The following is a 55,313-nucleotide window of genomic DNA, read 5'->3' as shown; positions in this document are numbered from 1 at the left end:
GACCAGCGGTTGGCGCGCCAGCCAGGGCCAGGAGATCTACCTGTTCAATCCCTTCGCCGAAGATCGGCGCACGCACCGCTGGAACCCGCTCAGCTACGTCTCCGATGATCCGGCCTTCCGGGTGTCGGACCTGATGAGCATCGCCGCGATGCTGTATCCGGACGGGGCCGAGGACCAGAAATTCTGGGTCAGCCAGGCGCGCAACGCGTTCATGGCCTTCACCCTGTACCTGTTCGAGAACTGGGACGACGAGCGCAGCAGCGGTTTCCCGGGCGGCGCCGGCACGCCCACGCTCGGTGCGGTGTACCGGCTGTCCTCCGGCGACGGCACCGACCTGAAGAAGTACCTCAAGACCCTGTCGGAGCGGCCGTTCCTCAGCGCCAATGCGCGTTCGGCATTCGCCAACATGTTGTCCCAGGCTGACGAGACCTTCGCCTCGATCCTGGGCACCTTCAAGGAACCGCTCAATCCCTGGATCAATCCGGTGCTGGACAAGGCCACCAGCTGCAACGACTTCCTGCTGACCGATGTCCGCAAGAAGAAGATGACCATCTATATCGGCATCCAGCCGAACAAGCTGGCCGAGAGCCGGTTGATCATCAACCTGTTCTTCAGCCAGCTGATCAACCTCAACACCAAGGAACTGCCCAAGTCCAACCCGGACCTGAAGTACCAGTGCCTGCTGCTGATGGACGAATTCACCTCGATCGGCAAAGTCGAGATCATCGCCTCGGCGGTGTCCTACATGGCCGGCTACAACATCCGGCTGCTGCCGATCATCCAGAGCATGTCCCAGCTCGATGCCACCTATGGGCGGGAGGTCTCGCGCACGATCATCACCAACCACGCCCTGCAGATCCTGTACGCGCCGCGTGAACAGCAGGATGCCAACGACTACTCGGACATGCTGGGCTACACCACGGTGCGCAGGAAGAACGTCACCCATGCCCGCGAGAAGACCCACAACTTCACCGAGGAACGGCGCGCGCTGATGCTGCCGCAGGAGCTGAAGGCGATGGGACCGGACATGGAGGTGTTCCTGTACGAGGGCATACCGCATCCGGTGAAGTGCGACAAGATCCGCTACTACAAGGACCGCTATTTCACTTCGAGGCTGCTGCCGAAGGTGGACGTTCCGATGCTGAACGTCTAATTCACGACGCTTAATTTGTGAAATTGATTCGTAGTTAAAAATGTGAATTCGTGATTTCGGTCAAGAATTTGGCATTTGTTCATGGATTTTCAGACTTGTCTGACATGGAATTGACGCGTGGTTGTGCGACCCTGTGCCTGTCGTCCAGAAGTGTGTGCTGGATGTCGGAGATGTAGCAGCAGGGTGGCCAGGAGTTTGTGCCATGGAAACAAGGATGGTTTCGACGTTGGTGAGGTATGCGGATGTGTTGTCGGCTGCGCCGATGGCCCCGCGACCTGGTTGGCAGCCTTTGGGCTGCAGGGGAGCCGGAGTGGGTGCGCTGCACACAGCGTGTCCCTCCGATTCCGGCGTGCGCGATGCAGCGCCGGACGACCAGGGGACCAATGCTCGGGACTGCTTTTTCGTACGTCAAAGTGAAGCCCGTATGAATCAGGCGTTTATCGCGAAAATGTCCATCGCCGCAGTGGCGGCGCTGATGGTGGCCGGTTGCGCCACCAAGTCCGCTCCGGATTTCGGAGGCCGCTGGAAGCCGGTCAACCGCTTTGCTGCGACGACGACCGAAATTCCGCTGTACTCCAGCTACGTCTACCAGGCCTCGCCGATGGATGGCACGCTCAAAGCCATGCTCGAGCGTTGGGCCAAGGATTCCGGGCGCACGCTGGACTACCGCCTCAGCTCGGATTTCACCCTGTATGGCGCAGTCTCGAACATCGACACCACCAACGCACAGCAGGCCGTGATCGATCTGACGGCGGCCTACGCGGCGCAGGGCATCTCCGTCTCCATCGTTGGCAACCAGATCGTTGTGCAGAGCGCTGGCTCGACGCCGACCGCGTCGGCACAGGGCGCTGATTCCAACAGCGGCACCTGAGTCCACCTCGAAATCATCGAACGTGCCGCTCCCCGCGCCTGTCGCAGGGGTGCCACGCCCATTGATGTTTCAGCAGTACGGAAGAATCCATGTTCCGCAAGAAGGATCCCGGCAATAGTCCCAAGGTCGAGCAGTCGGTCGCCAAGGCGGTCAGCTACGAGATCACCGTGGCCGACATGGCACGCCGCAGCGAGCGGCGCGCATGGTGGGTCGCCACAGGCTCGTTGCTGATGTCGCTCGCACTGGCAGGCGGCTACTACTACATGCTGCCGCTGAAGGAGAAGGTGCCGTTCCTGGTGATGGCCGATGCCTACACGGGTACGGCAACAGTCGCGCGCCTGAGTGGCACGTTCCAGGGCGAGACGATCACCACCAACGAAGCGATCAATCGCAGCAACGTCGCCCAGTACGTGCTCGCGCGCGAATCGTACGACTCGGCAGTGATGGGTCTGCGTGACTGGGAGCTGGTGTTCGTGATGTCCACCGATCCGGTGGCGCAGTCCATGCGCGTCCGCTATGCCGGCAACAATCCGCAGAACCCGTTCGTGATGTATGGCCGCGAACGCGCGATCCGGGTCAAGATCCTCAGCATCACGCCGCTTGGCGCAGAACCGAACGGCAGCTTCCGCGGCGCTTCGGTGCGCATCCAGCGCAGCCTGCTGGACAAGCGCACCGGCGTCTCTACCTACCTGGACAACCAGCTGGTGACGATGCGCTTCGAGTACAACCAGAACCTGGCGCTGTCCGAACAGGATCGTATCCTCAATCCGCTGGCGTTCCAGGTCACCGAGTACCGTGTCGACAACGACTACTCGCGTGGCGTGCCGGTACCGGATGACGGCGCCATGCAGGCGCAGGCGCAGCAGGCCGCTCAGGCGGCGCAGCAGGCGCAGGGCGTCTACGATCCGAACAATCCGGCCGCGGCCACCATGATCGATCCGGCCACCGGCCAGCCGGTCGCGGCTCCGGCCAACGGCCAGGTGCCGGGCCAGCCCGTACAGGGTCAACCCATGCCGGGTCAGCCGGTGCAGGGGCAAGCAATGCCGGGTCAGCCGGTGCAGGGTCAGCCGGTGCAGGGGCAAGCAATGCCGGGGCAGGCCATGCCCGGACAGCCGGCCATGAGGCCGGCGCAGAACAATTCCACCGGAACTGCTGATGGAGCAAGCAACCGATGAGTAGTCGAAATATCAGGGGAAGCGCGCTGGCGCTGCTGTCGATGTTGTCGTTGCTGTTCTCAGCAGCGGCGATGGCGCAGGCGGTTGACCACTACGAGTACGAGAAGGACCGCATCTATCCGGTTCGAACCGGCCTGGGCCTGACCACCCAGATCGAGTTGAGCCCGAACGAGAAGATCCTCGACTACAGCACCGGCTTCAGCAGCGGCTGGGAACTGACCCGCCGCGAGAACGTGTTCTACCTCAAGCCGAAGAACGTCGACGTCGACACCAACATGATGGTGCGCACCGAGACCCATTCCTACATCTTCGAGCTGAAGGTGGTGGCCACCGACTGGCGCCAGCTGGAGCAGGCCCGCCGTGCAGGCGTGCAGTACAAGATCGCCTTCGTCTATCCCAACGACACGGTGTTCGGCGTCGCCCAGGAAGCGGTCGAGGAAGAGGCCAAGCCGTTGTTGAGCTCGGAGCTGGCCAAGGACCGGCAGTACAACTTCAACTACTCCTACTCGACCAGCAAGGCGAAGAAGATGGGGTGGCTGATCCCGGTCAACGCCTACGACGATGGTCGTTTCACATACCTGAAACTGCCGAATTCGCCGGAGTACAAGACCGGCATCTTCCCGGCCGTGTTTGGTCGTGAAACGGAATACGGTGAAGACTTTGTGGTCAACACCACGGTTGAAGGCAATACGCTGATCGTGCACGGGACGCACCCGTACCTGGTCATCCGCCACGGCGACTTCGTCGTCGGCCTGCGAAGGAACGTGAAGAAATGAGCCAGCAGAACACTCCCGGAAACGACCCGAACAACGGACGCGACGAGAGCCAGAGCCCGTACGGCGCACAGGGTGCCGCGGACGCGCCGTCGAATCCCTATTTCGGCACGGCCCAGGCCGAGCCGGCGCCGGATCTGGACGCGGCCGCGCCGCAGCTGCGCTCGGCCGAAGAGCAGCGGCTGAACCGCAAGGCGCTGCTGTTCCTCGGTGGCATCGTGCTGCTGTTGGTGGCCATGGGCTTCCTGCTGTTCCGCAAGGGCCAGGATGACAAGGACGCTGCACAGAAGGTGCCGGAAGTCGCGCGTGTGTCCACGCCGACGCTGCCGGACGCTGTGCAGACGGATCCGGTTCCGTCCCAGGCGATGCAGCCCGTTGACCCGATTCCGATGCTGCCGCCGCTGCCGCCGCAGGAAAGCAACGCCATTTCGCCGGGGATGCTGGGCTCGCGTCAGGAACGTGAAGTCGAGCGTGGCCCGTCGCTGCTCGATCGCCGCATTGCCGGTTCTGGTGGCGGCGTGGGCGGCATGAGTGAAGGGCAGGGCCAGGCTGGCGGGGCTCCTTCATCCTACGAGCAGGCCATGCTCGCCACGCTGCAGGCGCAGAACGGCAACACCGCACCCGCAAAGGTTCGCCGCGGCCCGGACGTCGAAGATGTCTCCAGCGCCAGCTACATCCGTAGCCCTGATGCGCTGCTGGTGCGTGGCACCTACCTGCGTTGCGTGCTGGAAACCCGCATCATCACCGACCTCGCCGGCTACACCTCGTGCCTGCTGACCGAACCGGTGTATTCAATCAACGGTCGCAGCCTGCTGCTGCCGAAGGGCTCCAAGATCTACGGTGCCTATGGCGGTGGACCTACTGGCAAGCGTGTGGAAGTGATCTGGGATCGCATCACTACCCCGAACGGAATCGACGTTGCGATGTCCAGCCCGGGCGTGGATCAGCTGGGTGGCGCCGGTCATCCGGGCCAATACAGCGCACACTGGGGCAGCCGTATCGCCTCGGCGCTGATGATCAGCCTGATTTCCGATGCCTTCAAGTATGCGGCCGCAGAGCACGGCCCGGAGACCACCACCATCGCGAACAATGGCATGACGGTGCAGTCGCCCTATGAAAGCGCCACCGCCCGCACGATGGAGCGCCTGGCCAACGAGGCACTCAGCAGCACCCGTCGTCCGCCGACCGTCACCATCAACCAGGGCACGATCGTGAACGTCTACGTTGCAAAGGACGTTGACTTCACCAATGTGCTGAATCCCCGCCGGTAACCCAACGAACGATCATGGACGCCGAAGTGTCACCCCTCGCCCTCGTCTCCAGCGATTTCCTGCGCTATCAGTATGAAGTGCTGGGCATCGCCGAGTACATGACTTCTCCGGAAGTGACGGAAATCTGCATCAACCGTCCCGGCGAGCTGTACCTGGAAACCCGGGCGGGGTGGCAGCGGGTGGACGTGCCGAGCCTGACCTTCGAGCGGGCCCGGCAGTTCTGCACGGCAGTGGTGAACGAGAGCAACACCGGCCAGCGCATCACCGATGCCGATCCGGTGGTGTCGCTCACGTTCCCCACCGGCCAGCGTGCGCAGTTTGTGATTCCGCCGGCCTGTGACGCGGGGAAGGTGTCGATCACCATCCGTTTGCCGTCCAAGCACACCAAGTCGCTCAGCCAGTATCACGAGGATGGTTTCTTCAACCAGATCCTGGAAAGCGATGGCAGCATCAGCGAGCAGGATCGTGAGCTGCTGGAGCTGCGCCATTCGCGCGAGTACGCCGAGTTCTTCCGGCGTGCGGTGATGTACCGCAAGAACATCGTGGTATCCGGTGCGACCGGTAGCGGCAAGACCACCTTCATGAAGGCCTTGGTCAACCATATCCCGGACAACGAGCGCCTGGTCACCATTGAGGACGCGCGCGAGCTGTTCCTGACCCAGCCCAACGTCGTGCACCTGCTGTATTCCAAGGGTGGACAAAGCACCAGCAATGTCAGCGCCAAGAGCTGCATGGAAGCCTGCCTGCGCATGAAGCCCGAGCGCATCATCCTGGCCGAGCTGCGCGGTGACGAAGCGTTCTACTTCATCCGCAACTGCGCGTCCGGCCACCCGGGCTCGATCACCAGCTGCCATGCCGGCAGCCCGGAGCAGACCTGGGACCAGCTGGCGCTTATGGTGAAGGCTTCAGCCGAAGGTTCGGGCCTGGAGTTCAACGTGATCAAGCGGCTGTTGATGATGACCATCGACATCGTTGTGCATATCAAGGCGCATGCCGGCTCGCGCTACATCACCGGCATCGACTTTAATCCTGGGCGTGCCCAGGGGCAGGAGGGCTGAGGGATGCTGCCAGGACTGGAAATGATGGCGTGCCCGGAGATGGCCGTGTCGATGGATGTGATGCAGCACGTCATCAACGTCGAATCGTCGCGCAATCCCTATGCCATCGGCGTGGTGGGCGGTGCACTGGTGCGCCAGCCCAAGGCCTTGGATGAAGCGCTAGCGACGGTGCGCATGCTGGAAGAGAAGGGCTACAACTTCTCGATCGGGCTGGCCCAGGTCAATCGCTACAACCTGGGCAAATACGGGCTGGATTCCTACGAGAAGGCCTTCCAGCAGTGCCCGAACCTGCAGGCCGGTTCGCGCATCCTCGCCGAGTGCTACAAGCGCTCCGGTGGTGACTGGGGCAAGTCGTTCAGCTGTTACTACTCGGGCAATTTCGAGACTGGCTTCCGTCACGGCTACGTGCAGAAGATCTACGACTCGATGCGCCGCGGCCAGCAGGTCGCCAGCAATGGTGTCGCACCGATCGACGTGGTCAGTCGGGGGGAGCGCCGCGCGGTGAAAGTCGAGCATCACCCGCAGCTGGCTTCGCCGGCGCAGGCGCGCATCGTTGCTCAATCCAATGGCCCCGTGTACGTGCCGTCGGAAGATCCCGCACGCGCCTATGTCGTGTACCCGTCCACCGGAGCGATGGCGCGGGGCAGCCTGCTGAACATCGCCGACCAGGCACTGTCCAAGGTGGTACTGGGTTCGGTGGATCGGATGATGCAGCCGCAGGCGCAGCCGGCCCAGGCGGGCGCCTATCCGCAGCAGCAGGCCGGCGGCATGCCACAGCAGGGCCCCGCACAGGCGATGGCCATGCCGCAGCAATTGCCGGGCGCGGCTGGCGTCGGCAACGAAGGACCGGTGATGTTGCGCCCCTGGAGCGAGCGTAACCAGCCTGTGGCCGGTACCGACAATTCGTACAACGCGCCGGTGCAGGCCGCACCGGTGCAGCAGATTCCCGCAGGGGATGCGGCCTTCGTGTTCTGACGAAGTCGTGGTGCGGCCAGTCCCCCGGCTGGTCGATTCAGTTGTGTTAGTCCATCAACAAGGAAATCAATCCATGAAGCGATCCAATCTCGACCTCGTCCAGGCCCAGCGCACGCTGAAGACCCTGCTGATGGCCACGATCTTCGTCGGCGCCATGTTCGCCCCGCAGGTCTTCGCCAACGGTGCCGTCGACTTCGGCGGCACCGACAAGAAGGTGTGCGGCTTCTTCAACAACATCAACGGCCTGCTGAACATCGCCTCGATCGCCGTGGTCACCATCGCGGTGATCTTCGCCGGTTATCAGATCGCCTTCGCGCACAAGCGCATCGCCGACGTTGCACCGATCCTGATCGGCGGCGTGCTGATCGGCGCTGCGGGCCAGATCGCGCGCATGCTGCTGGGTGACGGCAGCGACGGCAAGTGCGGTGGCGGCAGCAGCACCTACTACCTGATCAACAACGCAATCCAGTACTACAGTGCATAAGAACGTCGTGTTCCGCGGCTGCACGCGCCCAGCAATGTTCCTGGGCGTGCCCTACCTGCCATTTTTCATGGTGGCAGGCGGGTTGCTGCTGCTCAGCATGTACACGAACTTCTGGTTCCTGCTCACCATCCCGGTGGCGGTCTTCATCATGCGACAGATGGCCAAGCGTGACGAAATGATCTTCCGCCTGTTGGGCCTGCGCCTGATGTTCAAGCTGAAAGTCCGCAACGTGCAGGAACACGATGGCATGTGGGTGTTCAACCCCAACCATTACCGCGACAAGCCGGCCCGAATGGATTGAGGTCCGGATCCGGCCCGGCGGGCGTCCGCGCCCGCCGGGTCCTTTGTAACTCCTTGGCACTACCTCTTTGGAAGCAGTCGTATGTTCAGCCCTGACACCTCCATCAGTGAGTTCATCCCGTTGTCGTCGCACGTCGCCCCGAACGTGGTCAAGACCACGGGCGGCGACTACCTGCTGACCTGGCATCTGGAAGGGCTGCCGTTCGTGGGCCGTGAGGAATGGGAGCTTGAGCATCGCCATAACACGTTCAACCGCCTGCTGCAGACGCTGCGTGCACCCGACTTCGTGAACGTGGCGTTCTGGGTGCATGACATCCGTCGTCGCCGCACGCTGAAGGGCAAGAGCAACTACAAGCAGCGCTTCAACCAGGACGTGTCCGACCAGTACATGGGCATGCTGTCCTCGCAGCGCATCATGCAGAACGAGCTGTACCTGACCATGATCTATCGCCCCGTGGTGGCGGGTAAGCGCTTCGTCGAAAAGTCGGCGAACGTGGACAAGCTGCGCGCGGAGCAGGAGCAGGCAGTCGAAAAGCTGATGGAACTGGCCGGCAACGTCGAGGCCGTCATCCGAGACTATGCGCCGTATCGCCTGGGCATGTACGAGGCCAAGAACGGCGTGGTGTTCTCGGAAACGCTGGAGCTGTTCGGTTACCTGATCAATCGCATCGACGAACCGGTGCCGGTGCTGTCGGCGCCAATCAAGGATTACCTGCCGGTCAGCCGCCATATGTTCTCGGCCAAGACCGGTGACTTCGTCATCAATACCCCCAACGGTGCCAACCACTTCGGCGCCATCCTGAACATCAAGGAGTATGCCGAGGGCACTTACCCGGGCATTCTCAACGGCCTGAAGTACCTGGACTACGAGTACGTCATCACCCATTCGTTCAGCCCGATGGGGCGTCAGGACGCGCTCAAGGTGCTCGACCGCACCAAGGGCATGATGATCTCCTCCGGTGACAAGGCAGTCAGCCAGATCGTCGAGCTGGACCAGGCGATGGACCAGCTGTCGTCGGGCAATTTCGTGCTGGGCGAGTACCACTTCATCATGACGGTCTACGGCGACAGCCAGGCCAAACTGTCGCAGAACGTGGCCACGACGCGCGCCGAGCTGTCCAATGCGGGTTTCGTGTCGACCAAGGAAGACCTGGCGGTCACCTCGTCCTTCTACTCGCAGCTGCCGGCCAACTGGCGCTATCGCACCCGCCTGGCCAATGTCAGCTCGCTGAACTTCCTGGGCCTGTCGCCGCTGCACAACTTCGCGACCGGCAAGCAGCACAATAACCCGTGGGGCGACTGCGTCACCACGCTGCAGACCACCAACGGCCAGCCGTACTATTTCAATTTCCACGCGACCCATCCGTCGGAGAACTCGCTGGGCGAGAAGGCGATCGCCAACACCATGGTGATCGGCAAGTCCGGTACCGGTAAGACCGCGCTGATCAACTTCCTCCTCAGCCAGGTGCAGAAGTACGAGCCGTCGCCGACCATCTTCTTCTTCGACAAAGATCGTGGTGCGGAGATCTTCGTCCGTGCCTGCGGTGGCAACTATCTGGCCCTGGAGAACGGCGCGCCGACCGGCTTCAACCCGTTTCAGTGCGAGAACAATGAAGCCAACGTGCAGTTCCTGGCCGACCTGATCAAGGTGCTGGCCGGCAAGCGTGAGTACAGCGCCCGCGAGGAAGAGGACATCTACCGCGCAGTGGAAAGCATGCTCGATACGCCGATGCACCTGCGCAGCATGACCAACTTCCAGAAGAGCCTGCCCAACATGGGCGACGATGGGCTCTACGCGCGCATGCGCCGCTGGACCTCGGGCAATTCGCTGGGCTGGGTGTTCGACAATCCGGTCGACACCGTTGATCTGAGCAAGGCCAACATCATCGGCTTCGACTACACCGACATCATCGACAACCCCGAAGTGCGCGTGCCGGTCATCAATTACCTGCTGCACCGCCTGGAGTCGCTGATCGATGGTCGTCCGCTGATCTACGTGATGGACGAATTCTGGAAGATCCTGGACGGCGAGGGTGGCCTGAAGGAATTCGCGAAGAACAAGCAGAAGACCATCCGTAAGCAGAATGGCCTCGGCATCTTCGCAACGCAGAGCCCGGAAGATGCACTGAAGAGTGATATCTCCGCCGCCCTGATCGAACAGACCGCCACCCTGATCCTGCTGCCGAACCCGAATGCCAGCAAGAGCGATTACATGGACGGCCTGAAGCTGACCGAGGCCGAGTTCAGGGTGGTTACCGCCCTGGACGAGCGCTCGCGCTGCTTCCTGGTCAAGCAGGGCCATGCGTCCAGCGTCTGCCAGCTCAACCTGCGTGGCATGGACGACATCCTGTCGGTGATCTCGGCGTCGACCGACAACATCGACATCATGCATCGAGTGTTGCAGACGGCTGCAGTCCGCAATCGGATCACCGTGGACGAGCTCACGCCGGAACAGTGGTTGGAAGATTTCTACAAGAATCGAAAGGGTTCGGGAAAGACGGCGAGTACTGAAGCCGTGGCATGAGTCGGGTGTCCCGACGCTCTTGAACGACCGACTATGGAGATGATGATGAACAGTCTGAGCAAGAACAGGAAGAAGGCCGGTATGCCGCGCAGCACTCGACTGAGCGCGTTGGCATTGGGCGCCGTTATGTCGTTGGCAACCACGACGGCGAACGCAGGCTGGCCGGTGTTCGATTACTCGAACCTGCTGCAGGCCATCTATGAGTACAAGAACTCGATCACCAGTTACGCGGCCGACGCGGCCGAATATGCCGAGCAGGCAGAGCGCTGGAAAAGGACGCTGGACCAGTACGCTCAGGCACTGGTAAAGGTGCAGGCACAGATGCGGAAGATTGGCCTGCCGGAGGGACAGCCGTTGGTACCCGTGCCTGCGGACTATCTGGTGGCGGAAACCTGTGGCAGCAAGAGCAGTTTCTCGCCCGGCGATCTTTTCAAGAGTCTTGTGTTCAATCCGACCGGTGACATGAAGGAGCAGCAGACCCAGATCTGCGTGAACATCCGCATGATGCAGAATCGCAAGTACAACGATTCGGTCATGTTCCTCGCGCAGTCCATTCCCCAGATGGAGTCGGGCCTGAAGGAAATTTTCGATCTGCGCATCCTCAGCAATGATCAGGGTAACGTCCAGGGTTCGGACAGCGAAGCGACCCGCATGGCCAACAACCTGGAAGTGGCAGCGCAAAGCTGGGAAGGACGCATGCGTTCTTACGATGCCTACATTGAAGTCATGGAAGCCAACCAGAAGATCGTGGCACAGGCGGCGCTCAAGGGTGATCCCACCAAGACCCTTGCGAGCGATCTGGTGAAGACCGTCGCGCTGAAGACGGCACTGTCCATCGATTAAGGCAGGCGGTGGGGTGGGCGGAGCAAGTGCATGGGCGCCGCCACCGGTGCAAAAGCAGTATTACCAAGGGATTGCAGGAATGACGATCAGGTCGATTGCCAACTTTGATTTTTCGGGCGGGTTCCAGGATCTGATGGAGCACGCTGTGCGTATCCAGTCGATCGGCGACTTCGTGTTCTTCAAGCTGATTCTTGACTACCTCCGCGACAGGATTGGCAAGTTCGGCTTCCATTTGATGGAGAACATGATGACGTGGGTCGGCGGCATCGCGCTGACCCTGATGACCCTGTGGGTGCTGGTGCAGGGCTATCGGATCGTCACCGGCCGCAGCCGGGATTCGATGATGATCCTGGTGACCAACATGGCGCGCGCCGCCCTGATCGTGGCGGTGGCGACGAGCATGGGCATGTTCGGCCGCGACCTCCATGAATTCCTGACGGAAGACGTGAAGGGGCTGATCACGCACGTTGTGACCGGCAAGGACGAGAAGCCCGAGGCGCAGATCGACAAGAGCCTTGCCTGGATGCAGGTGGCGTTGTCCAGCATCGATGGCATCAAGATTCTCAATGATCCCGAGCTGCAGGCTGACAAGACCCGCGCGATGTGGTTCATCGGCCTGGGCACGGGTGGCCCTGCGGTGACGGCAGGTTCAATGTTGCTGCTGTATGAGGTCGCCATGGCCCTGTTCATCGGCTTGGGACCACTGTTCATTCTTTGCCTTCTGTTCGACCAGACCAAGCAGCTGTTCCAACGATGGCTGTTCTACGGCATTGGAACCATGTTCTCCATGGCGGTGCTGGCGGCGATGGTCTCGATCGCGCTGGACATGGTGATCCGCGTGTCGGCTTCGTTCTGGATGACGGCGCTTGTAAACAAGTTCCCACTCATGGGCGCGTCCAGTGACGGTATGACCAGTCAGGCGATGCAGCAGGGCGGCATGGGATTGATCCTGACGACCTTGATTCTGACTGCGCCCCCAATGGCGGCCATGTTCTTCCAGGGCACCTTGGGCAGCTTCATGGCATATTCGCAGATAGGTGGCAGCCCGGTTGCACAGGCGCCGGGGCCCAGCGGGCAGCCGCCGGGTAGTTACTACACGCCAGCGACGCCAGAGAAGGGACGAACTGTCGACTCCGGTGACTACAGTAGTCAGTCAACAAGCCGCATGACATTGCCGCAGTCGGATGCGACAAAGATTGCGGAAACTGGCCAGCGAGCTGCTCATCCTGGTAGATAGTGATTCAGGCGTATTTGGAGAGTTAACGTGAAGCGCATTGTGATCTCCCTCTTTTGGATTTGCTCTGCTTTGTTCTTGCTTGTGACAGAAGATGCCCAAGCGGAGGGGCGCTGCCCGCCCGGACAATATCCGATTGGCGGACAGGGGGTTGGTGGATGTGCGCCAATGCCGGGCTCTAATGGAGGCGATGCAGGGTCGAGTGGTCCGGTCGCGACTGGCCGCTGGATCAAAACCTGGGGAGCTATTGCAACCGCAGTAAGCACAGGTGATATGGGGGCTTCGGTTGGAAGGCGTTCAAAGCAGGAAGCTTCGTCCGAGGCGCTTTCCCGTTGCGCAAGCCATGGCGCTAGAGATTGCAAAGTCGGAACTACCTACAAGAACCAGTGTGTTGCATATGCTGATCCCGAGAGGGGGAGTAAGGGCCGTGTCTCCTATTCGGTTGCAGGCTCCAAGGAGGAGGCTGCAAATCGAGTCTTGTCCCATTGCGCGGACATCGGTGGCGGCCAGTGCAAAGTTCTTTATACAGATTGTTCTGAGCCGATCTTTGAGTCGTTCTAGTCTCATGACTGCCGTGACATCTTTGATGGTATGAGCGTACCTGAGCCAAGCTGCTCAAGAGCCTGGGGTAGAACGCGCGGCTGAAGAAGCCGCTCGGCGAGAAGTTGAGCGAGAACGACTTCATCAAGGTTGCATTGCGACTCGTGCACCTTGTTTAGTGGGCAAGTGTTCTTCTACTGCGCTGGGAAAGCGGTACAGGGCTATCGGATCGTCACCGGCCGCAGCCGGGACTCAATGATGATCCTGGTGACCAACATGGCGCGCGCCGCCCTGATCGTGGCGGTGGCGACGAGCATGGGCATGTTCGGTCGCGACCTCCATGAATTCCTGACGGAAGACGTGAAGGGGCTGATCACGCACGTCGTGACCGGCAAGGACGAAAAGCCCGAGGCACAGATCGACAAGAGCCTTGCCTGGATGCAGGTGGCGCTGTCCAGCATCGACGGCATCAAGATTCTCAATGATCCCGAGCTGCAGGCTGACAAGACCCGCGCGATGTGGTTCATCGGCCTGGGCACGGGTGGCCCTGCGGTGACGGCAGGTTCAATGCTGCTGCTGTATGAGGTCGCCATGGCCCTGTTCATCGGCTTGGGACCACTGTTCATTCTCTGCCTTCTGTTCGACCAGACCAAGCAGCTGTTCCAACGATGGCTGTTCTACGGCATTGGAACCATGTTCTCCATGGCGGTGCTGGCGGCGATGGTCTCGATCGCGCTGGACATGGTGATCCGCGTGTCGGCCTCGTTCTGGATGACGGCGCTTGTGAACAAGTTCCCGCTCATGGGCGCGTCCAGTGACGGTATGACCAGTCAGGCGATGCAGCAGGGCGGCATGGGATTGATCCTGACGACCTTGATTCTGACTGCGCCCCCAATCGCGGCCATGTTCTTCCAGGGCACCTTGGGTAGCTTCATGGCATATTCGCAGATAGGTGGCAGCCCGGTGGCTCAGGCGCCGGGGCCGAGCGGACAGCCGCCGGGTAGTTACTACACGCCGGATAAGCCTTCGACGAGCAAGTGAAGTGAAGGCGCTAATGAAGTTGGTGCTCCAACAAAGATGTTCACCGGTCCTTCTAACTCCACGCCTGAGCATGATCCAGGCAGGATGGGGATTGGCAATAAACCGAGATAGAGCCAGGGTGATTGTAATGCGTGCAGCGAATAAATTCAGGGCGAAGGAACTGGTAGCAGCGTACGCCTCGATGCTGTCTTTGCTGTTGATCCTCTTCTTGGTGGATGCTCCGTCCGCTAGCGCAGAAGGTCGTTGCCCACCCGGACAATATCCCATTGGTGGGCAGGGCGTGGGGGGGGGTGCACCGATTCCGGGCGGGGACAGTGGGGCGAATGCAACGGCGGCGCCTCGGCCAACAGGCCGATGGTTGAAAACTTGGGGAGCTATTGCCACTGCTCCGAGCGGTGATGCCGGTGCATCAACGGGTCAGAGTTCGAAAGGCGCTGCAGAGAAAGAAGCTATTTCGCAGTGTGCCCGCGGAGGCGCTAGTGATTGCCGAGTGACGATGTCCTACAAAAACCAATGCGCTGCAATGGTTACCCCTTCGAGTATCGAAAGAGGAGGAGCGGTGACGTGGCGGGCCGAGACGGAGGCTCTCGCCACGAAGCTTGCAATGGATGAATGCACAAAGCGGGGAAGCGCAGGGTGTAAAGTATTTTATTCCGCATGCTCTGATCCGATTTTTCAGGAGTACTAGTGGAATTTCAGCGTGAGCGAATTTTGAGGCTGGCTTGCAAGTATTCCTACTTGGCAGGTGGAGTCTGGAGCTGACGGGCGGTGCGCTTTGCTGCTAGATTTAAGTGACGTCCGTTTATTTGAGGTGGCTTAATTCAGTTGGGCTCCTCAACACGATGTCGCGAATAGCCTCCAACTTCGTCAGGCTGTACGGCTACTCCGCGTGCAATCCTATGCGTGTGTTTTTGATGGCGCGCGTATACGCTGAGCGCGAATTGAATTGGTAAGCTTGGGCTCAGTTCGTGGGAAGTGCTGATGTGATATCGGCTCATCAATGATAGCCCCGGTGATTCAAGAGACGTAGGCCGGCCTGATCTCGACTGTTGTGGCGACGAGCATGGGCATGTTCGGTCGCGACCTCCATGAATTCCTGACGGAAGACGTGAAGGGTCTGATCACGCACGTCGTGACCGGCAAGGACGAAAAGCCCGAGGCACAGATCGACAAGAGCCTTGCCTGGATGCAGGTGGCGTTGTCCAGCATCGACGGCATCAAGATTCTCAATGATCCCGAGCTGCAGGCTGACAAGACCCGCGCGATGTGGTTCATCGGCCTGGGCACGGGTGGCCCTGCGGTGACGGCAGGTTCAATGCTGCTGCTGTATGAGGTCGCCATGGCCCTGTTCATCGGCTTGGGACCACTGTTCATTCTCTGCCTTCTTTCGACCAGACCAAGCAGCTGTTCCAACGATGGCTGTTCTACGGCATTGGAACCATGTTCTCCATGGCGGTGCTGGCGGCGATGGTCTCGATCGCGCTGGACATGGTGATCCGCGTGTCGGCCTCGTTCTGGATGACGGCGCTTGTGAACAAGTTCCCGCTCATGGGCGCGTCCAGTGACGGTATGACCAGTCAGGCGATGCAGCAGGGCGGCATGGGATTGATCCTGGCGACCTTGATTCTGACTGCGCCCCCAATGGCGGCCATGTTCTTCCAGGGCACCTTGGGTAGCTTCATGGCATATTCGCAGATAGGTGGCAGCCCGGTGGCACAGGCACCGGGGCCGAGTGGGCAGCCGCCGGGTAGTTACAAGCCGGCAGCTCCAACCAATTCAGAGGAATCCGTGAGTAGCCAGAGCCTTACGATCCCGAAAATCGCGCCGGGTACTAGTAACTCGGTACATACGCCGGGGGCGCTTGGTAACGCCGCAGTTCGGTGAGCTATGTCACGGCAGTTGCTGAATGGGTAGGGTACTGGATGCAAGAGGTGAAAACGATGAAGCTGCTTTCTTTCCTCCTTTTCTTTGGGGTGCTGCTGGCTCCTGTGTCCGCACTTGCCGAAGGCGGTAGTTGTCCGCCAGGGTTCTACCCGATAGGAGGGCAAGGGGCCAGAGGCTGTGCTCCGATTCCTGGTGGCGACAGCGGTGGCTCGGATCAGCTGCCGCTACTTCCTCCAACGCCGACGGGGGAATGGTTAAGTACATGGGGAGCAATCGCTGCGTCCGAAGCTACTTCTGAGGTAGGAATGGCCTCCGGAATGAATTCCGCAGAAGCCGCCGCTGCCGAGGCTGTGAGGCGCTGTGGTGGTGGAGGAGCCACGGACTGCAAGGTTACTGTCTCTTACTCAAATCAGTGCGTCGCGTGGTTGATTCCTTCTTCAGGAGGCTCGGGGGCTAAATCCGCAGTTGGTAAGGCTCCAAAGAAAAGGCAAGCGATCTCCTTGGCGGGTAAAGGTTGCGTAGATCCCAGTGGAAAGAAGTGCAGGGTCTTTTACGCAGACTGTTCTGAACCTGTTTTCCGTAAGTTCTAGCGATGCAAGTTCGTCGATTCTCTTAAGTCGATTGATTGGTTGCGTCGGAGTCGCCTGGAGCTTGAAGGTGCATCCAGGGCTTGCGTAAATGGGCCGGAAATTCAGAGATTTGGCTTGATGTTGATGCGTTGATTTAGATTCTTGCGCATTGTCAATCGTGGCCACTCTTTCGTAGTTTCCTGCGTTCTGTGGATTGGCGGAGCACGGGTGACTGTACCGGCTGCGAATGGCTAGCTGATAGTGGATTCTTCGGGATTTGGCTCTGGATGACAGGTGAAAAGCTTTCCTTCGGATGTTGGGGGATTTCGAACGTCATCAGGGGTTCGAAGGTCGTGTATAGATTCGCGGCGAGTCTAGCGGTAGTTCTAGCACTTACGTCCGACCTGGCTTGGGCGGAAGGAAGGTGTCCTCCAGGCCAGTATCCGATTGGCGGGCGGGGTGCCGGCGGATGTGCGCCGATTCCTGCTGGTGGATCATGAGCGGAAAGCCCGCGTCCAACGGGACGGTGGATCAAGACTTGGGGAGCATTTGCCGCCGCGCCTTCCGGAATCGCAGGAGCGGCAAGTGGGTGGAGGAAGAAGGCGGATGCGGGAAGCGCGGCGGTGAGATCCTGCTCTGATGCAGGCGGTCGGGATTGCCGAGTGAAGTTCACCTATAAGAATCAATGCGCGACGGCGGCTGTCTCGAATGCGGGAACCGGGGGGACTTTCTACTCTGCTGCAGCCACAAAGGAGGAGGCGGAAGGCCTATCCTTGGCGCAATGTCGTGCTGCTTCCAAAGAGACATGTGAAGTTGTCATGTCCAATTGCACCGAGCCGGAGTTTGAGAAGTTTTGAGTAATTGCCCGCATTTTTCTCGTGATGCGGCGATAGAATGGCCCGCCGTTGAGCGGGCTGTTTTTTTTCTGCGCCCATCAAACTAAGAAGAACTCTACTCTTGATGTTGGGAGATTCTCGGTATGATCAGGCGTTCAGCAGCGACAAATTTGGCCGCAGCAATTGACGTGGCGGGTGCTGCGCTCACATCTGAGTAGGTCCGGGCAGCAGTAGCGCGACATGGGCTCGATCCTAGCGAACACTATCTGACTGTCGCCAATGGCGGCCATGTTCGTCTAGGGCGCCTTGGGCAGCTTCATGGCATATTTGCAGATGGGTGGCAGTGCAGTCGAATACAGGCAGGAGGCGCGATGTCTTGGAGGTTTACGCTTCTACGTAGTTGGCGGGTGATCCTGGGCCTTTTGTTGGCCGCAGTCTTCCAGTCGGCAGCGTTCGCGGAGGGCGGGTGCCCTCCGGGGCAGTATCCTATTGGCGGGCAAGGTGTCCAAGGATGCGCTCCGATCCCTGGGGCGGGTGACGGCTCGCTCAAGACGCCGCAACCCGAAGGGAAGTGGATCGAAACGTGGGGCGCGATCTCTGTTTCTCCTGAGGGCGCGTCCGGAGTGTCTATCGGGAAGCGTAGTAAGTCTGAGGCAGAGGCAGAGGCTGTGATGCAATGCCGGCAATCAGGTGGTCGCGCCTGTCGAAGTTCTTTTTCCTACGAGAATCAGTGCGTTGCTGCGGTGGTCCCCAGATCGGGTTCCGGCGGCACCAGCTTTGGTGGAAAGGCGACTGTTGAAGAAGCAATTCAATTGGCAACTCGTCTTTGTATAGGGGATGGGGGGCAGGGATGCCACGTCGTGTACACCGCGTGCTCAGCTCCTGAGTATGTGCGGAAGTGAAGCGAGGATAGCGCCGGGCTAGCGCCCCGGTTGTTTCGTTGGACCGGCCGTAGTGTTTTCAATTTTTTGGAAATTCTCATTGCGAATGACGGATCCCGAGCGCCGCAATGGTGCTTGTATTCGGGTGGGTTCGTTCACCTGATCCGCGTTCGCTGCACCCGTTCCGCTTGCGGCTGCACGAGTGTTAAGTGCCTGATCAGCGCTGCCGTCAACTCCAAGTAGGCATCCATTCACGTTAGCCGCGCTTTTTCTGTGATCAAGTGCGCTTTTCATCCCAAGCCCCCTTCGACGAGCCCCGCCTCCTCGAAGTAAGCTGCGTGCGCGTCAAAATCCCGACGCGCCGGTGCCATCGAACGCAGGAGCTTTTCCGTCCATGAGGACTGTGTCCCCCCGCAGTGCGGGTGACGCTTGCCACCATCGCGGTTGCCGTGGGCTCGGGGCTATCATCCGCCATGGCGGCCGCCGGGCACGTGCGGGGCATCGCCCCGTTTCCGGCCTCCGCTCGGGAACTGGCAGGACGGGATTGAAGGAGTTGCAGCGGATGGAGAAGGGGAGTGGCACGCACATGGACAATGCCCTGGCGTTCGTTCCGTCCGGCGCGAACCTGCTGGAAGCTGTACGCGGCGATCTGACCGGCAATGGTTTCCAGGACCAGCTCCTGGTGATCGACCAACCTCCTCCGGAGGGCTTGTTGCCCGGCGAGCACGGACCGAACCGGGTCCTGCTGTTGCTGCTGGGCGATGCCACGGGCCGCTGGCAGCTGGCGGCACGCAACGACAAGCTGGTGCCGTGCTCAACGCGCGGTGGCATGGCCGGTGACCCCTTCGCCTACGTGACGATTGAAGACGGCGCGTTCAGCGTGATTACCAACGGCGGCAGCCGCGAACGCTGGAGCAGCGTCTACACCTTCCGGTATGCACCTGCCGAGCAGACGTGCTGGGTGCATGGCGTGCAGCGCAAGGTGGTGGACACCGAAACCGAAGCGACCCACACGCGCGATTTCTCCGCGGCCGAGCTTGGCCGGGTGCGGTTCGAGGATTTCGATCCGTCCGTCGTCGCCGACGTGAGCTTGCCCTGAGTGCCATGCCTGTGAGGAGGCGGGAGTATCCAACGATGATCGAGCAGGAGTTTCACCGTGTCGCAGGATAGGGAGTCGTTGCTGTTGCGGCAGGCCACGGAGGCCGGCATGACTTCGTCCCGGGAACTGGCCAACTTCATGGCGCAGGCCGGGCATGAATCCCGGGGCTTGAGCCGTCTCAACGAGAGTTTCAACTTCACCCGGGGCATCTCGCAGATCCCGGTGGAAGCGGCGTGGCGCAATGGCAATGGTGCGCTTGAGAGCGCGCGCCAGGAGGCGCTGCGTGGCCGCCCGGAAAACCTGGCTGAGCTGATGTATGGCGGGCGCATGGGCAATGACGCGCCTGGCGATGCGCTGAAGTATCACGGCCGTGGCTATCTGCCTCTGGTCGGCAAGGAAAATTACGAGCGCGCCGGCAAGGCGCTGGATCTTGACCTGGTAAATCACCCGGAACTGGCGGCGCAGCCCGAGCACGCAGGCCGCATTGCCGTGTGGCAGTGGCAGACGCGGGTGCCGGAAGCAGCGCGCGAGGACGTGCGCGAAGCGACGCGCGCGATCAATGGTGGCCTGAACGGCATCGAGGCCCGCCAGCAGCGATTCGAGGCGTGGCAGCAGAAGCTGACGCCTGATGTGATGGCACGGCTGGAGCGGGGCGAAGTCGGGGCGCCGGCCCAGCAGGCCCCCGTGCGCGACATGTCGCAGCCTGGCGCGCCGGGGCATGCCCTGTTCCAGGGCGCCCGCCACCATCTGCAGCAGATGGGACCGCAAAGCGGTCTGCGCAGCGTGCAGGAACTGGACAATGCCGCCGGCGCACTGGCGCTGAGCGCGCAGAGGGCGGGGATGTCGCGCATCGATCATCTCCTGGCTGGCAACGACGGCCGCACGTTGTTTGCCGTGCAGGGCGCGCTGGGTGACCCGGCCATGCTGCGGGCTTCGGTCGAGCGCGAACAGGCGGCACAGCAGCCGCTGGCACAGAGCAGCCAGCAGTTGGCCGCCAACGTCGCCCAGCAGGACCCTGCGGCCGCGCTCGCCCGCGAGCAGGAGCAGCGCTCTCGATCCCTGTAGCACCTGATGCCGGCGGGCAGGGTGCCCGCAGGCGCTTTACGTACGACGCGTGGCGCCCTGTGGCGCCGACATGGAAACCCACCCGTAAGGACACCACATGCGAATCGTTCCCCCGAATGCCCGGCACGCCGCTGCCCGCTGCAATGCATCCGTCCGCCGCCTGCCGCCGCTCTGGCTGCTGTCACTTGGACTTGCCGCAGCGTTGGCACAGGCTCAGGAGACAGCGGCACCCGCCGTGGAGACGCCCCCCGCTGCAGATGCAATCGCTGAGGCGCCTGCAGGGGCGGCGCCCGTTGCAGCGCCCATGGCGGCCGACGCCGTTGTCGCGGCGCCGGCTCCCGAAGTACCGGCTGCCGTGACACCCCCTGCGACACCGGTGGTGGACACGCAGCCGGCGCCGGCTGCGGACCCGGCGCCGGCGCCCGTTGCGCCCGCAGCGGCGGCGCCTGTGGCTGCACCGCCTGCCGCCGTCGAGCCAACCGTTCCCGCGGTAGCACCCGCTCCGCCCGCATTGGCCATCGTGCCGTTGCCGCCCGAGCAGGCGACCGAGCGGGCGCTCGGTGCCCGCTGCCCGGTGGATCTGGCCGGGCGGCTGGCGACCCAGGGCGACCTGCTGATTGGCGCCTGCCAGGGCACCATGCCGGCGCATCTGGCTGCGTTGCTGGTCGCGCTGCCCGTGCAGGACATCCACCTGCCGCGCAGCTGGCGCGAGCGTGAGGTGCGGCAGAAGGCCTGGTTCAAGGCGGTGCCGGGCTATGGCCAGCGCCCGGACTTCATCGTCCGGATGGGCGACATCTGGGTGCGTTCGCTGGAAGGGCGCGACGCCGACAGCACGTTCTATCTGGTGTCGGCGCCGTTCACCTGCGCCGACCAGGTCGCCAACCGGGATGAGCACGGCGCGGAGCCGGTCCGCGTGCCAGCGGGTGATTGCCGCGAGGCCTACGTGGGCCAGCGTGTGTACCAGGTCCGCGGGGACGCGGCGCCGAGGGATGTGACCGCCGATGCCATGCCGGCCATGCCCCCGGTGACGGACGCCGACCGTGCGCGCCAGCTGTCGCGTGAGGGACGGATCAGCCTTGACCATAGCAAGTTGCAGTACGGCCCGGCCATGCGCTGGTTCGTGCAGTACCCGGAGTCGGCGCAGAAGGGCGGTCCGCGCGCCTACAGTGACTGGAACCGTGAGCACATCGCGTTCGTGGTCTGGACCGGTGATCGCTTCGAGCTGCGCGAGAAGGTCGCGCGCGCGCAGTGGCCCTGTGACCCGGTGGCACCCGGCGATCGCGCCTGTGGCGGATTCCCGGATTCCGGGCCCGACCTGTTCGTGACGGCCGGAGCATCCGTGCCAATGGCAGCGTCCAGCCCCTGAGCCGGAGTTTCGAAGTGATGCGGGAGCCGGGCTGACCGGCTCCCGCGCTGCATCAGGCCTGCAGGCTGCGGGTCTGGTTCTGTTGCTGCTCCAGCTGTTGGTCGCGCTCCAGCGCAACGCGCTGGCCTGCGGCCTGCTGGTCGATGCGCTGGCTGCTCTGTTCCAGCGGGGTGTTCATCGCCACTGCCGTATCTACCGATACGCGAAGGTGGGCCGGGTCGCCGCCCTGGCCCTGCACGGCGAAGCTGCGCGAGGCATCAGCATTCATGACCACTTCGTCGATGCGCTTGCCGCCTGCTGCGTGCATTTCGGCGGCCAGGCTGCCTGCCAGTTGCGTGCTCATTACGTCCGGTACACGGCCGACGCGGACATCCTGCGCGTGCACGCCACGGATCGCGTCGTTGAACAGTGGGTTACCCACATGGTTGGCATCGTCCATTCGCAACATGTTGGTGTGATGGCCGTTCTTCTCCGCTTCGCGGCGTGCCGGCTCACCCGGCTGCAGCGGGCCGCGGATGTGGTCGTACAGATCGATGGCGCCGCCCGGGATGCCGCGTGCCGCGCGGGTGACGCCGCGACGCAGTGACTCGACGTCATCGCGGTACTCCTCGATCATCCGGGCGTTGTCTTTTGCCAGCTGCTGCGTTTCCGGGTGCTGCAGCACCGAGCCGTCGCCGAGGAAGTTGCCCAGCTTGTGCGCGCCGAACGAGCTGCCTGCGGCGATGATCGGCCGGTCGGGGATAAGGGCGCGCAACGAGTGATTGCTGAAGCCGTTCGCGGCGAGCGTGCTGATTTCATTCGGCTTGGCGTAGATGCGCACCTGGCCGAAGTGCGGCGACGCCGCGCTGACCGGATCGGAGGCCATGACATGGTTGATCATGGTGTTGCCGCCTTCCGGGATGCGGTAGCTGAGGCTGACCGCGCCATAGGCGTTGAAGGTCTCGCCCTTGACATTGAAATGGTGCGAGGTGATCTGGGCCAGAGCGCCGCCGAGGGAGTGGCCGGTGACAGTGACTTCAGGTGCACGGCCTCCAAATGCAGCTTCCTGCTTTGCGTAGTCCAGCGCGCTCTTGGTCAAAGCGATGGCATCGGGGGCCTGCACATTGGTGCGGGCGACGACCATGCCGCCGTCGGTCAGGATGGCATCACGAGCTATCTGCTCGGTGCCGCGATGAGCGACCACGATCTCATTGGTATCAGTTCGCTGGTAAACGGTGCCTTGGTAACCGTTGAGTCGGTTGTTAACGTGTTCGAGAATCCTGTACTCGCGTCCGTTGATCGTAACGAGTTCTTCTTCGCCGGGATGCCGACGACCTACCGCGCGATCCTTGTAGGCGTCGTCGGAAAGCGCTGCATAGTCCTGAGTGCTGACAGTCATGGGGTGACCTCACTGGCGCTGAGGCTCATGGTGAACAACTTGCCCTGCAGTTCGGCCACGTAGTCAGTCGGGTCGGCCTTGCCGGTGGCTGGGTAGTTGGCAGCAAGCGGCGCCCTCGGATACGCCGCGTCCGGATAGTAAAGCGTGTGGGTCTTGCCTTCAGTCAGCGGTTCGGCCTTGACGAATGTCAGGAAGCGGGTCTCTTCTTCAGCGCCCGTCGCCTTCAACATCGCCCCAGCGCCAGTGAACTCCCAATGGCACACGCCGCGGCCGTAGTAGTCTTCATCCAGCATGCGGTCCACGTACAGCGTGCCCCGGTACTCGCCTTCGGCGACCTTGCGCAGTTCCACCGGCTCCTGGCTGGTGATGCGTGCGGCCGTGCCGGTGGCCGGCTCGATGTGACCGCACTGGTCTTCGTTGGTGACGTCGTACTGTGCGACGCCTTCGACCACCGCGAAATCGCCGGGGGCGTCCTTCAGGCGCAGTACCAGTTCATAGGCCTTGCGCGGGCTGGGGTTGAGCTTGGCGAGGCCGCGCCCACCCTGGGCGACATCGGCTTCAGCAGCGGCACGTTCCTGGTTCATGGCGGTCTCCGGATGGCAGGCGGTCAACAGAAGCAGAGCAAGGCACGGAATCATCTTGTGGCGCAATGTCGGCCTCCCTGGGGATAGGGGTGAATGAGGCACTGGCAGCTCATGGCATGAGCTTCTGCACAGTGGTGGTGGTTGAGAACAGCGCGCCGCGCAGATCTTCGCTGTACCCTGACGGAGCTTCCTCGCCACTGGCGCCAAAGTTGGCGACAGTGTCGGCGCGCGGATAGACAAGGTTCGGGTAATAAAGCGTCAGAGGCGAGTCGTTCTCCATGCGCTTCTTGTCGACGAACGTCAGGAATCGTGTATCCGCCTTGCTGGTCGTGGCGCGCAACATCGCACCGACGCCCGTCAGCGTCCAATGGCAGACGGCGCGCCCGTAGTAGTCCTCATCCAGCATGCGGTCCAGGTAGAACGTACCGCGGTACTCGTTCTCGCTGACCTTGTGCAGGGTGACGGGCTCCTGGCTGGTGATGCGGCCCGCAGTGCCTGTGGCAGGCAGTATCCGCCCGCAGTCTTCGTAGTTGCTGACGTCATACTGGGCCACACCTTCGGCGACCGCGAAAGGCCCAGGCGCGTCCTTCAGTGTCAGCACCAGTTCGTAGGCCTGCTTCGGCGCCGGGTTGAGTTTGGCCAAGCCGCGTCCACCCGCGGCGACGTCACGCTCGGCATCGGCGTAGGGCGAGCATGCCGCCAGCGGGACGAGGGCGAGCAATGCGAGCAGCGGCCGTCCCCTGAGTTCGGGGCGAGCTAGACCCATGTCGCGATCCTGCATCGTGCGTCCATGTCCATCTATCCTTCCTGGGTGGCAGGTTTATCGATTATGGAACGTGCCGGGAGCGCTGTGCCACCCTAGGAGACGGATTTTTGACGCCCCCGGGACGCATTGCCCAGGCGGATCGCTTGCCGCACAAGGCTCGCGATCGTTACGTTGGCATTGCTGCCGGAGGCATGTCTGCGGCTGAATCCGTGACCGAAATCAATCATTCACATGTCCATCACTTCATTGAAGGCGCTCTCCTTGAACTGCATGATCCGTCCTGAAAGCCGCGAAGACCGCGCTGTCATCCACGCACTCACCGAGGCAGCCTTCCGCGAAGCCCCGCACAGCAGCCACACCGAGCAGTTCATTGTGGATGCACTGCGTTCGCGTGGAGAGCTGAGTCTTTCGCTGGTCGCCGAGAAGGACGGGCAGGTCGTCGGGCATGTTGCCTTGTCGCCGGTGACGATCAGCGATGGCAGCACCGGCTGGTTTGGCCTGGGGCCAATCTCGGTGCTGCCCGAATGGCAGGGGCAGGGCATCGGCGCGGCACTGATGCACGCGGCGCTTGATGCATTGCGTGAGCAGGGGGCACAGGGCTGCGTATTGCTGGGAGAACCGGCGTATTACGGTCGATTCGGATTCCGCGCCGAGCCGGGCCTGGTGCTGCCGGGGGTTCCACCAGAGTACTTCCAGGCGCTGCACCTGAGGCCGTCGATGGCGCAGGGAGAGGTGCAGTACTCACCGGCATTCGAAGCCACGGCCTGATGATCGGGGCGGGCCTCGAACATCCGTCGAATGTCAGCCGTTGTACCGGAGATGGATCAGGGGATACGGACGGCCTTGCGAATCGAGCGGTGAGCGGCCGGTTTCGACGAAGCCCATGCGCAGGTAGAAGCCAACCGCCTGCGCGTTCTGTTCGTTGACATCGGTACTCAGCTGCGGATGCAGGGCCAACGCGTGTTGTAACAGCTGCCGGCCGATACCGGTGCCGCGCACGTCCGGATCGATGAACAGCGCTTCCATGTGCGTGCCGTCGATCAGCATGAAGCCCACTGGCCGATCCTGTGCATCGACAGCAACGGTCATCGGCGACTGCGGCAGGAAGCTGGCGACTTCGGCATCGATGGCCTGCCGGTCTTCGGCGCTGAGAAAGTCATGGGTGGCGTCGACGGCGCGGCGCCAGACATCGATGAGGGCGGCGCCGTCGTCGGCACGCGAGGGGCGAAGGGTGGTCATGGGTTCACCAAGGTGCTTGCGGAAGGGCCCAGTATGAGGCCTGCAGCCTGGCTTCAGCGCACTCGCTGCTTGAACCGCCGGTCGCGCGCAGTGGCACCGCCGATACCCGCGCCGCCTGTACGGCTGCAGGCGTACAATGCGGCCCCGGCGGCCATCCTGGCCCTGCAGACACGCGAGAACCGCCATGACCGATGCCCTGGGTATCCCGGTGCACGACGCCGATGAACACTGGATGCGCCATGCACTGGCGCTGGCCGAGCGTGCGCAGCGCGAGTTCGACGAGATTCCGGTCGGTGCGGTACTGGTGGGCGCCGATGGCCAGCTGCTGGGTGAGGGGTGGAACCTCAACATCGCCTCGCACGATCCCAGTGCGCATGCCGAGATCGTGGCCATGCGCGCCGGCGGCACGCGGCTGGCCAATCATCGGCTGCTCGGCAGCACCCTGTACGTGACCCTGGAACCGTGCGCGATGTGCGCGATGGCGATTGTGCATGCACGCGTTGCCCGCTTGGTCTACGGCGCCAGCGACCCCAAGACCGGCGCCTGCGGCAGCGTGTTCGATCTGCTCGGCGATGCCCGCCACAACCACCGGGTCGAGATCCACGGTGGGGTGCTGGCCAAGGAGGCCAGCATGCGCCTGACCAATTATTTCCGCGCCAAGCGCGGCAAGCCGCCGTTGCTGCTGGAAGACCACGCCGGCGAGGGCTGAGGGGCGAAAGGGTATGATGGGCGCCCCTTTCCTTCACCGGTGGGCCGCGCGCCTGCCCAGCAACGAGGCGACACATGGCGGACAACGGCGCGGCCAACGAGCGGCTGATCTGGATCGACCTGGAAATGACCGGGTTGGATACCGACAACGATTCGATCATCGAGATCGCCACCGTGGTCACTGATGCCCAGCTCAATGTGCTGGCTGAAGGCCCCGAGTTTGCCATCCACCATCCGCTGCAAACGCTGGAAGCGATGGATGAGTGGAACCGTAACCAGCACCGTCGTTCGGGCCTGTGGCAGCGCGTGGTGGACAGCACCACCACCCTGGGCCAGGCCGAAGTGCAGACGGTGAACTTCCTGGCGCAGTGGATCCCGGCCGGCCTTTCGCCGATGTGCGGCAACTCGATCTGCCAGGATCGCCGCTTCCTGCACCGCCAGATGCCGCGGCTGGAGAAGTACTTCCACTACCGCAACCTGGACGTGTCCACGGTGAAGGAACTGGCCAAGCGCTGGGCGCCGAGCGTGGCCGCCGGCGTCGGCAAGAACAGCAACCACACCGCGCTGAGCGACGTGCACGATTCGATCGCCGAGCTGCGCCACTACCGCCAGTTCATGGGCGCGCTGTCGGGGCTTTCGACGCCTTGATCGGTAGTGCCGGCCGCTGGCCGGCAAGGCGCCGGATTCGCCCTCTCTGTCGTGACCCGCGACGAACCGTTCAACTTCCGGGCGCTAAGATCGGCGCCATGAACGAGCCCATCCTGCTCCCCCGCGACATCGCCCATGACGCCCGCGACTGGTCCGACCTGCAGCGCGCGGTGGCCCTGCTGGAAGCGCCGACCCTGACCGCGCGCATGGCCAACCTGGTCGGCACGCCGCTGGAATTCGCGGTGAAGGCGCTGCCCAGCTCGGTCTCCAACCGCATCCACGGTGCGGTGCAGGCGGCACTGTCCAAGTCGGCGCAGGCAGCCCTGTGGAGCATGGACAACTCGCCCGGCAAGGGAGCGTCGACCCGCTGGCACAAACTGGCGGCAGCCACCTCCGGTGCGGTAGGCGGCGCCTTCGGCTTTGCCGCCTTGCTCATCGAGTTGCCGGTGTCGACCACGATCATGATGCGTGCTGTGGCCGACGTCGCCCGCAGCGAGGGGTTTGACCTGTCCGAGTTCAGCACCCGCCAGGCGTGCCTGGAGGTGTTCGCGCTGGGCGGCAACTCGCCGCGTGATGACGCCAGCGAGACGGGCTATTACCTGGCCCGCGGCTTCACCACCGATGTGATGCGCCACCTGTCGGCCGAGCTGGCCGGGCGGGTGGTGACTGGCCGCGACCTGACCCTGGGCGTGGCGCCGAAGGAAGCCGGCAAGCTGCTGGCGAAGATGGTGGAGAAGGTGGCGGCGCGCTTTGGCGTGGTCGTTACCGAGAAGTTTGCCGCGCAGGCGGTGCCGATCGTCGGTGCCGCCGCGGGTGCAACGCTTAACACCATGTTCACCGACTACTACCAGGACATGGCGCGTGGTCACTTCATCGTGCGGCGGCTGGAGTTGAAGTACGGGGAAGATGTGGTGCGCGCCTGCTATGACCGCGTGGCACACGGTGCGGTAAAGATCGAGCCAAGGGTGGAGTAGATCCACGCCATGCGTGGATGAGACCTCGTACAGGGTGATCCTTGCCGTGGGGGAACAACTGTTTTGCCAGTGCGTGCCTGTTGCCCGGCGGGCGCCATCCCCATTCTTTGCGGCACTCCTCCCGCAAGAGATCGCTGCCATGCTGTTCACTCCTCATCATCTGGGCGCACTGACGCTGCCCAACCGCATCGTGATGCCGCCGATGACCCGCTCGCGCTCGTCGGCCGGCAACGTGCCCACTGCCGAAATGGCCGCCTATTACGCGCAGCGCGCCAGCGCCGGCCTGATCGTCAGCGAAGGCACCCAGATCAGCCCGCAGGGCCAGGGCTATGCCTGGACCCCGGGCATCCATAGCCCGGACCAGGTGAACGGCTGGCGTCGGGTGACCGATGCCGTGCACGCTGCCGGTGGTCGCATCTACGCCCAGCTGTGGCATGTCGGCCGGGTCTCGCACGTGGCGCTGCAGCCGGGTGGCGCCGCGCCGGTGTCGTCGTCGGCGTTGTTGGCGGAAGGCGTGAAGGTGTTCGTCGACCCGACCGGGGCAGGTCCCGAAGCCGGGGTGGGCGAAATGATCCAGCATTCGATGCCGCGCGCGCTGCGCGAAGACGAGATTCCGGGCATCGTCGCCGACTACGCCCAGGCGGCACGCAACGCGCTGGACGCAGGCTTCGATGGCGTGGAGTTGCACGGTGCCAATGGCTACCTGATCAACCAGTTCATCGACTCGCAGGCCAACCAGCGCACCGACGGCTATGGCGGCGCGTTGCAGAACCGCCTGCGGTTCCTGCGCGAGGTGGTGCAGGCGGTGGTTGCGGTGGTCGGTGGTGATCGCGTCGGCGTGCGCCTGGCGCCACTGACCACGCTGCAGGGCGCGGTGGACGATACGCCGCAGGCGACCTATCTGGCGGCAGCCCACCTGTTGGGCGAACTGGAGGTGGGTTACCTGCACATCGCCGAGGCCGACTGGGACGATGCACCGTTGATGCCGGTGGCGTTCAAGCAGGCGCTGCGCATGGTCTACCCGGGTACGCTGATCTATGCCGGCAAGTACACCGCCGAACGTGCCGAGCAGGCACTGGCTGAAGGCTGGGCCGACCTGATCGGCTTCGGTCGCCCGTTCATTGCCAACCCGGATCTGCCTGAGCGCCTGCGCCTGGGTGCGGAACTGAATCCGCCGGATCGTGCGACGTTCTTCGGTGGCGGGGCGATCGGCTTCACCGATTACCCGACGCTGGAAGAGAGCGTCGCGGCCTGATCCTGAAGGCTGCCGGCCAGCGGCCGGCACTACCGGTGTATGGAGATGGGGTGGTGCCGGCCAGCGGCCGGCACTACCGGGATGCGCGGGGCAGGGTAGTGCCGGCCGCTGGCCGGCATTTCAGTCAGGGGCGGGGGTAGTGCCGGCCGCTGGCCGGCATCCCGGGGATGGATCAGGGCTTGTCGCGCACCAGCGCGTCCGCCTCGACCACACCGCCATCCTTTCCATGCAGGTACAGGTGCATGTCCTGCTGCGGGTACGGGATGTTGATGCCGGCCTTGTCAAAGCCCAGCTTGAGCTGCTCCAGCAGCGTGACCTTGGTGCCGAACCAGTCGGCCGACTTCACGTAGCAACGGATGCCGAGGTTGATCGCGTGCGCACCCAACTCGTACACCACCACGTCCGGTGCCGGCGTCTGCAGCACGCGCGGGTCGGCCTTCATCAACGCCAGCGCGGTGTCGCGTGCCAGCTGGATGTTGTCTTCGTAGCCGATGCCGATCACCAGTTCGACGCGGCGGGTCGGCTCGGCGGTGAGGTTGATGATCGGTGCGGCGGTGATCAGCGTGTTCGGAATGGTGGTGTGCTGGTTGTCGGCACCGGTGATGACGGTCTGGAAAATGCGCACTTCGCGCACCGTGCCAGTCTGTCCGGCAACGGTGACCACATCGCCGACGCGGAACGGCCGCAGCGTCACCAGCATCACGCCCGAGGCGATGTTGGACAGCGAATCCTTCAGGGCAAGGCCAACGGCCAGGCCAGCGGTGCCGAGCACGGCCAGCAGCGGAGTGATCTGCACGCCCAGCGTGCCGATGGCCAGCACCACCACGATCACCAGCGACGCGGCGTACACCACGTTGCGCAGGAAGCTGCCCAGCATCGGGTCCACGCCCAAGCGCGCTGTGGCGCGCGGCATCGCATTGGACAGGCGACGCGCCACCCACAGGCCCACCAGCAGCACCACGATGGCGGCCAGTAACGGCACACCGTAGGTTTCCAGCAGGCGCTCCCAGTTGAGCGAGTGGAACCAGGGCGTTGCGGCAGGGGCGGGAGGTGCGGCGGCGATCATGCGGAAGTCCTTTGCTGCGTAGCGATGTCTGCGTGGGGCAGGGCGTGCGTGGACGCCAGAAACAGCAAGCCCCGCAGAGGCGGGGCTTGCGTGCAGCAGCAGTATGGGCGGACGTCGATGAAAGCGACGTCAGCCCATCACGGCATCAGCCGTTGGCCTTCAGCCTGGCCAGGCGCAGCCAGGTATCGACCACGGTGTCCGGGTTCAGCGACACCGACTCGATGCCTTCCTGCATCAGCCATTCGGCCAGATCCGGGTGATCGGACGGGCCCTGGCCGCAGATGCCAACGTACTTGCCCTTGGCGCGTGCGGCCTTGATCGCCATCGACAGCAGCTTCTTCACTGCCGGGTTCCGTTCGTCGAACAGGTGCGCGACGATCGACGAGTCGCGGTCCAGGCCCAGGCTGAGCTGGGTCAGGTCGTTGGAGCCGATCGAGAAGCCGTCGAAGATCTCCAGGAACTCATCGGCGAGCAGTGCGTTGGACGGCACTTCGCACATCATGATGATCTTCAGGCCGTTCTCGCCCTGCTTCAGGCCGTTCTGTTCCAGCACCTCGATGACCTTGCGGCCTTCTTCCAGGGTGCGCACGAACGGAATCATGACCCACAGGTTGTCCAGGCCCATTTCGTTGCGCACGCGCAGCACGGCCTTGCACTCCAGCGCGAAGGCGGCCGAGAAGCTCGGGTCGACGTAGCGGCTGGCGCCGCGGAAGCCGATCATCGGATTCTCTTCGTGCGGCTCGTAGTTGCTGCCGCCGATCAGGTTGGCGTACTCGTTGGACTTGAAGTCCGACAGGCGCACGATCACCGGGTTCGGCGCGACCGAGGCGGTGAGGGTGGCGATGCCTTCGGCCAGGCGATCGACGTAGAAGCTGACCGGATCACCATAGCCGGCGATCTTCTCGTCGATCTTCTTCCTGGTCGCGGCGTCCTGGCGGTCGTATTCCAGCAGCGCATTCGGATGGATGCCGATGTGGCTGGCGATGATCATTTCCAGGCGGGCCAGGCCGATGCCGGCGTTCGGCAGCTGGCCGAAGTCGAAGGCACGTTCCGGGTTGGCCACGTTCATCATGATCTTCAGCGGCGCCGGCGGCATGTTGCCAAGATCGGTGGTGGTGCGTTCGAAGCCGAGCTTGCCTTCGTAGATGAAGCCGGTATCGCCTTCGGCGCAGCTGACGGTGACCAGCTGGCCATCTTCGATGACCTGGGTCGCGTTGCCCGAACCGACCACGGCCGGCACGCCCAGCTCGCGCGCGATGATCGCGGCGTGGCAGGTGCGGCCACCGCGGTTGGTGACGATGGCCGAGGCGCGCTTCATCACCGGTTCCCAATCGGGGTCGGTCATGTCGGCGATCAGCACGTCGCCCGGCTGCACGCGGTTCATGTCGTCCAGCGTCTTCACCACGCGGGCCACGCCCGAACCGATCTTGGCGCCGACGGCACGGCCCTCGGCCAGCACCTTGCCGCCCTTCTCGGTCAGCGCGAAGCGCTCGATCTGGGTGGCATGGCTGCGCGACTTCACCGTTTCCGGGCGCGCCTGCACGATGAACAGCTTGCCGCTGACACCGTCCTTGGCCCACTCGATGTCCATCGGGCGGCCGTAGTGCTTTTCGATGACCAGCGCCTGCTTGGCCAGTTCCTGCACGTCCTCGTCGCTGATCGAGAAGGTGCTGCGCAGTTCGGCCGGGGTGTCTTCGATACGGACGCGCTCACCGGGGACATCCGAGTACACCATGCGGATCGCCTTGCTGCCGAGCGAGCGGCGCAGGATCGCCGGCTTGCCGGCCTGCAGGGTGGGCTTGTAGACGTAGTATTCGTCCGGATTGACCGCGCCCTGCACGACCATTTCGCCCAGGCCGAACGAGGAGGTGACGAACACCACGTCGCGGAAGCCGGACTCGGTGTCCAGGGTGAACAGCACGCCGGAGGAGCCGACGCCCGAACGCACCATCAGCTGCACGCCGGCGGACAGGAACACGTCTTCATGCTTGAAGCCGTGGTGCACGCGGTAGGCGATGGCGCGGTCGTTGTACAGCGAGGCGAACACTTCCTTGACCTTGTGCACGACGTCGTCGGCACCGGTCACGTTGAGGAAGGTTTCCTGCTGGCCCGCGAAGGACGCATCCGGCAGGTCCTCGGCAGTGGCGGACGAACGCACGGCCACGGCCACGTCGCCGCCGCCATTCTCGGCGCTCAGCTTGGCGTAGGCGGTGCGGATGTCCTGGTCCAGCTGCGGCTGCAGCGGGGCATCGATCACCCAGCTGCGGATTTCCTTGCCGGCGGCGGTCAGCGCGTTGACGTCCTCGACGTCCAGCGTGGCCAGCCTGTCGAAGATGCGCTTGGACAGGTCGTTGTGCGCGATGAAGTCCTTGAAGGCTTCAGCGGTGGTGGCATAACCGCCCGGCACCGAAACGCCCAGACCGGCCAGGTTGCCGATCATCTCGCCCAGGGACGAATTCTTGCCGCCTACGCGGGCCAGATCGGCCAGACGCAGTTCGTGCAACCACAGGATGTTCTCGTTCAAGCGCGATGCTCCGTTTGGCCATCGCCCGAGGCGGGCTGAGTGGCCGCGTCCGTAGGAAGAAGCCGATATGATGCCGGGCAGAGCACCGTCGGCACAAGCTTGTGCTGGCGGCCTTTTTAAGCTTCGTAGGGGGTAAAAGCGCGCATGTCGACCATCCGTCCGGTGTTCTACGTTTCCGATGGAACCGGTATCACCGCTGAAACCATTGGGCATAGCCTGTTGACCCAGTTCTCCGGGTTCAGCTTCATTACCGATCGGATGTCGTTTGTCGACGACCCTGAAAAAGCGCGTGAAGCCTGCGCCCGGATCCAGGCGGCGGGGGAGCGCTACCAGGTTCGGCCGATCGTGGTGAACTCCTGCGTGGACCAGAGCCTGAGCCTGATCCTGGCCGACAGCGGGGCGCTGATGCTGGATGTGTTCGCGCCGTTCATCGAGCCGCTGGAGCGCGAACTGGCCAGCCCGCGTCTGGCCCGGGTCGGCCAGGCCCACGGCATGGTCGATTTCGACACGTACCACCGGCGCATCAACGCGATGAACTTCGCCCTGACCCATGACGACGGCATCGCGGTGAACTATGACGACGCCGACGTGATCCTGGTAGCGGTGTCGCGCGCTGGCAAGACGCCCACCTGCATCTACCTGGCCCTGCATTACGGGGTGCGCGCGGCCAACTACCCGTTGACCGACGAGGACCTGGAAAGTGATCGCCTGCCGCCGCGCCTGCGCAACTACCGGCGCAAGCTGTTCGGGTTGACCATCGACCCGGACCGCCTGCAGCAGATCCGCCAGGAGCGCCGTCCGAACTCGCGCTACGCGAACCTGGACACCTGCAAGCGGGAGGTGGCCGCGGCCGAGACCATGTTCCGCATGGAGCGGATCCCGACCCTGAGCACCACCCACACCTCGATCGAAGAGATTTCCAGCAAGGTGCTGGCCACATTGGGGCTGCAGCGCGAGCTGTATTGATCCGTTCCGGCGCGCTGCGGGGCTGCCGGCCAGCGGCCGGCACTACCGCCGTGGCAGCGACTCCCGCGCTGCGGGGCTGCCGGCCAGCGGCCGGCACTACCACGATGAAAGCGACCGACGGGTTGGCTGTGGCTTGAGGCGCCCCCACGTTGAAGCACCAACGTGTAGGATCGACCCATGGCCCGAGCCTTGCCCCGTACCGAACGCATTCCCCGCCTGAGCCGGCTGAGCTGGCTCATGGGCCTGTACGCGGAGAACTACCGCCATCTGGTGCGCCTGTTCGAACCGGCGGGGCTGGCGGCGGGCAGCTACATTTCCTCGATCGGTGACGGCCTGGATGTCCGCCTGGACGTGATCGAGTGCCACCGCTACACGGTGGAACTGCGGCTGACCTACGACATTGCCGACCCGGTCACCGGCGAGCCGGATCCCTCGGCCTATGTCCGCCTGTACCGTGACGCGCGCCAGGCCGAGACCACCCATTGCTACGTCGGCCGCCGCTGGCAGGACACCATGGGCCTGTACCCGCCACCAGCGGAACTGATCAGCCACCGCATGCGGATGAACACCTTCCTCGGCAAGTGGCTGGAATACCTGGCCGAGCGCGGCCACGGCGTCGCCACGCTGCGCCGTGACCCCGATGGCGCCGGTGCGCCTGCCGAGCGCCGCCTGTCGCTGGTGCGCTGATCGGCCATAATCCAGGGCTGACCTGCCGCTGGATGCCGCCCCATGCCGTACACCCCGATCGTCGCCACCCTGGGCTATGTGCTGTCGCCCGATCGTCGCCAGGTGCTGATGATCCATCGCAATACGCGCCCCGGTGACCATCACCTCGGCAAGTACAACGGCCTGGGTGGCAAGATCGAAGCGGACGAGGACGTGGCGGCCAGCATGCGCCGCGAGATTGCCGAGGAAGCCGGCATCGACTGCACCGGCATGCGCCTGCGCGGCACTCTCAGCTGGCCCGGTTTCGGCAAGCACGGCGAAGACTGGCTGGGCTTCGTGTTCGTCATCGACAGCTTCGAAGGCACCCCGCACGGCGGCAACCACGAAGGCACGCTGGAGTGGGTGGATCTGGACAAGCTGGACACGCTGCCGATGTGGGAGGGCGACCGCAACTTCCTGCCGCTGGTGTTCGACGCCGACCCGCGCCCGTTCCACGGCGTGATGCCGTACAAGGACGGCCGCATGGTCAGCTGGTCCTACAGCCGGCTGTGACCCGGCGAATCGGGGAGGTGCCAACCATTCCGGTGGGTGCCAACCTTGGTTGGCAGGCTCTTTCGGTCGATTAATACCCGGGCAATATTGACGGCCATAAATTACCCGGGCAATATTCGCGCATCACCTCTGATGCCATTGCCATGCCTGCGTCCCGACTCCCTCCCTTCAGTTGTTTCGACGGCCATCGCCTCGTTGCTTCCGGCAGCCCGGAAATGGCCGCACTGGCGCTCAAGCGGCTGCGCGCCAGCAACGCGGCCGGACCATTGCTGGTGTTCGACAACGCGACCGGTCGCACCCGCGATTTCGATACGCGCGGCAGTGATGCAGAACTGCTGTCGCGGGTAAGCGCAGCGTTTCCTGTCATGGAGACGGATGCCGAGGTCACTGCCGAAGACGCTGCGGCGACCCCGCGTGGCCGTGGCCGCCCCAAGCTGGGCGTAGTAGCGCGCGAAGTGACCCTGCTGCCGCGCCACTGGGCGTGGCTGGCAGAGCAGCCGGGCGGGGCCTCGGTGGCATTGCGAAAACTGGTGGAGGCGGCCAGCCGCGCCAGTGCGGACAAGGACCGCCGGCGTCGCGATGCCGAGCGCGCCTATCACTTCCTGCAGACCATCGCCGGTGACCTGCCGGGCTTCGAGGAGGCCATCCGCGTGCTGTTCGCGCACGACCGTGCGGGCCTTGAAGCGGTGCTGCATTCCTGGCCCAGGGATGTGCGTGACCACGCCCTGCGTCTGGCGTTCGACAGCGCTGACGGCTGAACCATCGCGCCGTCGTTGAGCGGCGGCGCCACCTGATCGCGGGCCACGGCCCGGTCCCCTGTGCTTGCTTTGCGGGTGGAAACGCCGGGCAGGGCAGCGCCTTGCCCAGAGAACCCCATGAACTCCCCTGTAGATCCCACGCCCCCGGTCGCGCCGCCTCTGTGGCGCACCTACCTGGCCCTGCTGCTGCCGATGCTGCTGACCAATGCGCTGCAGCTGGCCGCAGGCACGCTGGACAACCTCTTCCTCGGCCATCTGCTCGGGACCCAGGCGGTGGCCGTGGCCGCTGCGTTCTTCCCGGTCTTCTTCCTGCTGCTGGCCCTGGTGATGGGCCTGGCGACCGGCGCGATGGTGCTGATCGGGCAGGCCTGGGGCGCGGGTCGGCCGCAGCAGGTGCGCGCGGTGGCTGGCAGTGCGGTGGCGCTGATCCTTCTGTTGTCGGTGCTGGTGATGGCCCTGGGGAGCGGTTTCGCACCACAGCTTCTGATGTCACTGGGTACGCCGGCACCGATCCTCGGTGAGTCCATCGTCTACGCGCGCGTGCTGCTGCTGGCGGCGCCGGCGTTCTTCCTGCTGTGGTTGGCCACTGCCGTGAGCCGCGCAGTAGGCGATGCGAAGACGCCGCTGCATGCGCTGCTGCTGGCCACGGCGGTGGGTATGCTGTGCACGCCGCTGCTGATCCTGGGCTGGGCCGGCCTGCCGCAGCTGGGATCGGCCAGTGCGGCGGTGTCGGCGGCGATTGCCTCGCTGTTGGCCCTGGGCTGGCTGCTGTGGCGTTGGCATCGGGCAGGACATCCCCTGGCACCGGGCCATGAGCTGGTGCATGCCATTCGTTTCGATGGCGCGATCATCCGATCGATGCTGCGCATCGGCCTACCGTCCTCGCTGCAGATGCTCAGCCTGGCCGTCGCCGAAATCGTGTTGCTGGGCTGGATCAACCGCTATGGCTACACGGCCACGGCCGCCTACGGTGCGGTCAACCAGTTGATGAGCTGGGTGCAGTTGCCGGCAATGTCCCTTGGGATCACCGCCACCATCCTCGCGGCGCATGCGATGGGCGCCGGGCGTACGGCACGGCTGCCGGCCATCGCCCGGACTGGCGTGCTGCTGGGGCTGGCGACGCTGAGCCTGGTGGTGGTGCTGGTTATGTCGCTGGCACCCTGGCTGACCGGGCTGATCCTGGCGGCAGCCGACGTGCGCGACCTGGCTGCGTTGCAGCTGCGCACTGTGGTGTGGGGCGTGCTGGCGATGGGAGTCAGTGCGGTGCTGGTCGGGGTGATGCGCGGCAGCGGTACGGTATGGTTGCCAGCGTTGCTGGGCATGGCAGCGGTGCTGCTGGTGGAGCTGCCGCTGGCGATGTGGATGCAGGCGCAGCACGGGCTGGCCGGCGTGTGGCGGGCGTGGCCGCTGGGGTTGTTGGCGATGCTGGTGATGCAGGCGATGTGTTTCGCCCGGTGGCGGCGGGTGCACGCTGGGTAGTGCCGGCCGCTGGCCGGCACTCCGGAATGGCAGGGGCAGCCGGCCAGCGGCCGGCTCTACCACTTCAGCGGAGCTGCGCCAGCAGCAGGTGGAAGTACAAGCACAAGGTGTTGACCGCCAGTGCAGCGGCGCGGTTGGGGACTTCGCAGCTGCGCGGCCAGGATGAAAGCATCCGGCATCATCATCGTCCGTCACCAGGAATCGGACGTGGCGGCGGCGGGCCCGCCGGTGACCATAGCGCCGACCCTGCAACTTGGGAAGTAGGGAAACCCCGCGTCAGCGTGATGAGGAAATGTCCAGTGTCGCAGTCGGTGAGATCTGGTTGTCCACAGGGGGTGTGGATTACGCGTGGGCAACTTTGTGGATAAGCCGCGACAGGCGCCACCCCCCTAGGCTGTCAAGATGGGTGGCGAAAAATTCACCGCCGGTGAGGGCGGGTGAGGGTGCAGTGAAGGGTGGGACCGGCCGGCGCTGTCGCCAGCGGCGGCGCTCGCGGTAACCTGTGGGCCTTGATGCTCCGTGAGACCCCATGAAACGTCATTTCTCGATGCTGCGCGAATTCCAGCTGGCCGACTGGTTCACCCTGGCCAATGCTTTCTGCGGCACCGGTGCGGTCTTCGCCGCGATGCGCTTCCTGCAGGATGGCGAGCGCGGCTACCTGCTGTTCGGCATGGCGCTGATCCCGTTGGCCTTCATCTTCGACGCCCTTGATGGACGCATCGCGCGCTGGCGCAAGTCCAGCTCCACCCTGGGCCGCGAGCTGGACTCGCTGTCCGACGTGATTTCCTTCGGGGTGGCCCCAGCGGCGCTGGCCTATGCCTGTGGCATGCAGGGTGGCTGGGACTGGCTGGTGCTGAGCTACTTCGTCTGCTGCGGCGTCAGCCGCCTGGCACGCTACAACGTCACTGCCGAGGCAATGACCGGCGACGAGGGCAAGGTCACGTATTTCGAGGGCACCCCGATCCCGACCAGCCTGGTGCTGGTGATCGTACTGGCGATCGCCGCCGGCACCGATGCCATCGGCCAGAACATCTGGTTCGGCCAGTGGCAGATCGGACCCTGGCAGCTGCACCCGATGGTGCTGTTGTTCGCGCTGTCCGGGTCGCTGATGATCAGCAAGACCCTGCGCATTCCCAAGCCATGAGCCAGCCCTGCGGAGGCCTGCGATGACCAGCTCGGCCCACGACGCCGGCAGCAGCGATTTCGAGACCCTGGCCCGGCAGTATTTCGGCGCCTGGGGCGATGCCCTGCGCCATGCGGGTGCTCCCGGCGCACCGGCGGGCGACGACCCGGGCAGCTGGCAGCGGCTGTTCGACTGGTGGGGCCAGCTGTTGCCCGAACAGGCGCCCGGCGCGCCGGAAGATGCCGTGCGCCGGTTCCGCGAACAGGCGGGCAGCTGGTACGGCACCATGCAGGAGGTCGCCGCTCGGTTTGCCGGCCGCGACGCCAGCAGTGCCGATGTGGCCCAGGCCTGGCGCGAGGCGGTGCAGGGCCAGGGCGACGGCATGCTGCAATGGATGCTGCAGGGCGCCCGCGGCAGCACCCACGCCGGTGCCGCAGTACCTGAATTCGCCGCATGGCTGCAGCAGTTCCAGCTGCAGGCGGGCCCATGGCTGCAGAGCCCGGCATTCGGCCCCGGCCGCGAGCACCAGGCGCGCTGGCAGGCCCTGCTGCGTGCGCAGGACGAGTACCAGCAGCATTCGCGCGCTTATGTTGACCAGATCAAGCGGGCACTGGACGAGGCCTTTGCGCTGTTCGAGCAGCGCCTGGCCGAGCACGAACAGCCGGGCAGCCAGCTGACCAGCGCCCGCGCGATGTTCGACCTGTGGATCGAAGTGGCCGAGGAGGCCTACGCCAAGGTCGCCATGTCCGAACCGTTCCAGCAGGTGTACGCCGCGCTGGGCAACGCGCAGATGCGCCTGCGTGCCGGCCTGCAGCGCGAGGTGGAACAGATGAGTGAACGTATCGGCCTGCCGACCCGCAGCGAGATGGATGCCGCACACCGCCGCATCGCCGAGCTGGAGCGCAGCCTGCGCCGCCTGCAGGCACAGGTGGCGGTGCTGGCTGGAACCGCCGAGGTGGATCCGGTGGCGCAGCCGGCGCCGGCAAAAGTGAAGCCTGCCGCGCGCAAGGCCGCGAAGAAGGCCGCGCCGACAAGGAAGGCGCCTGCGAAAAAGACGCCAGCGAAAAAGACGCCAGCGAAAAAGTCCGCATCTCGCACCTCCGCACGGGCGCGTGACCGATGAAGGGACCGCTGGGCTTCAACGCCGACGACCTGATGCAGGAAACCCTGGCGATGCAGCGCAAGCTGATGGAGGGGCTGAAGCTGCTGCCGCAGGTGGAAGACGTGGACTATGGCGTGACCGCGCGAGAGGAAGTCTGGCGCGACGGCAAGGTGGTGCTGTACCGCTTTGTCGGCGAGCAGGCGCCGACCCGGCGCACGCCGCTGCTGATCGTCTACGCGCTGGTCAACCGGCCGTACATGGTCGACCTGCAGGCCGACCGCTCGCTGGTGCAGAAGCTGTTGGCGCTCGGGCAGGACGTGTACGTGCTGGACTGGGGCTACCCGGATCGCTCGGAGCGCTTCCAGACGCTGGAGGACTATCTGCTGCGCTATATCGATGGTGCAGTGGATGCACTGCGCGTGCGCAGTGGCGGCGCGGTCGACCTGCTCGGCATCTGCCAGGGTGGCGTGTTCGCGCTGTGCTACGCCGCGTTGCGCCGGCAGAAGCTGGGCAAGCTGATCACCATGGTCACCCCGGTCGATTTCCAGACGGCCGACAACATGCTCTCGCACTGGGCCCGGCAGGTGGATGTGGATCTGCTGGTGGATACGCTGGGCAACATACCGGCCGACCTGATGAATGCCAGCTACCTGATGCTCAAGCCATTCCGCCTGAACGTGCAGAAGTACGTCGGCCTGCTCGATATCCTCGATGACAAGGCGGCGCTGGAGGACTTCCTGCGCATGGAAAAATGGATCTTCGATTCGCCGGACCTGGCGGGCGAGGCGTTCCGCGATTTCATCAAGCAGTTCTATCAGGCCAATGGCCTGATGAAGGGCACGGTAAGGATCGGCGAGGAAGCCGTGGATCTGTCGCAGGTGACCTTGCCGGTGCTGAACATCTACGCCGAGCAGGACCATCTGGTGCCGCCGGACGCCTCGCGCGCGATGCGTGGGCGCCTGGGCACGGACGACTACACCGAGTCCAGTTTCCGCGGTGGCCACATTGGGATCTACGTGTCCGGCCGCGCCCAGCGCGAAGTGCCGGCCACGATCGATGGCTGGTTGAAGGCACGCGACCTGTAGAGTCGTGCCATGCGCGACTGACTTGGGGGGATGATGAGGTACCGGACTTTGTTGATTCTTGCGGCACTGCTGGCAGCACAACTTGCCCACGCCGCACCCGGTGCGGATGCACGCCGGGAGATCGCCCAGCTGATCTCCAGCCTGGACGGCTCGCAGTGCCGGTTCCAGCGCAATGGCAGCTGGTACGACGGCAGCGATGCGCGCGCCCATCTGCAGCGCAAGTACGACTATCTGCTGAAGAAGGACATGGTGGACAGCGCCGAGCAGTTCATCGAGCGCGCCGCCAGTCAGAGCAGCATGAGCGGGAAGCCTTACCGCATCCAGTGCCCGGGGCAGCCTGAACAGACCGCAGCCGCCTGGTTCAGTGCGCGCCTGCAGGCGCTGCGTCTCCGCACGCCGTAGACATGGAGGCGGTGTAGAGTCGCGGCGTGCTCGACTGATTCTGCCCGCAAGCCGAGGAGACACCGCCGTGAACACCACGCCCAAGACGCTGTCGCGTTCGTTGAACGACCGCATGATTGCCGGCGTGATGGGCGGCATTGCCCATCGCTTCGGCTGGAACCCCACCTTGGTGCGGATCGTGTTCGTGCTGGTATCGATCGGCTCGGCCGCCTTCCCCGGCATTCTGATCTACCTGATCCTGTGGCTGCTGATTCCGAACGAGGCGGATTGAACACCGCCGCTCGATCCTGGCCGCCCTGGCTGCGCGCGCTGCAGATGCTGGGCGCTGCATGGACGCTGCCCAACACACTGATCGGCGTGATCGGCGGCCTGGCCGGCATGCTCGGCGGCGCGACGCTGCGATGGAGCAGCCGTGACTGCGCACTGGTGTTTGATCGCTGGCCGTGGGGGCCAGGTGGGGCGATCACCCTGGGCAACGTGATCCTGCATACCGGCCATGACCTCGGCATCTGCTGCCGGACCTATGCGCATCAGGCGGGGTGGGGCGTGGAGCCGCTGATCCGGCTGGACGACCACGAGCGCGCGCATGTCTACCAGTACATGGTGCTGGGGCCGCTGTACCTGCCGGTGTACCTGCTGTGCGGCGGGGTGAGCGCGCGCAACCCGTTCGAACGCGCGGCCGATCATTTCGCCCGGTTCGGGCGTGGCTGGTGGCCGTAGTTTCCAGCCAACGGCGCAGCCCTCGTGGCTTGGTCGCGGAATGCCTGCTTCCTGGGGGCTGGCCGGGTGGGTGGGGCTGGCGGGGACGCCGTGAACCCATCCATGGAGGCTTAGCCGCGGCTTGCACGTGTGCGCTGTCCTGCGCACACGGCAAGACCGGGGTTGGGCGTCCTGCCCAACCCGTCGGGCGCATGCGCCCGACCCATGCCGCGGATACCCCGCCACCCCCACCCGGCCGCTGACAGATTCCGTGCGCGTCCAGCCACGGAAGAGATAAAGAACAGCAAAAGCGGGTCGCGCGCTGCGCTTGCTCGTGTAGAGCCGAGCCTGCGCTCGGCTTCGCGGACTGGCCGGAAAGCAGCCGAGCGTGGGCTCGGCTCTACAAAAAGCGGCCAGCCAAGCTGTTTTTGCTTTTGATCTTCTTTTTTCTTTTCCGTGGGTGAACGTGCCCGAAAAACTGTCAGGGGCCGGGCGGGGTGGGTGCGCGGGACCGTTGGCGTCATGGATGGCGCCATCGAGCCCCCATGGACGGGTTTACGGCGTGTCCCGCGAACCCACCCCGACCGACCCAATCACATGAAGCGCATTTCGCGACCACCCACGAGGGGCTTCGCCGTTGGCGGGAACGGCCCTGGATTCGTTAGCCGGAAGTTAAAGATCCGTAAGCATTCTGCTGCGATCCCGCAGTCATCTGCATGCAACCGATCGTCATTAGCCTTCGTGACGTTCCAGTCAGGTTCGACGCGGTAAGCTCTCCCTCGATGAGCTCGCATCGCTCATCGAGTGCAGTACGCAGTAGCAATTTGGAGGAAGACATCACATGGCAATCGTTCTTTATGTCGGTGGTAGCAAGGATGGCGAGAAGGGCGTGGTGCCCTACGGCTTCAGCAAATCCCGCGCCGACACCGCGCTGGGGCCGGAGTTCTACACGGAGCGGTTCATGGAACTGCAGGGTGTCGGCAAGGTCCGCCTGATGGCCCTGGAAGGCATGCGTGACGAGATCGTCATGCAGCGCGCCGCCCGCCACTACCGCTGACCTTCGCAACACGCGGCAGGGCGCGCCCACCATCGCGCGCCCGCGCCGGCATCCCAGCCCCGGGCCAGTCCGAGCCCGCTCTTCGCCAGGATGCCGGCGTCCAATCCGGCTACGCCGCTGAACCTTGCGCCCTGTCAATGCCTTGTCCGGCTCCGTCGTGGGTTGCCAGAATGGGGTCTTCCCGTAATGCGGCACAGACCTGAAGCAATGCACGACGCCAAGAACGCCCAGAGCGCGCTCGCCCAGCAGATCGCCCAGACCATCGCCGACGAGATCGGTGCCCAGTCCGCCCAGGTACGCGCCGCCGTCGGCCTGCTCGACGAAGGTGCCAGCGTTCCGTTCATCGCGCGCTACCGCAAGGAAGTGACCGGTGGCCTGGACGACACCCAGCTGCGCAACCTGGAAACCCGGCTGACCTACCTGCGCGAGCTGGAGGACCGTCGCGCGGCGGTGCTGGCCAGCATCGGCGAGCAGGGCAAGCTCAGCGACGAGCTGCGCAATGACATCCTGGCCGCCGATACCAAGAGCCGGCTGGAAGACCTGTACCTGCCGTACAAGCCCAAGCGCCGCACCCGTGCGCAGATCGCCCGCGAGGCCGGCCTGGAGCCGTTGGCCGATGGCCTGCTGGCCGACCCGACGCAGGACCCGCAGACGTTCGCGGCCACCTTCGTCGACGCCGACAAGGGCGTAGCCGACACCAAGGCCGCGTTGGAAGGCGCGCGCGCGATCCTGATGGAGCGCTGGGGCGAAGACGCCGCGCTGGTCGGTGAACTGCGCACCTGGCTGGGCGAGACCGGCGTGATCCGTGCCCGCGTCGCCGAGGGCAAGGAAACCGAGGGCGCCAAGTACCGCGACTATTTCGAGCATGCCGAGGCGCTGGCGAAGATTCCGTCGCATCGCTTGCTGGCACTGTTCCGTGCGCGCCGCGAGGAGATCCTGTTCCTGGAACTGGACCCGGGCAGCGATGCCGAGACTGGCCATCAGTACGCCGAAGGACGCGTGGCGCGCAAGGCCGGCATCGCCGACCAGGGCCGTGCCGCCGACCGCTGGCTGCTGGATGCGTGCCGCCTGACCTGGCGCGCCAAGCTGCACACCCATCTGCTGCTGGACCTGTTCAACCAGGCCCGCGAAAAGGCCGAAGCCGAAGCCATCGCGGTGTTCGGCGACAACCTGAAGGACCTGTTGCTGGCGGCACCCGCCGGCCCGAAGACCGTGCTCGGACTGGACCCGGGCATCCGCACCGGCTGCAAGATCGCCGTGGTCGATGCCACCGGCAAGCTGGTCGCCACCGACACCATCTACCCGCACGAGCCGCGTCGCCAGTGGGAGCAGTCGCTGCAGACGATCAAGCAGCTGTGCGCCAAGCACAACGTGGAACTGATCGCGATCGGCAACGGCACCGCCAGCCGCGAAACCGACAAGCTGGCTGGTGAAGCGATCAAGGCTGCTGCCAACCCGAAGCTGCAGAAGGTAGTGGTCAGCGAGGCCGGCGCGTCGGTGTACTCGGCGTCCGAGTTCGCGGCCAGGGAGTTCCCGGAGCTGGACGTGTCGCTACGTGGGGCGGTGTCGATCGCCCGCCGCCTGCAGGACCCGCTGGCCGAACTGGTGAAGATCGAACCCAAGGCCATCGGTGTCGGCCAGTACCAGCACGATGTTGACCAGTACCGCCTGGCGCGGGCGCTGGATGCACGGGTCGAGGACTGCGTCAATGCCGTGGGCGTATACGTGAACACTGCTTCGGCTGCACTGTTGTCGCGGGTGTCCGGCCTGTCGGCCACGGTGGCCGAGAACATCGTGCGCCACCGTGATGCGAACGGCCCGTTCAAGCGCCGCAAGGACCTGCTGAAGGTCGCGCGCCTGGGCGAGAAGACCTTTGAACAGTGCGCGGGCTTCCTGCGCATTGCCGACGGAGATGAGCCGCTGGATGCTTCGGCGGTACACCCGGAAGCCTACCCGGTGGTCGAGCGCATCGTGGCCAGCACCGCGCGCCCGATCAAGGCGCTGATCGGTGATGGCAGCTTCCTGCGCGGCCTGAAGGCCGAGCAGTTCACCGATGCCACCTTCGGCGTGCCGACCGTGCGTGACATCCTCAAGGAACTGGAGAAGCCGGGCCGAGACCCACGCCCCGAGTTCAAGGCGGCACGCTTCGCCGAGGGCGTCGAGGACATCAAGGACCTGCGCGAGGGCATGGTGCTCGAGGGAGTGGTCAGCAACGTGGCGGCCTTCGGTGCCTTCGTCGATATCGGTGTGCACCAGGACGGCCTGATCCACATTTCGGCCCTGTCCGATACGTTCGTGAAGGACCCGCGCGACGTGGTCAAGGCCGGCGATATCGTCAAGGTGAAGGTGCTGGAGGTGGACGTGGCGCGCAAGCGCATCGCCCTGACCCGGCGCCTGGACGATACCCCCGGGCAAGCCACCAGCCGCCCGGGCCAGCGTGATGAGCGCAGCCATGGGCAGGGGCCGCGCCGCGATGCAGGCGGCCAGAACCGCGGGCCGAACCGGGGCCAAGGCAATGGCGGTCGTCCTGCCGCGTCCGCGCCCCCGGCCAACAACGCCCTGGCCGAGGCCTTCGCCCGCGCCAAGCGCAGCTGAGGACCGTGTTCCCCGTCACGCTTGATTCGTGGCGGGGGACTTGTCGATTTTCCCCGTGATTGCGCACACTTGCGCTTGAGGGGAGGCGTCCGGCCACCCCGCTGTTGCTGGGGAGGGCCATGACGCCAGCACCACCCGTTGCTCGTACCGGCGGCCGCAGCGCTGCGCTGCGGTCGGCGCCTGCCCGTGCCGGCAGGAGACCGGATTGATGCCGGGCCAGGGCACCCACGGCAATGGACTGCTGGAGCGCCGCCTGCAGGAGCTGGCGGAAGAGCGTCGCCGCCTGGCGATGATCATCGACGGTACCGCCGCGGGAACCTGGGAATGGAACGTGCAGACCGGCGAGATGCGGGTCAACGCGCGCTGGGCCGAGATCGTCGGTTACCGCCTGGAAGAGCTGGAACCCATCTGCCAGAAGACGTTCCTGAAGCTGGTCCATCCCGATGACATTGCGTTGTCCGATGCTGCGCTGGACGACCATTTCCAAGGGCGCAGCGACAACTACGCCTGCCTGCTGCGCATGCGCCACAGGAACGGCCAGTGGATCTGGATCCAGGACCGTGGCCGCGTCTTTGAATGGGACGGGCAGGGCATGCCGCTGTGGATGGCCGGTGCCCATGCCGACGTCACCGAGCTGCAGCAGGCGAGGCAGGACGCGGCCGAAACCCGCCAACGCCTGCAGGCCGTGGTCGATGCGTCCGATGAGGTAGCGGTGATCGCCACCGATACCGATGGCACCATCACTCTGTTCAACACGGGTGCGGAGCGCCTGCTGGGCTACAGCGCAGCGGAGGTGGTCGGCCAGCGCCGGCTCGATGCGTTCCACGATCCGGGGGAACTGGAAGCCTGGCTGGGGCCGCTGGCCGATGCCGAGGGCAACCTTCCCGACGTGTTCGAAGCGCTCAGTGCTCGCGCTGACGGGCAGACCTACTCGCGGCAGTGGACGTTGCTGCGCAAGGAGGGCCTGCCACGCCAGGTGCGCCTGTCGATCAGCCGCATGGAAGGTGCCGATGGCGCACGCATCGGCTATGTCGGCATGGCCATCGACATCACCGAAATCCTGCAGGCACGGGCCGAAGCGCGGCTGTCGGCGGAAAAGTTCGCAGGTGCGTTCACGTCGGCGGCGTTGGGCATGGCACTGGTGTCGCTGGAGGGGCGTTGGCTGGACGTCAATGATGCGCTGTGCCGGATCCTGGGTTACCCGCGCGAAGAGCTGCTGCAGGTCGACTTCCAGCGCCTGACCCATCCCGATGACCTGCAGACCGACCTGGCCCTGGTGCAGGATCTGCTGGCCGGACGGCGCAGCCATTACCACCTTGAAAAGCGCTATCTCGACCGCGACGGCCGCATCATCTGGGCGCGGCTGTCGGTGTCGCTGGTGCGCAGCGAGCATGGCCAGCCACTGCATTTCGTGTCGCAGATCCAGGACATCACCGCCCAGCGCAGCAGTGAGCAACGGCTGTTCGAGAGCGAACAGCGCAGCCGCATCACCCTGGATGCGGTGGCCGACCTGGTGCTCAGCGTCAACCTTGACGGCCGCATCGACTATGCCAACGCGGCCGCGGTACGCACCCTGGCCGGTGATGGCGCGCTGTCGCTGGCCGGGCACAGGGTGCAGGACGTGCTGGCGCTGACCACCGAGTACGCGCCCGGCTCGGTACTGGATGTGTCGGTACTGCTGGACCCGGAGAGCAACGCGGTGGATCTGCACGCCGACCTGCTGCTGCGCCTGGGCATGGCAACGGTGCCGGTGGACCTGACGCGGGCCTGGCTGCGCGATGACGAGGGCCATGTGCGCGGCGCGGTGTGGGTGCTGCGCGACGACACCCAGCAGCGGGCGCGGCAGCGCGAAGCCCGCCACCTGGCCGAGATCGATCCACTGACCGAACTGAGCAACCGCCGCGGTTTCGAGGTGCACCTGCAGCAGGCGATCACCCGTGTCGAGCGCACCGGGCAGGCCGCGTCGCTGATGTACATCGATCTGGACCGCTTCAAGCCGGTCAACGACACCTGGGGCCACCTGGCCGGCGATGCCGTGCTGTGGGCGGTGGCCAGTGTGCTGAGACATGGTGTGCGTGATTCGGACGTGGTGGCGCGGCTGGGCGGCGACGAGTTCGCGGTGATCCTGTCCGGGTGTACGCCGCGTCGTGCCGCGCGGATCGGCGGTGAACTCCTGCAGACCCTGTCAGCGCTGTCCATTCCGTGGGATCAGCATCGGCTGCGGGTCGGTGCCAGCATCGGCATCGCGCCCCTGGCGGGGGGCATGAGCGTGGACCAGGCAGTGGCCGCTGCCGATGCACAGTGCTACCGGGCCAAGGCGCTGGGGCGCAACAACGTGCAGGTGCAGGGCGAGCTGTCGGGGCTTCCAGGCGACGATGCCGACGCCGCCGAGGACTGATCTCAGCCTGTGAGAGGACGCGCGCGAATACTGCGCGCATCTCCACTCAAGCAGGTGAACCCATGAAGGCCTGGAACCCGGTTGCGGTACGCATGTTCATCCCGGCGCTGGTCGGCTGGTGCCTGGCGCTGGCCACCTGCCTGCGCGCCGAACAGCTGCGCGGGGACCCGCACGCGCAGGCGTTGTTGCCCGTGTTGCAGCAAGGCGCGGTCGCGCTGCTGGTCCTGAGCTTGGCCTGCACGGTTGCGGCCTGCGTGTTGCTGTGGCGGCATGGCCGCGGCGACGGCGGGCGTCTCGCTTCCGGCACTACATCCGTGCGGCGTCCATCAGCAGGACCCGGCACGGTGCGCGCTGGAACGCGTTGATCTGAGGCACCAGACGCTGGAAGTGCTCGCTGGCGCAATGGATATCCAGAGCGTCGCGGTCTGGCCATTGCTCGATGAAGACGAAATGCCCGGGGTCCTTGTGGTCGACGAACAGTTCATAGCCGAGGCAGAGCGGCTCTCGCTGCGTGCATGCGACCAGCTCGCGGTACAGGGGAAGCACGGTGTCCACCGCATCGGGATGGATGAAATCCTCGGCGATCACTTTCAGCATGTCGGCACCTGCAGACGGGCCTTGCAGGATAGTGCCAGCGCATCGCGTGCACCTATCCTGGTCAACGCAATACTGCGTCCGTACTGACCAGCTGCACGTCGTGCATCTGATTGAGGTAGGCCTCGTAGTAGCCCTTGTGCGAGGCACCGACGATGGCCAGCATTCGGCTGCCAGGGTGCAGGCCGAGCACGTCGCGGATGTTGGCGACCATGCGCAGGTTGCGGGTTTCCCAGTAACCGACATACATCCGGCCGAACGCCTTGGAGGACGGCTCGACGAGCGTCGCGCCGAAGTCGCTCTGGTACGCTGCCATCGCTGCCGCCGGGCTGTTGTAATCCCGATACAGCGCCATGACGCCGCCGGGCTTGTCCAGATTGGCCACGAGGCGTTCATCGGCCTCCCGTCGTGCCCGCGAATGCGTATTGTTCCAAGCACCGGTGATGGCTGCACTGGCCGCCGCCTCATCCTCGGCCGGTGTGGGAGAATCGGCCGTGTGGTCGTCCACGGCCCACAGCCGTTCATGCCCGAGGCGGGCGGCAACTACGGCGGCGATCAGGCTGGTTTCATTGCGGCGGACCAGGCCTTTGCCGAGGATCTCGACCAGGGCCGGCGTCAGCCCATCGCCGGCTTTGCGCTCGGACGCAGGCAGGCGCAGCCATTGCACCTGCGCCGAGCCGCGTTCGCCCGCTGCCAGGAACAATGCTGCAAGCCGACGACGCTGGGCGGGCATCGGCTCGTCCGGCCAAGTCGCAAGCAGGCGCTCGGCCTGGGCGTTCGCTGCGGGCACGTCCAGGCCGGTGGCAGCCTGCGCAGCGGTGGTGTCGAAGCAGTAGGTGGCCACGCTCTCCGCATAGCGTGCCGGGTAGCGACGCATGGAATCGCACTGGAGGCCGGACAGGTCTTCGGTGGCGATCAGCTCGGGCTTCCAGGCGATCAGTCGCTGCAGCAACGGTTCAAGCAAGGCGGGCTGGAAGGACTTGGGCAGGCCGGACAGGTGGGCGGTGCCCAGTACCAGCACCTCGTTCGGTCGCCCGACAGGCGGCCCCTTCAGCTGGTCCGGCTGAAAGGCGGGCCGATAGGTGGCATCTGCAGCGAGGGCGCCGGTACTGCACAGGCCCAGGATCAGGAAGCTGGCCAAGCGTGGGAACATGCGATCTCCGTGTCAGTGCGCATCCTGCGGTCCGCTGCATGCTGGCCGTTTTCACCTGCCGCGGAATCGCCCGTTGGTCATGCAAACCTTTTGGGCTTGAACTGCATCGTGCCCGGCAAGGCTATGCCCAGCTGGCGCCTGGCGTAACCGCTCGGCGGTGTCCCCGTCGCGCGGGGGCAGAATGTGAAGTACATCGCGATTGTCTACCGCATCCCTGCAGCCGCATCTGAAGTTGCGACGGGCGTCGCGGAATCCGGCTAAAGCCACCGATCGCATCGCCGATATTCCCTCTGGATCCCGCTCCAGTGGCCCGCCGCAGGACCCCAGGCCGTCCCCGATGGGCGGCCCGCGCTGTGTGTTCCGCCACTCCCAAATGCCGATCGCACCCGCAGCAGACGTTCTTGGTAGTCGCTCGAGAGGTGCCGGTTGGCACCTGTAGTCCCTGGCAACTGAAGTTGCCGTCGGGCATCCCGCCCGTCGGGTCGCAACCGCTTACCGGACACCGAGGATCAGACAATGCTCATTCCAGGCTTCACGGCAGGTGCGCAGGCGCCGGCCGAGCTGCATACCCGTTGGTCGCCGTGGCGTGCCCTGTTGGGCGCGCTGGCACCGCAGCACCGCACCGGCACCGAGGCCGTGTCGGATGGCCGTGCCGAGCTGGAAGCCCAGGTTGCGGCGCTGCACCGGGTCCAGGCGGTCATCGAGTTCGCCCTCGATGGCACCATCCTGCAGGCCAACGACAACTTCCTGCAGGCGATGGGCTACCGGCTGGAGGAGATCCAGGGAAAGCATCATTCCCTGTTCGTCGATCCCGAGCAGGCGCGTAGCGCTGCATACCGTGACTTCTGGGCGCGGCTGGGTCGTGGCGAATATGACGCTGGCCAGTACCGGCGTTTCGGCAAGGGCCAGCGCGAGATCTGGATCCAGGCCTCGTACAACCCGGTACTGGATCGGCAGGGGCGTCCCTACAAGGTGGTCAAGTTCGCCACCGACATCACCGCGCAGAAGTTGCAGGCGGCCGACTCGGCCGGGCAGCTGGCGGCGATCGACAAGTCGCAGGCGGTGATCGAGTTCGGTATGGACGGCCGCATCCTGTCGGCCAACGACAACTTCCTGGCCGCCACCGGCTACAGCCTGGACGACGTGCGCGGCCAGCACCACTCGCTGTTCGTCGAGCCCGAGCATCGTGGCAGTGCCGAGTATCGGCAGTTCTGGGAGAAGCTGGGCCGTGGCGAATACGATGCCGGCCAGTACCGGCGCCTCGGCAAGGGCGGGCGCGAGGTCTGGATCCAGGCGTCCTACAATCCGATCCTGGATCTCAATGGGAAGCCGTTCAAGATCGTCAAGTACGCCACCGACATCACCGCGCAGGTGCATGAGAACCAGGCCATGCAGCGCGCCGTGGCGCAGACCCGTGAAGTGGTGGCGGCCGCCAAGGAGGGCGACCTGACCCGGCGCGTGTCCACCGCCGACAAGAACGGGCCGATCGCCGAGCTGTGCGAAGGTGTGAATTCGCTGGTCGAGGCGATGGCCGCGATCATCGGCCAGATCAAGTTCGCCGCCGACACCATCGCCGTCGGCGCCACCGAGATCGCGCAGGGCAACAGCGATCTGTCGCAGCGCACCGAGCAGCAGGCAGCGTCGCTGGAGGAGACCGCCGTGTCGATGAAGGGCCTGGCCGAGACCGTGCAGCGCACTGCGACCAACGCACGGCAGGCCAGTCAGCTGGCCGGTGGGGCTGCCGATGTCGCTGCGCGCGGCGGCAACGTGGTGCACGAAGTGGTCCAGACCATGGCGGTGATCAACGCATCCTCGCGGCGCATCGTCGATATCATCGGCGTGATCGACGGCATCGCCTTCCAGACCAACATCCTTGCGTTGAACGCGGCGGTGGAGGCGGCGCGTGCGGGCGAACACGGGCGTGGCTTCGCCGTGGTCGCCACGGAGATCCGCGAACTGTCGCAGCGCTCGGCCAGTGCCGCCAAGGAGATCAAGCAGCTGATCGATGCGTCGGTGGCCAATGTCGGCGCCGGCACCGCGCAGGTCGAGAGCGCTGGCCGCACCATGGACGAGATCGTGGTCAATGTGCGCCGGGTCAGTGACCTGATGTCGGAGATCAGCATGGCCGCGCAGCAGCAGAGCGACGACATCCAGCAGATGAACCACGCTGTCGATCTGATCGACCAGGGCACCCAGCAGAACGCTGCGCTGGTCGAGGAAGCCTCGGCCGCGGCGCGCAGCATGGAGGAGCAGTCAGCGCAGCTGCTGCAGACCGTGGCCAGCTTCCGCGTGCAGGGTGGGGCGGGGAACCTGCATGGCGCGGCGGTGCTGCGCGCGGTCTAGGCCCGGCGGTCGGAGTGCTGTTCCCCGGCCTCGAGCGCCGGGGCAGCATGCACGCAGTTGCGGCCGGCATGCTTTGCCCGGTACAGGGCCTGGTCGGCCCGCTCGACCAGGCCTCGTGGGTCGGCCTGCTCATGCGCGGCCTGCCAGGCTACGCCGATGCTGATGGTCACATGGGCCTCTGCGGCGGGCAGGCGGCGGCTTCCATGGCGGCGCTCGACGCCGCCCAGGCCCAGGGCTTGGGCGGCGTCGGGCGCGGGCAGGGCCGCGATGAACTCCTCGCCGCCGTAGCTGGCCAGCCGCCGCCGGTGCCGATCAACTGGTCGTCGGCGTTTGTGCTCGATCACGCCCGGCAGCGGGAAGTAGTGGGACCAGGCGACTGCGTCGGACGCCGAAGGAGGGGCAATCGCGCGGGCAGGGCATGCTGGGGCATGCTTGCCAGTGCCGGCGCTCGGGCCTGGGAAATGCAAAAGGCCAGGTCATGGACCTGGCCTTTGATGCAGTGGTGCCGGTGAAAGGACTCGAACCTTCATGGGGTCACCCCCGGCTGATTTTGAGTCAGCTGCGTATACCATTCCGCCACACCGGCAGGCAGCGTGCGAGTGTAACCGAGGTCGGCAGGCGATGCATAGTAGGAGGGCCTATGAGGGCGGTTCCTGTCGGCATTGGCCCCTTGATAGCTATACTCCCAGCGAGCAATTGCCTCCAGGAGCGGTAGCCGATGACAGTGTTGCAGGACCTGAGGGTGCTGGTGGTCGAGAACGACGAAATGAGTGCGGCCCTGCTGCAGATGCAGCTGGTGCACGCCGGTGCGACTGTGGTCGGGCTTGCAGCGAGTGTGTCCGAGGCCCTGCGGCTGCTGGAGCAGAGCACTCCTGACGTGGCCCTGCTGGATTACCGGCTGGCCCGCAACGAGACCAGTGAACCAGTGGCTGCAGCGCTTTCGGCGCGTGGCATTCCGTTCGTGCTGGCCACCGGGATGCTGGCCGAGCAGCTGCCGGCGCCGATGTCGGCCGGCCTGCTGCTGGTCAAGCCGTACCTGTCGGCCGATCTGTCACGCGCGCTGGCGCGTGCGGTTGGCCGCTCCAGCGTCAAGGCCTGAGCATCCCACTGCGGACCGGCAGGAGGGATATGCTGCCAAGGCCTGAATGCTCAGGCCTACAAGGAGAGTGGCATGAAGAAGTGGATCAAGCGCATGGTTGCTGCGGGTGTCCTTTCGATGACGGTCTTCGGTGGTACGGCGTCTGCCGCATGGTGCGGCCAGCCCTGTTTCCAGCTCTACAAGAGCTGCATCGCACGCGGCGGTGAGGTTGAGCAGTGCCTGCAGGAACAAGCCTTCTGCGAAGAGGCGATGTGCGGCGGCCACCCCTGATCCAGGAACCCCGCCCAGGCGGGGTTTTTCAATTGCGTCCGGCGCTCAGCCCGCTTCCTCGTACACGTAACGGATCTCCTCGCGGTCATCGAGGATGCGGTACTGGCGCGCCAGGTCATCCGGTTCGGGGTTGAGCCAGGCGTCGAGGTGTTCCTTGCGGATCGGCACCACCCCGCGGTCATGCCCGGCAGCGGCGACGTCGCTGGGAGGTGCGTCGGTGATCGTGGCAAACGACAGCAGGCGGCCTTCCGGCCCTTCCCATTCCGCCCAGAGGCAGGCCAGCAGCAGGTCGCGGGGCGGATCGGGACGGAATTCGAGTACCACGTCCTCTTCCTTTTCGTTGGCACCGAGGGTGCGGCCGGCGATGGCGTGGCGGGGCACGTGCTCGTAGAACGCCTGCACCACCACCACGCCATGGCGCACTCCGAACGCACCCCGCCAGTAACCTTCCAGGCTGTCGCGCCGCGCATTGTAGGTACCGGGGTAAAGCACGTCGTTGCGCGCCGGCTTGTCCGGCAGCCGGCACTGGTAGCGCATCGGCTTGATCACGCGCTGGCCGTTCTCGCTGACCATCACCGGTGCGTAGGTACCTGGGAAAATGCGGTTGTCGCGCGGCAGCAGCTGCACCCGATGCAGGTCTTCCAGCCGGGCCTGTGCGCGCTCGATGCGGTTGCCGGCCACGCGCAGGTCGTTGCGCGCTTTCTGCGTGGGCCGGGTGGCCAGCGTGGCATGGGCAACATCGCGTCGTTCGCGTTGCCGGGCCAGTTCGGCCTCCAGGGCCTGTTGCTCCTGCGCATGCCATTGCTGGATCTTCGCCACGATGTCCCGCCCCTGTTCGGTACGCGCACCGGCGAATCCGTCATCCATCGCCTTAGGAGTCTTCGGCCGTTTCTTGCCCGGATCGTGTGCGTACAGTTCGGCGAAGTCCTCCAGCGACAGGATGGCGCCGAACTCGCGTACCAGTTTGGCGTAGTCAGCGCGGATCAGGGCGGAATAGCACATGGGACTCTGTGGGCCTGGGTCGCAGCGGCTGCGACGTGGATGCGGCAGGATAGCCCGACCCATCCGGAGATGCCGCATGAATGATTCCATCACCTGCCAGTTCCGCGAAGCCGTACCCACGGTTGAGGACTACTGCCAGTTGCGCGTGCTCGCAGGCCTAAGCGCCAAGTCCCGCGAAGCAGCCGCCCGCGCGCTGCCCAATACGCTGTTCGGCGTATGTGCCTACCAGGGCGCTGAGCTGGTGGCGATGGGCCGTATCGTCGGCGATGGCGGCTGCCACCTGCAGGTCTGTGATATCGCGGTACTGCCGCGGTTGCAGGGGCAGGGCCTTGGCAAGGAAGTGATGCGGCGGCTGGACGGCTGGATGCAGGCCAACCTGCCGCCGTCGGCGTACGTCAGCCTGCTGGCCGATGGCGAGGCGCATCGGTTGTACGCGCAGTTTGGTTTCGCACCGACTGCACCGGCATCGATCGGGATGTATCGGCGGTTCTGAGCCGTGGGCGGGGTGAAGCCATTCCCGGGCAGGGCGGTTTGATGGCAGGTCGCGGGCAAAGAAAAACCCCGGCCGAAGCCGGGGTTTTCAAGAATTGGCGTCCCCACGGGGATTCGAACCCCGGTCGCCACCGTGAAAGGGTGATGTCCTAGGCCTCTAGACGATGGGGACGCACGAAAACTTCAAGTTGTAGATCCTCCGACGGCCTAATGTCGAAGTGGTGGAGCCAAGCGGGATCGAACCGCTGACCTCCTGCATGCCATGCAGGCGCTCTCCCAGCTGAGCTATGGCCCCATGAAACTCCGGATATCTGCCGTGAGCAGAGTCCGTTTTGAAACTGGCGTCCCCACGGGGATTCGAACCCCGGTCGCCACCGTGAAAGGGTGATGTCCT

53 protein-coding genes, 4 tRNA genes and 3 pseudogenes (2 of these 60 cut by a window edge) are annotated in these 55,313 nt (G+C 64.6%); 46 read left to right on the top strand and 14 right to left on the bottom strand.

All coding sequences use genetic code 11. The annotated features are described in order from the left end of the window. The 22 genes and pseudogenes from ACMGRF_RS10425 to ACMGRF_RS10320 all read left to right on the top strand — a co-directional run. Nucleotides 1–1,153: the 3' portion of a type IV secretory system conjugative DNA transfer family protein gene (locus ACMGRF_RS10425; protein ID WP_414485204.1), read on the top strand. Its footprint begins 527 nt before the window's first position; the window shows 1,153 of its 1,680 coding nt (coding positions 528–1,680); its start codon lies beyond the left edge, outside the window; the stop codon is at nt 1,151–1,153. Nucleotides 1,154–1,577: 424 nt separating this feature from the next. Continuing rightward, complete coding sequence (locus ACMGRF_RS10420; RefSeq protein ID WP_032954281.1) at nt 1,578–2,024, top strand: hypothetical protein; 447 nt, start codon at nt 1,578–1,580, stop codon at nt 2,022–2,024. 89 nt (nt 2,025–2,113) lie between these two features. After that, complete coding sequence (locus ACMGRF_RS10415) at nt 2,114–3,199, top strand: VirB8/TrbF family protein (protein WP_414485203.1); 1,086 nt, start codon at nt 2,114–2,116, stop codon at nt 3,197–3,199. Then, entirely contained in the window at nt 3,196–3,975 is a 780-nt protein-coding gene (locus ACMGRF_RS10410) for a TrbG/VirB9 family P-type conjugative transfer protein (protein WP_014037652.1), read from the top strand. The genes ACMGRF_RS10415 and ACMGRF_RS10410 overlap by 4 nt, the downstream gene beginning before the upstream one ends. Beyond that, complete coding sequence (locus ACMGRF_RS10405) at nt 3,972–5,243, top strand: TrbI/VirB10 family protein (RefSeq protein WP_099486523.1); 1,272 nt, start codon at nt 3,972–3,974, stop codon at nt 5,241–5,243. Before ACMGRF_RS10410 ends, ACMGRF_RS10405 begins: the two co-directional genes overlap by 4 nt. A 14-nt stretch (nt 5,244–5,257) precedes the next feature. Further along, nucleotides 5,258–6,301 (top strand): P-type DNA transfer ATPase VirB11, encoded by a 1,044-nt coding sequence (gene virB11 / locus ACMGRF_RS10400; RefSeq protein ID WP_049471359.1) that lies wholly within the window; start codon nt 5,258–5,260, stop codon nt 6,299–6,301. Between the two features lie 3 nt (nt 6,302–6,304). After that, the gene (locus ACMGRF_RS10395) at nt 6,305–7,276 is read left to right on the top strand and encodes a lytic transglycosylase domain-containing protein (protein WP_111190839.1); all 972 of its coding nucleotides are present in this window, start codon (nt 6,305–6,307) and stop codon (nt 7,274–7,276) included. 73 nt (nt 7,277–7,349) lie between these two features. After that, the gene (locus ACMGRF_RS10390; RefSeq protein ID WP_019660290.1) at nt 7,350–7,760 is read left to right on the top strand and encodes a TrbC/VirB2 family protein; all 411 of its coding nucleotides are present in this window, start codon (nt 7,350–7,352) and stop codon (nt 7,758–7,760) included. After that, nucleotides 7,753–8,061, top strand: a complete 309-nt coding sequence (locus ACMGRF_RS10385) for a type IV secretion system protein VirB3 (protein ID WP_019660289.1) — start codon at nt 7,753–7,755, stop codon at nt 8,059–8,061. Before ACMGRF_RS10390 ends, ACMGRF_RS10385 begins: the two co-directional genes overlap by 8 nt. Before the next feature lie 81 nt (nt 8,062–8,142). Further along, nucleotides 8,143–10,584 carry a VirB4 family type IV secretion/conjugal transfer ATPase gene (locus tag ACMGRF_RS10380; protein WP_099486518.1) on the top strand — a complete coding sequence of 814 codons (2,442 nt, stop codon included), beginning with the start codon at nt 8,143–8,145 and terminating at the stop codon, nt 10,582–10,584. Nucleotides 10,585–10,629: 45 nt separating this feature from the next. After that, nucleotides 10,630–11,427, top strand: coding sequence for a hypothetical protein (locus ACMGRF_RS10375; protein ID WP_223224833.1), 798 nt, complete (start codon nt 10,630–10,632; stop codon nt 11,425–11,427). Nucleotides 11,428–11,506: 79 nt separating this feature from the next. Continuing rightward, nucleotides 11,507–12,664 carry a type IV secretion system protein gene (locus ACMGRF_RS10370; protein ID WP_099486514.1) on the top strand — a complete coding sequence of 386 codons (1,158 nt, stop codon included), beginning with the start codon at nt 11,507–11,509 and terminating at the stop codon, nt 12,662–12,664. A 165-nt stretch (nt 12,665–12,829) separates the two neighbouring features. Next, a complete protein-coding gene (locus ACMGRF_RS10365) occupies nt 12,830–13,222 on the top strand; it encodes a DUF4189 domain-containing protein (RefSeq protein ID WP_258014988.1) in 393 nt (130 codons plus the stop codon). Between the two features lie 192 nt (nt 13,223–13,414). Beyond that, a pseudogene (locus ACMGRF_RS10360) lies at nt 13,415–14,230 on the top strand (type IV secretion system protein); the annotation flags it as partial. A gap of 25 nt (nt 14,231–14,255) precedes the next feature. After that, on the top strand, nt 14,256–14,930 hold the full coding sequence (locus tag ACMGRF_RS10355) for a DUF4189 domain-containing protein (protein ID WP_343204288.1): 675 nt from the start codon (nt 14,256–14,258) through the stop codon (nt 14,928–14,930). A 375-nt stretch (nt 14,931–15,305) separates the two neighbouring features. After that, nucleotides 15,306–16,126: pseudogene (locus tag ACMGRF_RS10350) on the top strand (type IV secretion system protein). Between the two features lie 38 nt (nt 16,127–16,164). Beyond that, nucleotides 16,165–16,716 carry a DUF4189 domain-containing protein gene (locus ACMGRF_RS10345; protein WP_080376631.1) on the top strand — a complete coding sequence of 184 codons (552 nt, stop codon included), beginning with the start codon at nt 16,165–16,167 and terminating at the stop codon, nt 16,714–16,716. 509 nt (nt 16,717–17,225) lie between these two features. Further along, a complete protein-coding gene (locus ACMGRF_RS10340; protein WP_329845100.1) occupies nt 17,226–17,552 on the top strand; it encodes a DUF4189 domain-containing protein in 327 nt (108 codons plus the stop codon). A 350-nt stretch (nt 17,553–17,902) separates the two neighbouring features. Further along, nucleotides 17,903–18,433 carry a DUF4189 domain-containing protein gene (locus ACMGRF_RS10335; protein ID WP_262256820.1) on the top strand — a complete coding sequence of 177 codons (531 nt, stop codon included), beginning with the start codon at nt 17,903–17,905 and terminating at the stop codon, nt 18,431–18,433. Between the two features lie 541 nt (nt 18,434–18,974). Further along, nucleotides 18,975–19,511, top strand: coding sequence for a hypothetical protein (locus ACMGRF_RS10330; protein ID WP_069118276.1), 537 nt, complete (start codon nt 18,975–18,977; stop codon nt 19,509–19,511). A gap of 57 nt (nt 19,512–19,568) precedes the next feature. Beyond that, a complete protein-coding gene (locus ACMGRF_RS10325; RefSeq protein WP_180880671.1) occupies nt 19,569–20,576 on the top strand; it encodes an XVIPCD domain-containing protein in 1,008 nt (335 codons plus the stop codon). Between the two features lie 97 nt (nt 20,577–20,673). Next, complete coding sequence (locus ACMGRF_RS10320) at nt 20,674–21,942, top strand: hypothetical protein (RefSeq protein ID WP_414485202.1); 1,269 nt, start codon at nt 20,674–20,676, stop codon at nt 21,940–21,942. Nucleotides 21,943–21,994: 52 nt separating this feature from the next. On the opposite strand, the gene ACMGRF_RS10315 is transcribed toward ACMGRF_RS10320, so the two are convergent. The 3 genes from ACMGRF_RS10315 to ACMGRF_RS10305 are packed head-to-tail and all read right to left on the bottom strand — an operon-like array spanning nt 21,995 to nt 24,685. Continuing rightward, on the bottom strand, nt 21,995–23,320 hold the full coding sequence (locus ACMGRF_RS10315; RefSeq protein WP_180880668.1) for an XVIPCD domain-containing protein: 1,326 nt from the start codon (nt 23,318–23,320) through the stop codon (nt 21,995–21,997). Further along, complete coding sequence (locus tag ACMGRF_RS10310) at nt 23,317–23,970, bottom strand: hypothetical protein (RefSeq protein ID WP_180880667.1); 654 nt, start codon at nt 23,968–23,970, stop codon at nt 23,317–23,319. The genes ACMGRF_RS10315 and ACMGRF_RS10310 overlap by 4 nt, the downstream gene beginning before the upstream one ends. A 43-nt stretch (nt 23,971–24,013) precedes the next feature. Next, on the bottom strand, nt 24,014–24,685 hold the full coding sequence (locus ACMGRF_RS10305) for a hypothetical protein (RefSeq protein WP_180880666.1): 672 nt from the start codon (nt 24,683–24,685) through the stop codon (nt 24,014–24,016). 246 nt (nt 24,686–24,931) lie between these two features. Here ACMGRF_RS10305 and ACMGRF_RS10300 point away from each other — a divergent pair, with 246 nt between their 5' ends. Beyond that, nucleotides 24,932–25,438, top strand: a complete 507-nt coding sequence (locus ACMGRF_RS10300) for a GNAT family N-acetyltransferase (protein ID WP_049415092.1) — start codon at nt 24,932–24,934, stop codon at nt 25,436–25,438. A gap of 33 nt (nt 25,439–25,471) precedes the next feature. Here ACMGRF_RS10300 and ACMGRF_RS10295 read toward each other — a convergent pair whose 3' ends face one another. Further along, nucleotides 25,472–25,909 (bottom strand): acetyltransferase, encoded by a 438-nt coding sequence (locus tag ACMGRF_RS10295; protein ID WP_099486509.1) that lies wholly within the window; start codon nt 25,907–25,909, stop codon nt 25,472–25,474. A gap of 184 nt (nt 25,910–26,093) precedes the next feature. On the opposite strand from ACMGRF_RS10295, the gene tadA reads away from it, so the two are divergent. The 4 genes from tadA (at nt 26,094) to ACMGRF_RS10275 (ending at nt 29,494) form a co-directional block, all read left to right on the top strand. Beyond that, nucleotides 26,094–26,618: a tRNA adenosine(34) deaminase TadA gene (gene tadA / locus ACMGRF_RS10290; RefSeq protein WP_049415098.1), complete on the top strand. Its 525-nt coding sequence runs from the start codon at nt 26,094–26,096 to the stop codon at nt 26,616–26,618. Between the two features lie 74 nt (nt 26,619–26,692). Then, on the top strand, nt 26,693–27,265 hold the full coding sequence (gene orn, locus ACMGRF_RS10285) for an oligoribonuclease (RefSeq protein WP_180880665.1): 573 nt from the start codon (nt 26,693–26,695) through the stop codon (nt 27,263–27,265). 98 nt (nt 27,266–27,363) lie between these two features. Beyond that, a complete protein-coding gene (locus ACMGRF_RS10280) occupies nt 27,364–28,239 on the top strand; it encodes an EcsC family protein (RefSeq protein ID WP_049415102.1) in 876 nt (291 codons plus the stop codon). Between the two features lie 139 nt (nt 28,240–28,378). Next, complete coding sequence (locus ACMGRF_RS10275) at nt 28,379–29,494, top strand: alkene reductase (protein WP_099486505.1); 1,116 nt, start codon at nt 28,379–28,381, stop codon at nt 29,492–29,494. A gap of 172 nt (nt 29,495–29,666) precedes the next feature. On the opposite strand, the gene ACMGRF_RS10270 is transcribed toward ACMGRF_RS10275, so the two are convergent. Together ACMGRF_RS10270 and ppsA are read right to left on the bottom strand one after the other, a co-directional pair. After that, entirely contained in the window at nt 29,667–30,560 is an 894-nt protein-coding gene (locus ACMGRF_RS10270; RefSeq protein WP_414485201.1) for a mechanosensitive ion channel family protein, read from the bottom strand. Between the two features lie 145 nt (nt 30,561–30,705). Next, nucleotides 30,706–33,084, bottom strand: a complete 2,379-nt coding sequence (gene ppsA, locus ACMGRF_RS10265) for a phosphoenolpyruvate synthase (RefSeq protein WP_099495529.1) — start codon at nt 33,082–33,084, stop codon at nt 30,706–30,708. A gap of 144 nt (nt 33,085–33,228) precedes the next feature. Between ppsA and ACMGRF_RS10260 the strand changes: the two genes are divergently transcribed. From ACMGRF_RS10260 to ACMGRF_RS10190, 15 genes are all read left to right on the top strand, one after another. Continuing rightward, nucleotides 33,229–34,050 carry a pyruvate, water dikinase regulatory protein gene (locus ACMGRF_RS10260; RefSeq protein WP_005417170.1) on the top strand — a complete coding sequence of 274 codons (822 nt, stop codon included), beginning with the start codon at nt 33,229–33,231 and terminating at the stop codon, nt 34,048–34,050. A 177-nt stretch (nt 34,051–34,227) separates the two neighbouring features. Beyond that, nucleotides 34,228–34,737 carry a DUF1249 domain-containing protein gene (locus ACMGRF_RS10255; RefSeq protein ID WP_032954273.1) on the top strand — a complete coding sequence of 170 codons (510 nt, stop codon included), beginning with the start codon at nt 34,228–34,230 and terminating at the stop codon, nt 34,735–34,737. Between the two features lie 42 nt (nt 34,738–34,779). Next, nucleotides 34,780–35,268, top strand: a complete 489-nt coding sequence (locus tag ACMGRF_RS10250) for an NUDIX hydrolase (RefSeq protein ID WP_005417168.1) — start codon at nt 34,780–34,782, stop codon at nt 35,266–35,268. 143 nt (nt 35,269–35,411) lie between these two features. Further along, on the top strand, nt 35,412–36,026 hold the full coding sequence (locus ACMGRF_RS10245; protein WP_180881130.1) for a DUF2239 family protein: 615 nt from the start codon (nt 35,412–35,414) through the stop codon (nt 36,024–36,026). Nucleotides 36,027–36,143: 117 nt separating this feature from the next. Then, a complete protein-coding gene (locus ACMGRF_RS10240) occupies nt 36,144–37,505 on the top strand; it encodes an MATE family efflux transporter (protein WP_180881129.1) in 1,362 nt (453 codons plus the stop codon). Nucleotides 37,506–38,034: 529 nt separating this feature from the next. Then, nucleotides 38,035–38,649 carry a CDP-alcohol phosphatidyltransferase family protein gene (locus tag ACMGRF_RS10235; protein WP_019660264.1) on the top strand — a complete coding sequence of 205 codons (615 nt, stop codon included), beginning with the start codon at nt 38,035–38,037 and terminating at the stop codon, nt 38,647–38,649. Between the two features lie 22 nt (nt 38,650–38,671). Beyond that, complete coding sequence (gene phaE / locus ACMGRF_RS10230) at nt 38,672–39,751, top strand: class III poly(R)-hydroxyalkanoic acid synthase subunit PhaE (protein ID WP_414485200.1); 1,080 nt, start codon at nt 38,672–38,674, stop codon at nt 39,749–39,751. Continuing rightward, the gene (gene phaC, locus ACMGRF_RS10225) at nt 39,748–40,815 is read left to right on the top strand and encodes a class III poly(R)-hydroxyalkanoic acid synthase subunit PhaC (RefSeq protein WP_049416746.1); all 1,068 of its coding nucleotides are present in this window, start codon (nt 39,748–39,750) and stop codon (nt 40,813–40,815) included. The genes phaE and phaC overlap by 4 nt, the downstream gene beginning before the upstream one ends. Nucleotides 40,816–40,848: 33 nt before the next feature. Beyond that, a complete protein-coding gene (locus tag ACMGRF_RS10220; RefSeq protein ID WP_099495590.1) occupies nt 40,849–41,217 on the top strand; it encodes a YfeK family protein in 369 nt (122 codons plus the stop codon). Nucleotides 41,218–41,329: 112 nt separating this feature from the next. Beyond that, a complete protein-coding gene (locus ACMGRF_RS10215) occupies nt 41,330–41,488 on the top strand; it encodes a PspC domain-containing protein (RefSeq protein ID WP_194430536.1) in 159 nt (52 codons plus the stop codon). Between the two features lie 44 nt (nt 41,489–41,532). Next, nucleotides 41,533–41,937: a hypothetical protein gene (locus ACMGRF_RS10210; protein ID WP_152904747.1), complete on the top strand. Its 405-nt coding sequence runs from the start codon at nt 41,533–41,535 to the stop codon at nt 41,935–41,937. Nucleotides 41,938–42,757: 820 nt separating this feature from the next. Further along, nucleotides 42,758–42,973 (top strand): hypothetical protein, encoded by a 216-nt coding sequence (locus tag ACMGRF_RS10205; protein WP_005410085.1) that lies wholly within the window; start codon nt 42,758–42,760, stop codon nt 42,971–42,973. Nucleotides 42,974–43,180: 207 nt separating this feature from the next. Further along, on the top strand, nt 43,181–45,568 hold the full coding sequence (locus ACMGRF_RS10200; protein ID WP_414485198.1) for a Tex family protein: 2,388 nt from the start codon (nt 43,181–43,183) through the stop codon (nt 45,566–45,568). A gap of 208 nt (nt 45,569–45,776) precedes the next feature. Beyond that, nucleotides 45,777–47,966: a PAS domain-containing protein gene (locus ACMGRF_RS10195; protein WP_099495729.1), complete on the top strand. Its 2,190-nt coding sequence runs from the start codon at nt 45,777–45,779 to the stop codon at nt 47,964–47,966. A gap of 62 nt (nt 47,967–48,028) precedes the next feature. Then, a complete protein-coding gene (locus ACMGRF_RS10190) occupies nt 48,029–48,331 on the top strand; it encodes a hypothetical protein (RefSeq protein WP_049435379.1) in 303 nt (100 codons plus the stop codon). Here the strand turns inward: ACMGRF_RS10190 and ACMGRF_RS10185 are convergent. Both ACMGRF_RS10185 and ACMGRF_RS10180 read right to left on the bottom strand, forming a co-directional pair. Next, on the bottom strand, nt 48,273–48,563 hold the full coding sequence (locus ACMGRF_RS10185) for a putative quinol monooxygenase (protein ID WP_099495730.1): 291 nt from the start codon (nt 48,561–48,563) through the stop codon (nt 48,273–48,275). The two genes, ACMGRF_RS10190 and ACMGRF_RS10185, sit on opposite strands and share 59 nt — an antisense overlap. Nucleotides 48,564–48,624: 61 nt before the next feature. After that, nucleotides 48,625–49,713, bottom strand: a complete 1,089-nt coding sequence (locus ACMGRF_RS10180) for a DUF5694 domain-containing protein (RefSeq protein ID WP_099495731.1) — start codon at nt 49,711–49,713, stop codon at nt 48,625–48,627. A 516-nt stretch (nt 49,714–50,229) separates the two neighbouring features. On the opposite strand from ACMGRF_RS10180, the gene ACMGRF_RS10175 reads away from it, so the two are divergent. After that, nucleotides 50,230–52,056, top strand: coding sequence for a methyl-accepting chemotaxis protein (locus tag ACMGRF_RS10175; RefSeq protein WP_180881128.1), 1,827 nt, complete (start codon nt 50,230–50,232; stop codon nt 52,054–52,056). Here the strand turns inward: ACMGRF_RS10175 and ACMGRF_RS10170 are convergent. Both ACMGRF_RS10170 and ACMGRF_RS10165 read right to left on the bottom strand, forming a co-directional pair. Further along, nucleotides 52,053–52,352 (bottom strand): annotated as a pseudogene (locus tag ACMGRF_RS10170) (diguanylate cyclase); the annotation flags it as partial. The gene ACMGRF_RS10175 and the pseudogene ACMGRF_RS10170 sit on opposite strands and share 4 nt — an antisense overlap. Before the next feature lie 204 nt (nt 52,353–52,556). Next, nucleotides 52,557–52,642, bottom strand: a tRNA-Leu gene (locus tag ACMGRF_RS10165). A 132-nt stretch (nt 52,643–52,774) separates the two neighbouring features. Between ACMGRF_RS10165 and ACMGRF_RS10160 the strand changes: the two genes are divergently transcribed. Together ACMGRF_RS10160 and ACMGRF_RS10155 are read left to right on the top strand one after the other, a co-directional pair. Beyond that, nucleotides 52,775–53,155: a response regulator gene (locus ACMGRF_RS10160; RefSeq protein ID WP_049438472.1), complete on the top strand. Its 381-nt coding sequence runs from the start codon at nt 52,775–52,777 to the stop codon at nt 53,153–53,155. Between the two features lie 72 nt (nt 53,156–53,227). Beyond that, nucleotides 53,228–53,425, top strand: a complete 198-nt coding sequence (locus ACMGRF_RS10155; protein ID WP_049412313.1) for a hypothetical protein — start codon at nt 53,228–53,230, stop codon at nt 53,423–53,425. A 45-nt stretch (nt 53,426–53,470) separates the two neighbouring features. On the opposite strand, the gene ACMGRF_RS10150 is transcribed toward ACMGRF_RS10155, so the two are convergent. Further along, on the bottom strand, nt 53,471–54,427 hold the full coding sequence (locus tag ACMGRF_RS10150) for an SOS response-associated peptidase family protein (protein ID WP_111191057.1): 957 nt from the start codon (nt 54,425–54,427) through the stop codon (nt 53,471–53,473). Nucleotides 54,428–54,503: 76 nt separating this feature from the next. Here ACMGRF_RS10150 and ACMGRF_RS10145 point away from each other — a divergent pair, with 76 nt between their 5' ends. Beyond that, the gene (locus tag ACMGRF_RS10145) at nt 54,504–54,920 is read left to right on the top strand and encodes a GNAT family N-acetyltransferase (protein WP_049412306.1); all 417 of its coding nucleotides are present in this window, start codon (nt 54,504–54,506) and stop codon (nt 54,918–54,920) included. A gap of 95 nt (nt 54,921–55,015) precedes the next feature. On the opposite strand, the gene ACMGRF_RS10140 is transcribed toward ACMGRF_RS10145, so the two are convergent. The 3 genes from ACMGRF_RS10140 to ACMGRF_RS10130 all read right to left on the bottom strand — a co-directional run. Next, nucleotides 55,016–55,091, bottom strand: a tRNA-Glu gene (locus tag ACMGRF_RS10140). 47 nt (nt 55,092–55,138) lie between these two features. Continuing rightward, nucleotides 55,139–55,214: transfer RNA gene (locus ACMGRF_RS10135), tRNA-Ala, on the bottom strand. A 44-nt stretch (nt 55,215–55,258) separates the two neighbouring features. Further along, nucleotides 55,259–55,313 (bottom strand) — tRNA-Glu (locus tag ACMGRF_RS10130) (it continues 21 nt past the right edge of the window).

The organism is Stenotrophomonas sp. EMP41, from assembly GCF_047495535.1.
Classification (GTDB): Bacteria; Pseudomonadota; Gammaproteobacteria; order Xanthomonadales; family Xanthomonadaceae; genus Stenotrophomonas; species Stenotrophomonas sepilia.
The sequence above is the reverse complement of the archived record's forward strand: the minus strand, read 5'-3'. Positions and strand labels throughout refer to the sequence as shown.

What these genes read in the sequence shown, in the direction of transcription:
- ACMGRF_RS10155 (WP_049412313.1), top strand. Translation starts at nt 53,228, where the DNA reads ATGAAGAAGTGGATCAAGCGCATGGTTGCTGCGGGTGTCCTTTCGATG.
- ACMGRF_RS10335 (WP_262256820.1), top strand. Translation starts at nt 17,903, where the DNA reads ATGTCTTGGAGGTTTACGCTTCTACGTAGTTGGCGGGTGATCCTGGGC.
- ACMGRF_RS10180 (WP_099495731.1), bottom strand. Translation starts at nt 49,713, where the DNA reads ATGTTCCCACGCTTGGCCAGCTTCCTGATCCTGGGCCTGTGCAGTACC.
- ACMGRF_RS10295 (WP_099486509.1), bottom strand. Translation starts at nt 25,909, where the DNA reads ATGACCACCCTTCGCCCCTCGCGTGCCGACGACGGCGCCGCCCTCATC.
- ACMGRF_RS10250 (WP_005417168.1), top strand. Translation starts at nt 34,780, where the DNA reads ATGCCGTACACCCCGATCGTCGCCACCCTGGGCTATGTGCTGTCGCCC.
- ACMGRF_RS10275 (WP_099486505.1), top strand. Translation starts at nt 28,379, where the DNA reads ATGCTGTTCACTCCTCATCATCTGGGCGCACTGACGCTGCCCAACCGC.
- ACMGRF_RS10380 (WP_099486518.1), top strand. Translation starts at nt 8,143, where the DNA reads ATGTTCAGCCCTGACACCTCCATCAGTGAGTTCATCCCGTTGTCGTCG.
- ACMGRF_RS10205 (WP_005410085.1), top strand. Translation starts at nt 42,758, where the DNA reads ATGGCAATCGTTCTTTATGTCGGTGGTAGCAAGGATGGCGAGAAGGGC.
- ACMGRF_RS10305 (WP_180880666.1), bottom strand. Translation starts at nt 24,685, where the DNA reads ATGCAGGATCGCGACATGGGTCTAGCTCGCCCCGAACTCAGGGGACGG.
- ACMGRF_RS10215 (WP_194430536.1), top strand. Translation starts at nt 41,330, where the DNA reads ATGATTGCCGGCGTGATGGGCGGCATTGCCCATCGCTTCGGCTGGAAC.
- ACMGRF_RS10240 (WP_180881129.1), top strand. Translation starts at nt 36,144, where the DNA reads ATGAACTCCCCTGTAGATCCCACGCCCCCGGTCGCGCCGCCTCTGTGG.
- ACMGRF_RS10235 (WP_019660264.1), top strand. Translation starts at nt 38,035, where the DNA reads ATGAAACGTCATTTCTCGATGCTGCGCGAATTCCAGCTGGCCGACTGG.
- ACMGRF_RS10370 (WP_099486514.1), top strand. Translation starts at nt 11,507, where the DNA reads ATGACGATCAGGTCGATTGCCAACTTTGATTTTTCGGGCGGGTTCCAG.
- ACMGRF_RS10245 (WP_180881130.1), top strand. Translation starts at nt 35,412, where the DNA reads ATGCCTGCGTCCCGACTCCCTCCCTTCAGTTGTTTCGACGGCCATCGC.
- ACMGRF_RS10160 (WP_049438472.1), top strand. Translation starts at nt 52,775, where the DNA reads ATGACAGTGTTGCAGGACCTGAGGGTGCTGGTGGTCGAGAACGACGAA.
- ACMGRF_RS10315 (WP_180880668.1), bottom strand. Translation starts at nt 23,320, where the DNA reads ATGACTGTCAGCACTCAGGACTATGCAGCGCTTTCCGACGACGCCTAC.
- ACMGRF_RS10175 (WP_180881128.1), top strand. Translation starts at nt 50,230, where the DNA reads ATGCTCATTCCAGGCTTCACGGCAGGTGCGCAGGCGCCGGCCGAGCTG.
- ACMGRF_RS10280 (WP_049415102.1), top strand. Translation starts at nt 27,364, where the DNA reads ATGAACGAGCCCATCCTGCTCCCCCGCGACATCGCCCATGACGCCCGC.
- ACMGRF_RS10345 (WP_080376631.1), top strand. Translation starts at nt 16,165, where the DNA reads ATGCAAGAGGTGAAAACGATGAAGCTGCTTTCTTTCCTCCTTTTCTTT.
- ACMGRF_RS10200 (WP_414485198.1), top strand. Translation starts at nt 43,181, where the DNA reads ATGCACGACGCCAAGAACGCCCAGAGCGCGCTCGCCCAGCAGATCGCC.
- ACMGRF_RS10330 (WP_069118276.1), top strand. Translation starts at nt 18,975, where the DNA reads ATGGAGAAGGGGAGTGGCACGCACATGGACAATGCCCTGGCGTTCGTT.
- ACMGRF_RS10270 (WP_414485201.1), bottom strand. Translation starts at nt 30,560, where the DNA reads ATGATCGCCGCCGCACCTCCCGCCCCTGCCGCAACGCCCTGGTTCCAC.
- ACMGRF_RS10420 (WP_032954281.1), top strand. Translation starts at nt 1,578, where the DNA reads ATGAATCAGGCGTTTATCGCGAAAATGTCCATCGCCGCAGTGGCGGCG.
- orn (WP_180880665.1), top strand. Translation starts at nt 26,693, where the DNA reads ATGGCGGACAACGGCGCGGCCAACGAGCGGCTGATCTGGATCGACCTG.
- phaC (WP_049416746.1), top strand. Translation starts at nt 39,748, where the DNA reads ATGAAGGGACCGCTGGGCTTCAACGCCGACGACCTGATGCAGGAAACC.
- virB11 (WP_049471359.1), top strand. Translation starts at nt 5,258, where the DNA reads ATGGACGCCGAAGTGTCACCCCTCGCCCTCGTCTCCAGCGATTTCCTG.
- ACMGRF_RS10355 (WP_343204288.1), top strand. Translation starts at nt 14,256, where the DNA reads ATGAAGTTGGTGCTCCAACAAAGATGTTCACCGGTCCTTCTAACTCCA.
- ACMGRF_RS10190 (WP_049435379.1), top strand. Translation starts at nt 48,029, where the DNA reads ATGAAGGCCTGGAACCCGGTTGCGGTACGCATGTTCATCCCGGCGCTG.
- ACMGRF_RS10260 (WP_005417170.1), top strand. Translation starts at nt 33,229, where the DNA reads ATGTCGACCATCCGTCCGGTGTTCTACGTTTCCGATGGAACCGGTATC.
- ACMGRF_RS10415 (WP_414485203.1), top strand. Translation starts at nt 2,114, where the DNA reads ATGTTCCGCAAGAAGGATCCCGGCAATAGTCCCAAGGTCGAGCAGTCG.
- ACMGRF_RS10195 (WP_099495729.1), top strand. Translation starts at nt 45,777, where the DNA reads ATGCCGGGCCAGGGCACCCACGGCAATGGACTGCTGGAGCGCCGCCTG.
- ACMGRF_RS10220 (WP_099495590.1), top strand. Translation starts at nt 40,849, where the DNA reads ATGAGGTACCGGACTTTGTTGATTCTTGCGGCACTGCTGGCAGCACAA.
- ACMGRF_RS10375 (WP_223224833.1), top strand. Translation starts at nt 10,630, where the DNA reads ATGAACAGTCTGAGCAAGAACAGGAAGAAGGCCGGTATGCCGCGCAGC.
- ACMGRF_RS10405 (WP_099486523.1), top strand. Translation starts at nt 3,972, where the DNA reads ATGAGCCAGCAGAACACTCCCGGAAACGACCCGAACAACGGACGCGAC.
- ACMGRF_RS10320 (WP_414485202.1), top strand. Translation starts at nt 20,674, where the DNA reads ATGCGAATCGTTCCCCCGAATGCCCGGCACGCCGCTGCCCGCTGCAAT.
- tadA (WP_049415098.1), top strand. Translation starts at nt 26,094, where the DNA reads ATGACCGATGCCCTGGGTATCCCGGTGCACGACGCCGATGAACACTGG.
- ACMGRF_RS10255 (WP_032954273.1), top strand. Translation starts at nt 34,228, where the DNA reads ATGGCCCGAGCCTTGCCCCGTACCGAACGCATTCCCCGCCTGAGCCGG.
- ACMGRF_RS10145 (WP_049412306.1), top strand. Translation starts at nt 54,504, where the DNA reads ATGAATGATTCCATCACCTGCCAGTTCCGCGAAGCCGTACCCACGGTT.
- ACMGRF_RS10395 (WP_111190839.1), top strand. Translation starts at nt 6,305, where the DNA reads ATGCTGCCAGGACTGGAAATGATGGCGTGCCCGGAGATGGCCGTGTCG.
- ACMGRF_RS10365 (WP_258014988.1), top strand. Translation starts at nt 12,830, where the DNA reads ATGCCGGGCTCTAATGGAGGCGATGCAGGGTCGAGTGGTCCGGTCGCG.
- ACMGRF_RS10410 (WP_014037652.1), top strand. Translation starts at nt 3,196, where the DNA reads ATGAGTAGTCGAAATATCAGGGGAAGCGCGCTGGCGCTGCTGTCGATG.
- ACMGRF_RS10210 (WP_152904747.1), top strand. Translation starts at nt 41,533, where the DNA reads ATGCTGGGCGCTGCATGGACGCTGCCCAACACACTGATCGGCGTGATC.
- ACMGRF_RS10150 (WP_111191057.1), bottom strand. Translation starts at nt 54,427, where the DNA reads ATGTGCTATTCCGCCCTGATCCGCGCTGACTACGCCAAACTGGTACGC.
- ACMGRF_RS10390 (WP_019660290.1), top strand. Translation starts at nt 7,350, where the DNA reads ATGAAGCGATCCAATCTCGACCTCGTCCAGGCCCAGCGCACGCTGAAG.
- ACMGRF_RS10185 (WP_099495730.1), bottom strand. Translation starts at nt 48,563, where the DNA reads ATGCTGAAAGTGATCGCCGAGGATTTCATCCATCCCGATGCGGTGGAC.
- phaE (WP_414485200.1), top strand. Translation starts at nt 38,672, where the DNA reads ATGACCAGCTCGGCCCACGACGCCGGCAGCAGCGATTTCGAGACCCTG.